This is a genomic window from Kitasatospora purpeofusca (assembly GCF_000718025.1).
GTDB classification, from domain to species: Bacteria; Actinomycetota; Actinomycetes; order Streptomycetales; family Streptomycetaceae; genus Kitasatospora; species Kitasatospora purpeofusca.
Genome location: NZ_JODS01000020.1, coordinates 1 through 56,352, shown reverse-complemented (window position 1 = coordinate 56,352; position 56,352 = coordinate 1). Strand labels below are relative to the sequence as shown.

52 protein-coding genes, 1 tRNA gene and 1 pseudogene (1 of these 54 only partly in view) are annotated in these 56,352 nt (G+C 73.4%); 11 read left to right on the top strand and 43 right to left on the bottom strand.

Annotated features, from left to right (window positions below):
* The 20 genes and pseudogenes from IF01_RS0125760 to arc form a co-directional block, all read right to left on the bottom strand.
* Positions 1-299, bottom strand: the beginning of a protein-coding gene (locus IF01_RS0125760) for a proline racemase family protein (protein ID WP_030395922.1). 706 nt of this gene lie to the left of the window's left edge; 299 of the gene's 1,005 nt are visible here — the first part of the coding sequence; the start codon lies at positions 297-299; its stop codon lies beyond the left edge, outside the window.
* A 168-nt stretch (positions 300-467) separates the two neighbouring features.
* Positions 468-1,331, bottom strand: coding sequence for a dihydrodipicolinate synthase family protein (locus tag IF01_RS0125755; RefSeq protein WP_369826255.1), 864 nt, complete (start codon positions 1,329-1,331; stop codon positions 468-470).
* Positions 1,332-1,510: 179 nt separating this feature from the next.
* Positions 1,511-3,040 (bottom strand): FAD/NAD(P)-dependent oxidoreductase, encoded by a 1,530-nt coding sequence (locus IF01_RS0125750; protein ID WP_078880297.1) that lies wholly within the window; start codon positions 3,038-3,040, stop codon positions 1,511-1,513.
* The gene (locus IF01_RS0125745; protein WP_030395919.1) at positions 3,021-3,341 is read right to left on the bottom strand and encodes a (2Fe-2S)-binding protein; all 321 of its coding nucleotides are present in this window, start codon (positions 3,339-3,341) and stop codon (positions 3,021-3,023) included. The genes IF01_RS0125750 and IF01_RS0125745 overlap by 20 nt, the downstream gene beginning before the upstream one ends.
* 267 nt (positions 3,342-3,608) lie before the next feature.
* Entirely contained in the window at positions 3,609-4,778 is a 1,170-nt protein-coding gene (locus tag IF01_RS0125740) for an NAD(P)/FAD-dependent oxidoreductase (RefSeq protein WP_078880295.1), read from the bottom strand.
* 129 nt (positions 4,779-4,907) lie between these two features.
* Positions 4,908-5,798, bottom strand: coding sequence for a twin-arginine translocase subunit TatC (gene tatC, locus IF01_RS0125735; RefSeq protein WP_078880316.1), 891 nt, complete (start codon positions 5,796-5,798; stop codon positions 4,908-4,910).
* Between the two features lie 121 nt (positions 5,799-5,919).
* The gene (gene tatA, locus IF01_RS0125730; RefSeq protein ID WP_051741846.1) at positions 5,920-6,252 is read right to left on the bottom strand and encodes a Sec-independent protein translocase subunit TatA; all 333 of its coding nucleotides are present in this window, start codon (positions 6,250-6,252) and stop codon (positions 5,920-5,922) included.
* A gap of 191 nt (positions 6,253-6,443) precedes the next feature.
* Positions 6,444-6,623, bottom strand: coding sequence for a hypothetical protein (locus tag IF01_RS46990; protein WP_030395915.1), 180 nt, complete (start codon positions 6,621-6,623; stop codon positions 6,444-6,446).
* A 143-nt stretch (positions 6,624-6,766) separates the two neighbouring features.
* Entirely contained in the window at positions 6,767-6,973 is a 207-nt protein-coding gene (locus tag IF01_RS0125720; protein WP_231977872.1) for a hypothetical protein, read from the bottom strand.
* Between the two features lie 27 nt (positions 6,974-7,000).
* On the bottom strand, positions 7,001-7,957 hold the full coding sequence (locus tag IF01_RS0125715; RefSeq protein ID WP_030395913.1) for a helix-turn-helix transcriptional regulator: 957 nt from the start codon (positions 7,955-7,957) through the stop codon (positions 7,001-7,003).
* A gap of 89 nt (positions 7,958-8,046) precedes the next feature.
* Positions 8,047-8,997 (bottom strand): annotated as a pseudogene (locus tag IF01_RS0125710) (helix-turn-helix transcriptional regulator); the annotation flags it as partial.
* A gap of 191 nt (positions 8,998-9,188) precedes the next feature.
* Entirely contained in the window at positions 9,189-9,587 is a 399-nt protein-coding gene (locus tag IF01_RS0125705; protein ID WP_030395911.1) for an FKBP-type peptidyl-prolyl cis-trans isomerase, read from the bottom strand.
* 130 nt (positions 9,588-9,717) lie between these two features.
* A complete protein-coding gene (locus IF01_RS0125700; protein WP_051741848.1) occupies positions 9,718-11,031 on the bottom strand; it encodes an FKBP-type peptidyl-prolyl cis-trans isomerase in 1,314 nt (437 codons plus the stop codon).
* Between the two features lie 297 nt (positions 11,032-11,328).
* Positions 11,329-12,321: an FKBP-type peptidyl-prolyl cis-trans isomerase gene (locus IF01_RS0125695; RefSeq protein WP_037781157.1), complete on the bottom strand. Its 993-nt coding sequence runs from the start codon at positions 12,319-12,321 to the stop codon at positions 11,329-11,331.
* A gap of 226 nt (positions 12,322-12,547) precedes the next feature.
* The gene (gene pafA / locus IF01_RS0125690) at positions 12,548-13,909 is read right to left on the bottom strand and encodes a Pup--protein ligase (protein WP_030395908.1); all 1,362 of its coding nucleotides are present in this window, start codon (positions 13,907-13,909) and stop codon (positions 12,548-12,550) included.
* Positions 13,910-14,031: 122 nt separating this feature from the next.
* On the bottom strand, positions 14,032-14,799 hold the full coding sequence (gene prcA / locus IF01_RS0125685; RefSeq protein WP_030395907.1) for a proteasome subunit alpha: 768 nt from the start codon (positions 14,797-14,799) through the stop codon (positions 14,032-14,034).
* A gap of 31 nt (positions 14,800-14,830) precedes the next feature.
* Positions 14,831-15,670, bottom strand: a complete 840-nt coding sequence (prcB, locus tag IF01_RS0125680; protein ID WP_030395906.1) for a proteasome subunit beta — start codon at positions 15,668-15,670, stop codon at positions 14,831-14,833.
* A gap of 184 nt (positions 15,671-15,854) precedes the next feature.
* Positions 15,855-16,073, bottom strand: a complete 219-nt coding sequence (locus tag IF01_RS0125675) for a ubiquitin-like protein Pup (RefSeq protein ID WP_030299936.1) — start codon at positions 16,071-16,073, stop codon at positions 15,855-15,857.
* Between the two features lie 174 nt (positions 16,074-16,247).
* Positions 16,248-17,759, bottom strand: coding sequence for a depupylase/deamidase Dop (dop, locus tag IF01_RS0125670; RefSeq protein ID WP_030395905.1), 1,512 nt, complete (start codon positions 17,757-17,759; stop codon positions 16,248-16,250).
* A 217-nt stretch (positions 17,760-17,976) separates the two neighbouring features.
* Positions 17,977-19,743, bottom strand: coding sequence for a proteasome ATPase (gene arc, locus IF01_RS0125665; RefSeq protein WP_030395904.1), 1,767 nt, complete (start codon positions 19,741-19,743; stop codon positions 17,977-17,979).
* Between the two features lie 290 nt (positions 19,744-20,033).
* Between arc and IF01_RS0125660 the strand changes: the two genes are divergently transcribed.
* Positions 20,034-20,330: a ferredoxin gene (locus IF01_RS0125660; RefSeq protein ID WP_369826229.1), complete on the top strand. Its 297-nt coding sequence runs from the start codon at positions 20,034-20,036 to the stop codon at positions 20,328-20,330.
* 44 nt (positions 20,331-20,374) lie between these two features.
* On the opposite strand, the gene IF01_RS42290 is transcribed toward IF01_RS0125660, so the two are convergent.
* The 3 genes from IF01_RS42290 to IF01_RS42285 form a co-directional block, all read right to left on the bottom strand.
* Complete coding sequence (locus IF01_RS42290) at positions 20,375-20,980, bottom strand: hypothetical protein (RefSeq protein WP_051756198.1); 606 nt, start codon at positions 20,978-20,980, stop codon at positions 20,375-20,377.
* Between the two features lie 130 nt (positions 20,981-21,110).
* Positions 21,111-22,070 carry a tRNA (adenine-N1)-methyltransferase gene (locus IF01_RS0125650; protein ID WP_030395901.1) on the bottom strand — a complete coding sequence of 320 codons (960 nt, stop codon included), beginning with the start codon at positions 22,068-22,070 and terminating at the stop codon, positions 21,111-21,113.
* A gap of 115 nt (positions 22,071-22,185) precedes the next feature.
* Positions 22,186-23,406: a site-2 protease family protein gene (locus IF01_RS42285; RefSeq protein WP_037781155.1), complete on the bottom strand. Its 1,221-nt coding sequence runs from the start codon at positions 23,404-23,406 to the stop codon at positions 22,186-22,188.
* A gap of 182 nt (positions 23,407-23,588) precedes the next feature.
* Between IF01_RS42285 and IF01_RS0125640 the strand changes: the two genes are divergently transcribed.
* Complete coding sequence (locus tag IF01_RS0125640; protein WP_030395899.1) at positions 23,589-24,497, top strand: RecB family exonuclease; 909 nt, start codon at positions 23,589-23,591, stop codon at positions 24,495-24,497.
* Positions 24,498-25,169: a response regulator gene (locus IF01_RS0125635; RefSeq protein WP_030299918.1), complete on the top strand. Its 672-nt coding sequence runs from the start codon at positions 24,498-24,500 to the stop codon at positions 25,167-25,169.
* 94 nt (positions 25,170-25,263) lie between these two features.
* On the opposite strand, the gene IF01_RS0125630 is transcribed toward IF01_RS0125635, so the two are convergent.
* The 3 genes from IF01_RS0125630 to metH form a co-directional block, all read right to left on the bottom strand.
* Positions 25,264-26,871, bottom strand: a complete 1,608-nt coding sequence (locus IF01_RS0125630; protein ID WP_030395898.1) for an ABC transporter substrate-binding protein — start codon at positions 26,869-26,871, stop codon at positions 25,264-25,266.
* A 286-nt stretch (positions 26,872-27,157) separates the two neighbouring features.
* On the bottom strand, positions 27,158-27,865 hold the full coding sequence (locus IF01_RS0125625) for an HAD family hydrolase (protein ID WP_030395897.1): 708 nt from the start codon (positions 27,863-27,865) through the stop codon (positions 27,158-27,160).
* Positions 27,866-28,006: 141 nt separating this feature from the next.
* Entirely contained in the window at positions 28,007-31,516 is a 3,510-nt protein-coding gene (gene metH / locus IF01_RS0125620; protein ID WP_030395896.1) for a methionine synthase, read from the bottom strand.
* 154 nt (positions 31,517-31,670) lie between these two features.
* Between metH and IF01_RS0125615 the strand changes: the two genes are divergently transcribed.
* Complete coding sequence (locus tag IF01_RS0125615) at positions 31,671-32,762, top strand: glycoside hydrolase family 18 protein (RefSeq protein WP_078880315.1); 1,092 nt, start codon at positions 31,671-31,673, stop codon at positions 32,760-32,762.
* Here the strand turns inward: IF01_RS0125615 and IF01_RS0125610 are convergent.
* Entirely contained in the window at positions 32,738-33,316 is a 579-nt protein-coding gene (locus IF01_RS0125610) for an SRPBCC family protein (protein ID WP_030395894.1), read from the bottom strand. The two genes, IF01_RS0125615 and IF01_RS0125610, sit on opposite strands and share 25 nt — an antisense overlap.
* A gap of 316 nt (positions 33,317-33,632) precedes the next feature.
* Here IF01_RS0125610 and IF01_RS0125605 point away from each other — a divergent pair, with 316 nt between their 5' ends.
* Positions 33,633-34,583 (top strand): PAC2 family protein, encoded by a 951-nt coding sequence (locus tag IF01_RS0125605; protein WP_045939655.1) that lies wholly within the window; start codon positions 33,633-33,635, stop codon positions 34,581-34,583.
* A 110-nt stretch (positions 34,584-34,693) separates the two neighbouring features.
* Here the strand turns inward: IF01_RS0125605 and mshC are convergent, their stop codons facing one another.
* The 6 genes from mshC to IF01_RS0125575 all read right to left on the bottom strand — a co-directional run bounded on the left by mshC (position 34,694) and on the right by IF01_RS0125575 (position 40,640).
* On the bottom strand, positions 34,694-35,923 hold the full coding sequence (gene mshC / locus IF01_RS0125600) for a cysteine--1-D-myo-inosityl 2-amino-2-deoxy-alpha-D-glucopyranoside ligase (RefSeq protein ID WP_030395892.1): 1,230 nt from the start codon (positions 35,921-35,923) through the stop codon (positions 34,694-34,696).
* A 273-nt stretch (positions 35,924-36,196) separates the two neighbouring features.
* Positions 36,197-37,081, bottom strand: a complete 885-nt coding sequence (locus IF01_RS0125595) for a dioxygenase family protein (RefSeq protein WP_051741851.1) — start codon at positions 37,079-37,081, stop codon at positions 36,197-36,199.
* A 143-nt stretch (positions 37,082-37,224) separates the two neighbouring features.
* The gene (locus tag IF01_RS0125590) at positions 37,225-38,142 is read right to left on the bottom strand and encodes a helix-turn-helix domain-containing protein (RefSeq protein WP_094745652.1); all 918 of its coding nucleotides are present in this window, start codon (positions 38,140-38,142) and stop codon (positions 37,225-37,227) included.
* A 124-nt stretch (positions 38,143-38,266) separates the two neighbouring features.
* Positions 38,267-39,049, bottom strand: coding sequence for an Rv2133c family protein (locus IF01_RS0125585; RefSeq protein WP_037781177.1), 783 nt, complete (start codon positions 39,047-39,049; stop codon positions 38,267-38,269).
* Between the two features lie 89 nt (positions 39,050-39,138).
* Positions 39,139-39,708 carry an Rv2134c family protein gene (locus IF01_RS0125580; RefSeq protein ID WP_030395888.1) on the bottom strand — a complete coding sequence of 190 codons (570 nt, stop codon included), beginning with the start codon at positions 39,706-39,708 and terminating at the stop codon, positions 39,139-39,141.
* A gap of 194 nt (positions 39,709-39,902) precedes the next feature.
* The gene (locus IF01_RS0125575; protein ID WP_030395887.1) at positions 39,903-40,640 is read right to left on the bottom strand and encodes a histidine phosphatase family protein; all 738 of its coding nucleotides are present in this window, start codon (positions 40,638-40,640) and stop codon (positions 39,903-39,905) included.
* Between the two features lie 215 nt (positions 40,641-40,855).
* Between IF01_RS0125575 and IF01_RS0125570 the strand changes: the two genes are divergently transcribed.
* Positions 40,856-41,848, top strand: coding sequence for a magnesium and cobalt transport protein CorA (locus IF01_RS0125570; RefSeq protein WP_030395886.1), 993 nt, complete (start codon positions 40,856-40,858; stop codon positions 41,846-41,848).
* A 66-nt stretch (positions 41,849-41,914) separates the two neighbouring features.
* Here the strand turns inward: IF01_RS0125570 and IF01_RS0125565 are convergent, their stop codons facing one another.
* The gene (locus IF01_RS0125565; RefSeq protein ID WP_030395885.1) at positions 41,915-42,973 is read right to left on the bottom strand and encodes an LLM class F420-dependent oxidoreductase; all 1,059 of its coding nucleotides are present in this window, start codon (positions 42,971-42,973) and stop codon (positions 41,915-41,917) included.
* 333 nt (positions 42,974-43,306) lie between these two features.
* On the opposite strand from IF01_RS0125565, the gene IF01_RS0125560 reads away from it, so the two are divergent.
* The 3 genes from IF01_RS0125560 (at position 43,307) to IF01_RS0125550 (ending at position 47,613) form a co-directional block, all read left to right on the top strand.
* Positions 43,307-44,284 carry an aldo/keto reductase gene (locus IF01_RS0125560; RefSeq protein WP_030395884.1) on the top strand — a complete coding sequence of 326 codons (978 nt, stop codon included), beginning with the start codon at positions 43,307-43,309 and terminating at the stop codon, positions 44,282-44,284.
* A gap of 152 nt (positions 44,285-44,436) precedes the next feature.
* Complete coding sequence (locus IF01_RS0125555) at positions 44,437-46,728, top strand: ATP-binding domain-containing protein (protein WP_037781154.1); 2,292 nt, start codon at positions 44,437-44,439, stop codon at positions 46,726-46,728.
* Between the two features lie 246 nt (positions 46,729-46,974).
* A complete protein-coding gene (locus tag IF01_RS0125550) occupies positions 46,975-47,613 on the top strand; it encodes an ester cyclase (RefSeq protein ID WP_037781153.1) in 639 nt (212 codons plus the stop codon).
* A gap of 52 nt (positions 47,614-47,665) precedes the next feature.
* On the opposite strand, the gene IF01_RS0125545 is transcribed toward IF01_RS0125550, so the two are convergent.
* Entirely contained in the window at positions 47,666-48,271 is a 606-nt protein-coding gene (locus tag IF01_RS0125545) for a hypothetical protein (RefSeq protein ID WP_030395881.1), read from the bottom strand.
* Positions 48,272-48,607: 336 nt separating this feature from the next.
* Between IF01_RS0125545 and IF01_RS42280 the strand changes: the two genes are divergently transcribed.
* Complete coding sequence (locus tag IF01_RS42280) at positions 48,608-48,802, top strand: DUF5703 family protein (protein ID WP_255360265.1); 195 nt, start codon at positions 48,608-48,610, stop codon at positions 48,800-48,802.
* Between the two features lie 233 nt (positions 48,803-49,035).
* Here IF01_RS42280 and IF01_RS0125535 read toward each other — a convergent pair whose 3' ends face one another.
* From IF01_RS0125535 to IF01_RS0125525, 3 genes are all read right to left on the bottom strand, one after another.
* Positions 49,036-49,935: a chaplin gene (locus IF01_RS0125535; RefSeq protein ID WP_030395880.1), complete on the bottom strand. Its 900-nt coding sequence runs from the start codon at positions 49,933-49,935 to the stop codon at positions 49,036-49,038.
* A 244-nt stretch (positions 49,936-50,179) separates the two neighbouring features.
* Positions 50,180-50,425, bottom strand: a complete 246-nt coding sequence (locus tag IF01_RS0125530; RefSeq protein WP_030395879.1) for a chaplin — start codon at positions 50,423-50,425, stop codon at positions 50,180-50,182.
* Positions 50,426-50,670: 245 nt separating this feature from the next.
* Entirely contained in the window at positions 50,671-51,993 is a 1,323-nt protein-coding gene (locus IF01_RS0125525) for a M20/M25/M40 family metallo-hydrolase (protein WP_030395878.1), read from the bottom strand.
* A gap of 252 nt (positions 51,994-52,245) precedes the next feature.
* Between IF01_RS0125525 and IF01_RS0125520 the strand changes: the two genes are divergently transcribed.
* Positions 52,246-52,330: transfer RNA gene (locus IF01_RS0125520), tRNA-Leu, on the top strand.
* A gap of 187 nt (positions 52,331-52,517) precedes the next feature.
* Here the strand turns inward: IF01_RS0125520 and IF01_RS0125515 are convergent.
* From IF01_RS0125515 to IF01_RS45880, 5 genes are all read right to left on the bottom strand, one after another.
* Positions 52,518-53,276: a methyltransferase domain-containing protein gene (locus IF01_RS0125515; protein ID WP_030395877.1), complete on the bottom strand. Its 759-nt coding sequence runs from the start codon at positions 53,274-53,276 to the stop codon at positions 52,518-52,520.
* Between the two features lie 61 nt (positions 53,277-53,337).
* Positions 53,338-53,640 (bottom strand): hypothetical protein, encoded by a 303-nt coding sequence (locus tag IF01_RS0125510; protein WP_030395876.1) that lies wholly within the window; start codon positions 53,638-53,640, stop codon positions 53,338-53,340.
* Positions 53,641-53,737: 97 nt separating this feature from the next.
* Positions 53,738-55,225 (bottom strand): chloride channel protein, encoded by a 1,488-nt coding sequence (locus tag IF01_RS0125505; RefSeq protein WP_078880291.1) that lies wholly within the window; start codon positions 55,223-55,225, stop codon positions 53,738-53,740.
* 162 nt (positions 55,226-55,387) lie between these two features.
* Complete coding sequence (locus IF01_RS0125500; RefSeq protein ID WP_078880313.1) at positions 55,388-56,095, bottom strand: TetR family transcriptional regulator; 708 nt, start codon at positions 56,093-56,095, stop codon at positions 55,388-55,390.
* A gap of 157 nt (positions 56,096-56,252) precedes the next feature.
* Positions 56,253-56,352, bottom strand: a 100-nt coding sequence (locus tag IF01_RS45880; protein WP_157855345.1) for an acyl-CoA dehydrogenase family protein, incomplete at its 5' end; no start/stop codon positions are given.

Sequence of the window (56,352 nt, the reverse complement as noted above, 5' to 3'; positions counted from 1 at the left end):
GTGGCCACGCCGATGGTGCCGTGGCCGCACATCGGCAGCAGGCCGGAGACCTCGATGTAGAGCACGCCGAAGTCGGCGTCCGGCCGGGTCGGCGGCTGCAGGATCGCGCCGCTCATCGCGGCGTGGCCCCGGGGCTCGTACATCAGCAGGGTCCGGAAGTGGTCCAGGTGCTCCTGGAAGTGCGTCCGGCGCTCGGCCATGGTGGCACCGGGAATGACACCGAACCCACCGGTGATGACCCGGGTGGGCATGCCCTCGGTGTGCGAGTCGACGGCGTGGAAGACGTGACGGCTGCGCATCAGCTGACGCTCCGTGGGTGGGGAGATGGCTGGCTTCTCATCGAGGCCGGGACGGTCCGGACGGGGGCGGACCGGCGGGGCCGGAAGGTGGTCCGGAGGCCGGCTGCCCCCGCAGCCGGCCGTCCCGGACACTCGGAACCGGAAGTCCGGTTCGGATCGGGCTCCGGATCAGGCGAGGCCCTCGGCCAGCGCCTTCTCGGTGGCCGCGCGGACGGCGGCCTCGATCTCCGGCGTCAGCGGCAGGCGCGGCGCGCGGGTCGGACCGCCGGGGCGGCCGGCGATGTCCATGGAGAGCTTGATCGCCTGGACGAACTCGGTCTTGGAGTCCCAGCGCAGCAGCGAGTGCAGCGCCTTGTACAGCGGCAGCGCGGTGTTCAGGTCGTGCGCGATGGCCGCCTTGTACAGCGCGGCGCTCGCCTCCGGCAGCGCGTTCGGGTAGCCGGCGATCCAGCCGACGGCGCCGGCCAGGGCCAGCTCCAGCAGCACGTCGTCGGCGCCGATCAGCAGGTCCAGGCCCGGGGCCAGCTCCGCGATCTCGTACGCCCGGCGGACGTCGCCGCTGAACTCCTTGACCGCGACGATCGAGCCCTCGGCGTGCAGCTGGGCGAGCAGCGTCGGGACCAGGTCGACCTTGGTGTCGATCGGGTTGTTGTAGGCGACGATCGGCACGCCGGCCTTGGCGACCTCGGCGTAGTGGCCGCGGACGGCGTCGTGGTCGGCCCGGTAGGCGTTCGGCGGCAGCAGCAGCACGGAGCCGGCGCCGGCCTCGGCGGCCTGCTCGGCCCAGCGGCGCGACTCGGCGCTGCCGTAGGCGGCGACACCCGGCATCACGCGGGAGCCGTCGCCGGCGGCCTCGACCGCGACCTCGACGACCTTGGCGCGCTCCTCGGCGGTCAGGGTCTGGTACTCGCCGAGCGAGCCGTTGGGGACGACACCGTCGCAGCCCGACTCGATCAGCCAGCGGACGTGGTCGGCGTACGCGTCGTAGTCGACGGAGAGGTCCGGGCGCAGCGGGAGCGTGGTGGCGACCATGATGCCGCGCCAGGGCCGGGTGGTGTCGTGCGAGATCTGGGACACGGATGACTCCTTGGTGAGGTGTGACATTTTATTAGAAGGCGCGCGGTGGAGACAAGAGCCACCACCGGGCGTTTTCGGTCGGATTCGGACCGACCGGCCGACGGGAGCGGCCGGTCCGTCCGATCCGGCCGGTGCTACCGGTCCTGCCGGTCGTCCTGGTGGTCCTGGTGGTCCTGCTCAGCCCGGTGGCCCCGGTCGTCCGGGCCGTCCGGGTCGCCCAGGTCGTCCCGCTCGGCCGCGAGTTGCCCGAGCGGAACGGGGCAGGAGAACGGCCGGCTGTCCGGCCGGACCTCGGCCCCGTCGGCGCCGCCCGCCAGGCAGGCCACCGCCGAACCGCACATCCGGCCCTGGCACCAGCCCATCCCGGCCCTGGTCAGCAGCTTGACGGTGCGCGCGTCGCCCGCGCCCAGCTCGCCCACCGCCTCCTTGATCCGCCCGGCCGGGACCTCCTCGCAGCGGCAGACGTCGGTGTCCTCCCGCAGCCATTCGGTCCAGCCCGGCCCGGGCCGGTGGGCGGCGGCCATCAGCTCGGCGAAGGCCCGCAGCCGGGAGCGCCGGCGCAGCAGCGCCGCACGGACCGGCCGGTCCGCGACCGCGTGCGCGGCCAGCTCGCCCTCGGCGATCGCGAGGTCCGCACCGCCGACACCGCAGGCCTCGCCGGCCGCCCAGAGCCCGGGCACGGTGGTCCGCAGGCGGGCGTCGACCTTGAGCGCGGCCGTTCCGTCGGGGGTGGTCCTGGTGGCCGCGCCCAGCTCGGTGGCCAGCTCGATCTGCGGGATCAGACCGTGGCCGACGGCGAGCGCGTCGCAGGCGATCCGCCGCTCACTGCCGGGCACCGGGCGCCACTGGGCGTCCAACCGGGCCACCGTGACGGCGGTGACCCGGTCGGTGCCGTGCGCCTCGACCACCGCGCTGCGCGGCCGCAGCCGGACGCCGTGGCGCAGCAGGGCCGAACCGTGCCCGGCGCCCTCGACCAGCTTGGCCGGGACAGCGGCCAGCACGCCGGGGCGCCGGGCGTACCCGAGGTACGCGGTGGCCTCCACCACGGCCGGCACCTCGGCGCCGGCCGTGACCAGGGAGGAGGCCGCCGCAAGCAGCAGCGGGCCGCTGCCCGCCACCACGATCCGCCGGCCGGGCAGCACCAGACCGGCCTTGAGCATGGCCTGCGCGCCGCCCGCGGTGACCACCCCGGGCAGGGTCCAGCCGGGGAAGGGCAGCTGCCGCTCGTACGCGCCGGTGGCGAGCAGGACGGCGGCGGCGCGGACGGTGGTCCGGTCCTCGGCGTCGGGACCGGTGGTGGCGTGCAGCCGCCAGTCGCCGTCCCCGGCCCGCTCCAGCGCCCAGACCTGGTGGCCGGTGAGCAGCTCGACCCGGCCGGCCGCGCGGTGGGCGGCGAGCCGGTCGGAGAGACCGGTGTAGACGGACCAGCCGTGGTGCAGCCGGTCGGGGCGGGCGGCGCCGAGGCCGGGCGCGGGGTGGCGGTAGAACTGCCCGCCGGTGCTCCGGCCGGCGTCGACCAGGACGCAGCGCAGGCCGAGGTCGGCGGCCGTCACGGCGGCGGCCAGGCCGCCGGGGCCGGCGCCGATCACCGCGAGGTCGTGGAACGGGCCGCCGGAGCCGTGGGCTCCGGGGGACTGCGCGGGCTCAGACTTCGAGGTCGGCACGGCCGTGGCCCTCCTGGGTGGTGACGGTGGTGCCGGGCTCGGCCGGCAGCAGGCAGGTGCGCTGGTTGGGCCGCCCGTCGACGGTGGCCAGGCAGTCGAAGCAGGCGCCGATGCCGCAGAACGCCCCGCGCGGCTTCCCGCCGACCCGGGTGGTGCGCCAGGCGAGCACGCCGTCGGCCCAGAGGGCGGCGGCGATCGTCTGCCCGGGCAGCGCGGGCACGGGCCGACCGTCGAAGTCGATGGTGTGGGCGGGCCCGGGCTCGGCCCGGACCAGCTCCGCGGGGGTGCGGGTACGGCGCATGGGTGGGGGTTCTCCGTTCAGCTCACGAGCCGATCGTGGGGTTGTCGAGGGGGCACCGACGGACCCAGGGGCCCGAGGGGCCCACAGGCCTGCCGGTACGCGGCCCTACCGGCACGCGTCCCTTCGGGTGCACGTCTCTTCGGGTGCACGTCCCGTCGGGTACGCGGCCCTCCGGGGCGTCCGTCTCCGTCCTGCGGGTGGCCGTGCACTTTGCAAAGTGCACTTTGCAAAGTCCTCGCACACTTTGCAAAGTGCACGGCACCCCCCTCAGGCCGCGGCCTCCGCCGCCGGGAAGCGGTCGGGCCGGAAGGGCGCGAGGTCGCGTTCCGGGTCCTTGCCGGTGAGCTGCTGGGCGATCAGCGCCCCGGTGCCCGGGGCCAGCCCGATGCCGGCGCCCTCGTGGCCGCAGGCGTGGTACAGACCGGGCACCCGGGGGTCGGCGCCGATCGCGGGCAGGTGGTCCGGGAGGTACGGACGGAAGCCCCGGTAGGCGCGCATCACGTTCACCCCGGCCAGCACCGGGAAGAGCGCGGCCGCCTGGGCCGCCAGCCGGTGCAGCACCTCGACCGAGAGGGTGCGGTCGAAGCCGACCCGCTCGCGGCTGGCGCCGATCAGCACCGGCCCGCCCGGCGTCCCCTCGACCACGGCCGAGGTCTGCAGGGCGGCGGAGCCGCTGGCCACATCGGCGACGTAGTCGGCGGCGTACACCTTGTGCCGGACGATCCTCGGCAGCGGCTCGGTCACCAGGACGAACCCGCGCCGCGGCAGCACCGGCAGCCCGACGCCGGCCAGCGCGGCCAGCTCGCCGCCCCAGGTGCCGGCGGCGTTGACCACGGCGGCCGTGTCCAGCCGCCGTCGCTCGGTCTCGACCCCGCGGACGGCACCGTCGGCACCGATCCGCAGCGCCCGGACGGCCTCGCCGGTGAACAGCCGGGCACCCGCGCGGCGCGCGGCACGCAGCAGGTGGGCGGCGGCCAGGGCGGGCTGGACCTGGGAGTCCTGGGGGTAGTGGAATCCTCCGGCCAGCCCCGGGGCGAGGTGCGGCTCCAGTTCGTGGAGCCGCTCGCCGGGGATCTCCTCGGCGAGGACGCCGGAGCCGGCCTGCCCGGCCGCGAAGGCGCGCAGCGCCTCCTGCCGTTCGGGCGTACCGGCGACCACCAGGCCGCCCTTGTCCTCGTACTCGACGGCGGCACCGAACTCGGCGGCGAGTTCGCGCCAGAGCCCGCCGGAGTACAGGGCGAGGTCGAGTTCGGGACCGGGCTCCTTGTCGGAGACGAGCAGGTTTCCCTCGCCGGCGCCGGTGGTGCCGCCGGCGACCGGGCCGCGGTCGACGACGTCGACGGCGAGTCCGGCCCGCGCGGCGTAGTACGCGCAGGCGGCGCCGACGACGCCGGCTCCGACCACCACGACATCCGGGAGTCTCTGTGAGTGGGACACGGCAGTAATATGTCACATGCCATCGAACCTGCCAAGACGGCCGGGAGTACGAACGGGCGAGTCGCACCAAAAAGCCCCGGTCCACCGCAAAACGGCGGACCGGGGCTCGGCGGGATCACCCGTGACGGATCAGGTGATGTCGTCCATCTGCTCGGTCCGCGCGGCCGGCACATGGCCGGAGGCGCTCGGCGTGGCGGAGGCCTCGATCGCCTCGGCCCCGGCGACCGGCGCCACCGACAGGTCCACGTGCGAGGCCTCCTCGTCGTCCAGCGCGAGGTCGGGGTTGCGCCGGGCCCGGCGCCGGTCGTTCAGCATCGCCACACCGACTGCGATGAAGTACAGACCCCAGATCGGCGCGGCCAGCGCCAGCATGCTCAGCGGGTCGGCACTCGGCGTCGCGAAGGCCGCGAACACGGTGATGCCCATCACCATGCCGCGCCACCAGCTGAGCAGCCGCTTGCCGGTGACGACGCCGACCAGGTTCAGCATGACCAGCAGCAGCGGGAACTCGAAGGCCAGGCCGAACACCATCACCAGCCGGGTGGCGATGTCGAAGTAGTCCGCCGGCGGCAGGATCGGCACGGTCTCGTTCGGGGTGAACGAGATCAGGACCTCGACGGTCAGCGGCAGCAGCAGGATCGCCAGCGTCACACCGGCCAGGAACAGCGGCGCGCCACAGGCCATGAAGATGACGGTGTACTTGCGCTCGTGCTTGTGCAGACCGGGCGCCACGAAGGCCCACAGCTGGTACAGCCAGACCGGGACGGTCGCGACCACACCCGCGGTCAGGGCGACCTTGAGCATCCAGTTGAAGCCCGCGGTCAGACCGATGGTCGAGACCTGGGCGCACCGGCCCTTGGTGGACGCGATGGTGTCCGGGGTGCACTGCGGCAGCGGCTTGAGCAGCAGTGTCTCGATCTGCTTGTGGAAGATCAGCGCGACGATCGTGAACAGCACGATCGCCAGCACCGACTTGACCACGCGGTTCCGCAGTTCCCGCAGGTGGTCGGCGAGGGCCATCCGCCCCTCGGGATCCTTGGCCGTCTTCGGCGCCTTCGTGAGCTTGCTCAACCCCGGTCCTCAACTTGTGCGTCGGGGCCCGCCGGTCGACGGGCCCCCAGTGGTGGCGTGTGCCGCGCGCTCAGCGCGCCCCGCCCTCCGGGGCGGACTGGCTCGCGGACGGTCCGGCGGACTGCCCCGCGGACTGGCCGGTCGGCTGCTCGCTCACCGGGCGGGCGCTCGCGGAGGCACCCGGGGCGGACTGGATGGTCTTCGCGGCGACGCCCTCGGCCGCCGCCGGGGCGGGCGCGGCCGGGGTGTCGGCGGAGCCGTCGGTGCGCATCGCCTTGGCCTCGCTCTTGAGGATCCGGGCCGACTGGCCGAGCGAGCGCGCCAGGTCCGGCAGCCGCTTGGCGCCGAAGAGCACAATGGCAATGACCGCGACCACCAGGATCGCGGTGAACGAGACCCGCATGCTCGACCACCTTCAGTTTCGGCGGCACCGACCGGGCCGCTCGCTGCGGGGATGGTAACCGCTGCGGATGACACCGTGACGACGGCCGCCCGAACAGGACAGCGGCCCCCCGTTCGTTCTCAGGGGCCATCTGAGAGCGTAACGCGCCCCTGCGCGCGAGCAGCAGCCCCCCGCGTCCGCGGACCCCGGGCTCAGGGCCGGGCCGCCGCCGAGGCCGCGAGGTCCTCGGCCGCCTCGGCCAGTGCCCGGGAGGCGGTGTCCACTCCCTTGGCCAGCGCCCGCACGTCCAGCCAGAGCCGGACCGCGAGGACGCCGAGCACCAGCAGGCCGGCGGTGACGAGGAGGACTGCGGCGACGGGCATCCAGGACATGGCCCCACCCTATCGGCCCGCCCCCGCTCCGGAGCGCGCCGCCCGAACCCGGGCGTGCGCCGCCCGAACCCGGGCGTGCGCCGCCCGAAACCGGCGCACGCGGTCGGGACACCGGCGCGCACGGCCCGGGACCCGCCCCCGGTTCACTGCTCGGCCGGCACCAGCCGCATCGTCCGCACCCCGGCCTCGGTCAGCGCCGCGACGATCTTCTCCCCGGCCGGCTTGCGCACCGCCGCCCCGCACAGCGGGCAGGAGAAGCTGTAGTGCGTCCGGTCCGCCGTCCGGCCGAAGGTCAGGCGGAAGCCCTCGGCGGGCACCTCCACCTTCTCCCGGCACTCGGAGCAGTACACCTTGAATCTGGTACCGGGCTCCACGGCTCAGACCAGCCCGTCACCGTAGTGGGCGAGCGCCTCCAGCGCCGCGGCCCGCGCCTGCTCGACCAGCGCGGGCGGGGAGACGATCCGCCCGTCCCGGCCGAGCCGCAGGGCCAGCGGGCGCAGCTGCGAGGGGTCGGCGCTGCGCAGGGTGATCCGCAGTCCGCCGTCGGGCAGTTCCTCGGCGTGGTCGTGGGTGTAGTACTCGGCGACCCAGCGCCCGCCGGAGGAGACCTCGACGACGACCTCGGGGTCGTCGGCGGAGGGGTTGACCAGTCCGCCGGAGAGGTCGCGCGGCTCGCGCTTGGGCGGGTCGGCGGGGACGTCCAGGACCTTGATCTCGGCGACCCGGTCGAGCCGGAACATCCGGTGGTCCTCGGAGGTCCGGCACCAGGCCTCGAGGTAGGTGTGGCCCTCGGTGAGCAGCCGGATCGGGTCGACCTCGCGCTCGGTCATGCCGCCGCGCCCGTGCGAGTAGTAGCGCAGCCAGAGCCGGCGGCCCTCGCTGAGGGCGCGGTCGATGTCGGCGAAGACGTGGCTCTCGGCCTCGAAGGTGACGCCGACCCGGGCGCTGCCCTCGGCGCTCTCCCCCGCCGCGTTCTCGATCTTGGCGACGGCCCGGGTGAGGGCCTCGCGGTCGCCGGCCCGCAGGCCGGGCAGGCCGGCCACGGCGCGGGCGGCGACCAGCAGTGCGGTCGCCTCGTCGGCGGCGAGGCGCAGCGGCTGGGCGACGTCGTCGACGTTGTGCCACCAGATCCGCTCGCCGTCGGTGTCGATGTCGAGCAGGTCGCCGCCGCGGAAGCTGGTGCCGCACATCGGGAGCACGTTGAGGTCGGCGATGAGTTCGCGCTCGCTGATGCCGAAGGCGCGGGCGACCTCGGCGACCTCGGCGCCGGGGCGCTCGCGCAGGTAGGTGACCAGCGAGAGCATCCGCCGGGTCTGGTCGATCGCGTTGCTCATGCCCGCACGTCCTCGGTCTCGGTCCTGTCCACCCCGGCGGTGCCCGCCGCGCCCGCGCCGGTCACCGCTGTGCCGGTCGCACCGGCGCCGGCCACCGCGCGCAGCCGGTCGACGACGTCCGCCCGCAGTTCCTCGGGTCCGACGACGAGCACGTCGGGCCCGAACTCGGCGAGGTCGGCGCCGAGCCCGTTGCCGAAGGGGATGTCGAGCTCGTCCCAGGTGTCGTCGATCCGGCGGGTGCCGAGCGCCTTGGTGCGCAGCGGGAAGCCGGCGCCGCGGCGGACCCGGACGACGGCGGTGGCGGTGGCGCCCTCGCCGGCGAACTCGGCGACGGTGGCGCGGACGTCGACGTGCTCGGGCACGGCGCCGAGGAAGGCGCCGGAGCGGGCGCGGACCTTGCCGGTGATCCGGCCGAGCCGGAACACCCGGGCGTCCTCGCGGTCGCGGTCCCAGCCGGCCAGGTACCAGTGGCCGCGCCAGCACTCCAGGGCCCAGGGCTCGACGCTGCGCTGCTGGGCGGCGGCGGCGCCGGCCTTGCGGTACTCGAAGGTGACCGGGCGGCGGTCGCGGGCGGCGGTGAGCAGCGGTTCGAACGCGGCCTCGCGGGCGGGGATGCGCGGTTCGAGGGCGGGTCGGCCCTCGGTCTCGGTGAACGGGACGCCGGCGGCGCGCAGCTTCTGGAGGGCGCCGCTGGCGGCGCCGGACATCTTGGCCTGCTGCCAGACGCGGGCGGCGAGGGTGAGCGCGGCGGCTTCCTCGGCGTCGAGGGCGATCTCCGGCAGGCGGTTGCGGTCGGCGCGGGCGAGGTAGCCGAGTTCGCCGTCGAGGGCGTTCTCGTCGACGTCGATGACCAGTCCGAGTTCGCGCAGGTCGTCCTTGTCCCGCTCGAACATCCGGTTGAAGGCTTCCTCGCTGCTGTGCTGCCAGGCTTCGCGGTAGGCCTCGATGGATTCCCGCAGCTCCTTCTTGGAGAGCGGACGTCTGGTGTTCATCAGGCACAGGGCGAGATTCATCAGCCGCTCTGCCTTGGCGATCGCCATCGCTGACCCTTCCGGTGTGCCGCGCCGCGCGCGGGGTGTGCCCGCCGGGGCGTCGTGGACCCGGCGGGACCGACCGTACCGGTAGCGGTACGCGGTGCAAAAGCCGAGCCGGGGAACGACCGGGGCCGCACCCCGCGGACGGGGTGCGGCCCTGGTGGTCGGCGTGCTCGGACGCCGATCGGTCAGCGTGCTCAGACGCCGATCAGGTCGACCACGAAGATCAGGGTCGAGCCGGCCGGGATGGCCGGGGTCGGCGACTGGTTGCCGTAGGCCAGGTGCGGCGGGATGACCAGCTCGCGGCGGCCGCCGACCTTCATGCCGACGACGCCCTGGTCCCAGCCCTTGATGACGCGGCCGCCGCCGAGCGGGAACTTGAAGGTCGAGCCGCGGTTCCAGCTCGCGTCGAACTCCTCGCCCGTCGCGAAGGTCACGCCGACGTAGTGGACCTCGACGACCTGGCCGGGCTTGGCCTCCTCGCCGGTGCCGACCACGATGTCGCGGACCTTCAGCTCGGTCGGCGCGTCGCCGACCGGGAAGTCGATCTCAGGCTTGCTCACTTGATGCCTCGTTTCACGGTTGGTTCGGTCCATGACCAAGCGGCGGGCGCCCGCACCACGGTCCGTTTTCCGGACCACGGTACGGGCGCCCGCCGCCCGTCCGGGTCCGGCCACGCGGCCGGACCCGGAGGTCACACGCACACCATTGTCACCCGAAAGTGGATCAGCCCTGACCGGCGTCGAGGATGTCGACGACGAAGACCAGCGTGGAGTTGGCCGGGATGTCGCCCTGGGCCTGGTCCTTGTAGCCGAGGGAGGCCGGGATGACCAGCTCGACGCGGCTGCCGATGGTCTGGCCCTCCAGGCCCTGGTCCCAGCCGGCGATGACCTGGCCGCCGCCGAGCGGGAAGGAGAAGGCCTGGCCCTTGCTGAGCGAGGAGTCGAAGACCTTGCCGTCCTTGTACAGCGCGCCGGTGTACTGGACGAGGATCTTCTCGCCCTTCTCGACCTTGCGGCCCTCGCCCTTGATCAGGACGTGGCTCTTGAGCTCGGTCGGGTCGGCGGCGCCGGGCACCGGGGTGATGTCGGCGGGCTTCTTGCCGTTGTCCTTGACCTGCGGGAAGTCCGCGGGCGGCGGGGTCACGGTGCCGCTGACCACGGCGTCGGGGGCGTTGCTGTTGCGGATGTCGATGACGAAGACCAGGTTGTCCTTCGCGCCGATCGACATGCTGGGGTTGCCCTGGGCGCCGAAGGCGGCGGCCGGCGGGGCGACCACGAGCAGCCGGGAGCCGGCCTTCTTGCCGACGACGGCCTGGTCGAGCGCCGGGATGAGGGCGTCGGTGCCGGCCTGGAAGATCTGCGGCTTGCCCTTGTCGTCGTACGAGGACGGGATGTCCTTGCCGGTGTTCCAGTCCTTGCCGGTGTAGTCGACCGAGGTCCAGGAGTTCTTCTCGACCTTGGGGCCGTTGCCCTCGGAGAGGACCTTGACCACGAAGCTGCCGTCGGCCTGGTCGGCGGGCGGCACCTCGATGGTGGCCTTCTTGCCGAAGTCGCCGGTGACGGTCGGCAGCACCTTGGCGCTGTCCTTGATCGGCGGGACGGGCTCGGCGCTCGGCGTGGCCGGGGCGGACTTGGCGGTGTCCGGCTTGGCGGCGGTGCTGTCGTCGGAGGAGCCGTCCTTGTTCACCAGGTACAGGGTGACGGCGCTGCCGATGAGCAGGACGCCGAGGACGGTGCCGAGGATCACACCGAGGCGGCCGACGTTGCCGGGGTTCTCGTCGTACCCGGCCTCGGAGCCGTCCTGGCGGCGGACGGTGGACGCGAAGATCTGCGGGACGTCGTCGGTCTTGGTCCCTCCCGTCCGCGGCGCCTCGTCGGTGCCGCCCCAGCCGGCCTGCTGCCGCAGGATCGCCGGGGGGACGATGATCGACTCGCCGTCGCCCGGGAGCGGGCCGCCGGGCCGCGAGTCGGCCGGGTCTCCGACGGAGTTACCGTGCGCGGTGCCGGACCCGCCCGGGCTCGACTCTTTCTCAGACATGACTCCCCATCCATCTCGCCACGAGGTATTCGAGGTCTACGGCCGGCGTGGTGGCGCCGGGGTGCTGTCGCACTGCCCGCCCGGACCCCGGACGCCGGCGGCGCCTACCACAGTGCGAGGGCAGTATGACAGGTCAGGATGAGGGCGGGCGCTTCCGTGTGCGAGCGCCCGCCCAAGCGTACGGAATCCCCCGGGGCCGAAACCAGCCCGGGTGAAGGATCTCCGCATTCCCCACGCCCCGAGCGGTCCGGGCGCAGGCTCCGGCGCACGGCTCCGACGGGGCGCTCCGGGCGGACGCTAGACCGCTTCCAGGATGTCGATCACGAAGACCAGGGTGGAGTTCGGCGGCACCGAGCCCTGCGCCTGGTCCTTGTAGCCGAGGGCCGGCGGCACCACGAGTTCGACCCGGCTGCCGACGGTCTGCCCGACCAGGCCCTTGTCCCAGCCCTCGATGACGCTGCCGGTGCCGATCTGCAGGGCCTGCGCCCCGCCGTGGCTCCAGGAGGAGTCGAACTGCTGGCCGTTGGCCCACAGCACCCCGGTGTACTGCACGACCAGGGTCTGCCCGGACTTGACCTGCTTGCCCTCGCCCTTGATCAGTACGGCCTGCTGCAGCTCGGTCGGCGGGGCCTGTCCGGCCGGCACGGTGATGGTGACCGCGGCCTTGCCGTTGTCCTTGACCTGCGGCAGGTTGGCCGGCGGCGGCGTCATGGTGCCGGAGAGGGTGGCGTCCGGCGGCAGGCTCTCCATGATGTCCAGCACGAACACCACGGTGTCGCCGCCGGCGACGCCGAGCTGGGTGCTGCCCTGGGTGCCGAACGCGGCGGCGGGCGGCGCGACGACCAGCAGCCGGCTGCCGACCTTCTTGCCGATCACGCTCTGGTCGAAGGCCGGCACCAGCTGCCCGCTGCCCGCCTGGTAGAGCTGCGGCTTGCCGCCGGAGTCGTAGGAACTGGGCAGGTCCTTGCCCGTGGTCCAGTCCTTGGCGGTGTAGTTGACCGTCACCCAGTCGCCCTTGTTGACCGTGGAGCGGTCGCCCTCGCTGACGGTGTTCACCACGAACTGCCCGCTGGGCTGCTGGCCCTCGGGGATGGTGATGGTGGCCTTGCTCCCGAAGCCCCCGCCGGACAGGGTCGGCATCGGCGAGGCCTCGTTCACCGGGGCCGGCACGGTGGGCGCGGCACTGGGCGACGCGGTGGGCGTGGCCTGGCTGACGGGCTTGGTGGAACTGCTGCAGGCCACCGCCAGCAACAGGGGCAGGGTGACTAGCAACCCGGCGGTGCGGCGCACGGCTTTCCTCACTGTCGGTCAAAGTCGGCTCTCCGGACCCGGCTCCGGACTCGACGGACAGCGTATGCGCAGACGGTGTCCGGTCCCGGGAGGCACCACCGGGACCGGACACCGCGAAGATCACATCGGCGGGGGCACCGCTCCCCCGCCGCCGCACCTCGACAGCGCCCGGTCGGGCCCCGGCACAGGCCCGGGCCGACCAGGCGCCGCACCGGCGCGCCGACCGTCACATGCCGGCGATGAGCTTCTCCACCCGCTCGTCGACGGAGCGGAACGGGTCCTTGCACAGCACGGTGCGCTGGGCCTGGTCGTTCAGCTTGAGGTGCACCCAGTCGACGGTGAAGTCGCGGCGCTGCTCCTGCGCCCGCCGGATGAAGTCGCCGCGAAGCCGGGCCCGGGTGGTCTGCGGCGGGATCGACTTGGCCTCGAAGGTCTTGAGGTCGGTGGTCACCCGCTGCGCCTGGTTCTTGGCCTGGAGCAGGTAGAACAGGCCGCGGCGGCGGTGGATGTCGTGGTAGGCGAGGTCGATCTGGGCGATCCGGGGGTTGCTCATGCTCATCTGGTGCTTCTCGCGGTAGCGCTCGATGAGCTTGTACTTCATGATCCAGTCGATCTCGTTGGCGACCCCGTCGAGCTGTTCGCTGCGGACGGCCTCCAGGGTGCGGCCCCACAGGTCGAGGACCCGGGCGATGGTGCCAGTGTTGATGCCCTTGCGGTCGGCGAACTCCAGCGCCTTGGTGAAGTACTCCTCCTGGATGTCCAGGGCGCTGGCCTCCCGGCCGTTGGCGAGCCGGACCTGGTGGGTGCCGGTGAGGTCGTGGCTGACCTCGCGGATCGCCCGGATCGGGTTCTCCAGGGTGAGGTCGCGCATGACCACGCCGGCCTCGATGAGCCGGAGCACCAGGTCGGTGGAGCCCACCTTGAGCAGGGTGGTGGTCTCCGACATGTTGGAGTCGCCCACGATGACGTGCAGCCGGCGGTAGCGCTCGGCGTCGGCGTGCGGCTCGTCGCGGGTGTTGATGATCGGACGGGAGCGGGTGGTCGCGGAGCTGACGCCCTCCCAGATGTGCTCGGCCCGCTGGCTGACGCAGTAGACCGCGCCGCGCGGGGTCTGCAGCACCTTGCCGGCGCCGCAGATGAGCTGCCTGGTCACCAGGAACGGGATCAGCACGTCCGCCAGCCGGGAGAACTCGCCGTGCCGGGCCACCAGGTAGTTCTCGTGGCAGCCGTAGGAGTTGCCGGCCGAGTCGGTGTTGTTCTTGAACAGGTAGACGTCCCCGGCGATGCCCTCCTCGTGCAGCCGCCGCTCGGCGTCCACCAGGAGGCCCTCGAGGATGCGCTCGCCCGCCTTGTCGTGCGTCACCAGCTCGGTGACGTCGTCGCACTCGGGGGTGGCGTACTCGGGGTGGGAGCCCACGTCGAGGTACAGGCGGGCACCGTTGCGCAGGAACACGTTGCTGCTGCGGCCCCAGGAGACTACGCGGCGGAAGAGGTACCGGGCCACCTCGTCCGGGGACAGCCTGCGCTGCCCGCGGAACGTACAGGTGACGCCGTACTCGTTCTCCAGCCCGAAAATTCGGCGGTCCATGGGCCATCCATTCTCTGATGGGAGCTGTCCGAAACCGCCTCCGCGGCGCCGTCGCGGCCGCCGCAGGGGCACCGGGGTCCCCGCGGCGGACGTCACCGGCCGCCGCGGGGACCCCGCAGGCACTACTGGTCGGAGTCGCCCGGCGGGGTGGCCGCCGGCTTCTCCTCGTCGTCCGTCTCGGCGGACTGGTCGCCGTCGAGCAGCCGGGCGAGCTGACCGCCCAGGATCCGCTTGAACTTGCGCTGCTGGAAGCGCTCGCGGTCGAGGACCGCCACCTCCAGCTGGTCGGGGGTGAGGGCGCGCGGGCTGCCGCCGTTGGGGTCGCGGGCGAGCGAGTCCACGGCCACCTTGACGGCCTCGGTGAGCGAGAACCCGGCCCGGTGGCGCTGGCCGAGGTAGTTGCCGATCGAGTCGGCGTTCCCGCCGACCACCACGTAGTTCTTCTCGTCGACGACCGAGCCGTCCGGGGTGAGCCGGTAGATCTGGTCGTCCTCGGTGCTGCGGCCGACCTCGGCCACGATCAGCTCGACCTCGTAGGGCTTCTCGCCGACCGAGGAGAAGATCGTGCCGAGCGTCTGGGCGTAGACGTTGGCCAGGCCCCGGGCCGTCACGTCGGCCCGGTCGTAGGTGTAGCCGCGCAGGTCGGCGTAGCGGACGCCGCCGATGCGCAGGTTCTCGAACTCGTTGTAGCGGCCGACCGCCGCGAAGGCGATCTGGTCGTAGATCTCGGACACCTTGTGGAGCGCCCGGGAGGTGTTCTCGGCGACGAAGACGATGCCGTCGGCGTAGGTGAGCACGACCACGCTGCGACCACGCGCGATGCCCTTGCGGGCGTACTCCGCGCGGTCCGCCATGGCCTGCTGGGGGGAGACGTAGAACGGTGTCGACACCGGCGGTCGTCCCTTCCTTCTCGGTTGACGGCTAGAGCAGCGGGGCCTGGGGCCCGTTGGGGTGGGTCAGGCGCTGGTCGGTGATGGAGACGGCGATCTCGGTGACCTCCGCCTCGGTGAGCCGGCGGAAGCCGTCCTCGGTGATCAGCGAGACGATCGGGAAGATCTTGCGGGCGAGGTCGGGGCCACCGGTCGCGGAGTCGTCGTCGGCCGCGTCGTAGAGGGCCTGGACGACCATGGTGGACACCTGCTGGGCCGTCATGTCCTCGCGGTAGAGCTTCTTCATCGAGCCGCGGGCGAAGACCGAGCCGGAACCGGTGGCGGCGAAGCCGCGCTCCTCGGAACGGCCGCCGGTGACGTCGTAGGTGAAGATCCGGCCGCGGCCCAGGTCGGTGTCGTAGCCCGCGAACATCGGGACGACCGCCAGGCCCTGCATCGCCATGCCGAGGTTGCCCCGGATCATGGCGGTCAGCCGGTTGGCCTTGCCCTCCAGGGAGAGGACGGCGCCCTCGATCTTCTCGTAGTGCTCCAGCTCCAGCTGGAACATCCGGACCATCTCGATCGCGAGGCCGGCGGTGCCGGCGACGCCGACCGCGCTGTACTCGTCGGCGGGGAAGACCTTCTCCATGTCGCGCTGGGCGATCACATTGCCCATCGTCGCGCGGCGGTCACCGGCCAGCACCACGCCGCCGGCGAAGACCGCGGCGACGATCGTCGTCCCGTGCGGGGCCTCGACGACGCCCTCGGGCAGGCGCTGCCGCCCGGGGATCAGCTCGGGCCGGTGGGCCTCCAGGAAGTCGAGGAACGACGAGGACCCCGGGGTGAGGAAGGCAGCCGGTAGACGCCCGGTGCCACGAGTGTTGGCTTCCACACGATTCCTTCCAGGTAGCTTGAAGCGCGCACTGCCCGACCCTATCGGCCGGGCGATCACTGTCCAGCGGGCCCGCGGGCCGGGACCGGGCGGACGGGCGGCTCGTGCCGCCCGTCCGCCGTCATCGGTCGCGGCCGTGAATTCCCGGAATGCCCACCGGGCGCCCGGCCGGTTTCCGGTCCGGTTACTGTCCGCCCTTTTGCACGAACTGCCGCACGAAATCCTCGGCGTTCGATTCCAGGACCTCGTCGATTTCGTCCAGAACCGCGTCGACGTCGTCGCTCAGCTTTTCCTGGCGTTCCTTGAGCTCGTCGGAATTCTGCGCTTCCGCGGCCTGCTCCTCGACCTCCTCGGAGGAGCGGTTCGCCCGCTGCTGGCCGCCGCCGGTGTCCTTGCTCGCCATTTACCTCACCCCGCTCGATCATCTGGCACGGTTTGGTCGCTGCTTGCTGCATCGACCCTATACACAAGCTGCGACAACCCGCTTCCGGTTTGCCGGTGGCACTTCCTGTCCAACACCCGCCGTCACCCCGGATGATTCCCATTTGCCCGGGCTTCACCCGTGGTGATCGAAAAGTTACCCGCCCGAGAGCACCCGCAGCAGGTCCTCCGCCGTGCGGCAGCGGTCCAGCAGCGCCTTGACGTGGTTGCGGGTGCCGCGCAGCGGCTCCAGGGTGGGGACCCGCTGCAGCGAGTCCCGGCCCGGCAGGTCGAAGATCACCGAGTCCCAGGAGGCCGCCGCGACGTGCTCCGCGTACTGCTCGAGACAGCGGCCCCGGAAGTACGCCCGGGTGTCCTCCGGCGGCTTGGTGACGGCCCTGACGACCTCCTCCTCGGTCACCAGCCGGTCGAACCGGCCGCGGGCCACCAGGCGGTTGTAGAGGCCCTTCTCGGGCCGCACGTCGCTGTACTGGAGGTCGACCAGGGCGAGCCGCGAGTTGTCCCACTCCAGGCCGTCCCGGTTGCGGTAGCCCTCCAGGAGCTCCCGCTTGGCGATCCAGTCCAGTTGCCGGGAGAGCGACATCGGGTCCCGCTCCAGCCGGCCGAGCACGTCCTCCCAGCGGGCCAGCACGTCCACGGTCTGCTCGTCGGCGTCGGTGCCGAAGCGGTCCTCGACGTACTTGCGGGCCAGCTCGAAGTACTCCAGCTGGAGCTGGACGGCGGTGAGCCGGCGACCGCTGCGCAGCGTGACCAGGTGCTTCAGCGAGGGGTCGTGGGAGATCCGGTGCAGGGTGCGCACCGGCTGGTCGACGGCCAGGTCGGAGGTGATGAAGGCGTCCTCGATCATGGCCAGGACCAGGGAGGTGGTGCCGAGCTTGAGGTAGGTGGAGATCTCGGAGAGGTTGGCGTCCCCGATGATCACGTGCAGCCGGCGGTACTTCTCGGCGTCGGCGTGCGGCTCGTCCCTGGTGTTGATGATCGGGCGCTTGAGGGTGGTCTCCAGCCCCACCTCGACCTCGAAGAAGTCGGCGCGCTGGCTGATCTGGAAGCCGTGCGCGGAGCCGTCCTGCCCGATCCCGATCCGGCCGGCGCCGGTGACCACCTGGCGGGAGACGAAGAACGGGGTGAGGTGGCGGACGATGTCGGCGAACGGGGTCGCCCGCTTCATCAGGTAGTTCTCGTGGGTGCCGTAGGAGGCGCCCTTGTTGTCGGTGTTGTTCTTGTACAGGTGGATGGTCTGCCCGTTGGGCAGTTCCAGGGCGCGCTGTGCGGCTGCCGCCATGATCCGTTCGCCGGCCTTGTCCCAGAGCACGGCGTCGCGCGGGTTGGTCACCTCGGGCGAGCTGTACTCGGGGTGCGCGTGGTCCACGTAGAACCGCGCGCCGTTGGTGAGGATGACGTTGGCGAGGCCGATGTCCTCGTCCGTCAGCTGGCTGGCGTCGGCGATGTCCCGCGCGAGGTCGAAGCCCCGGGCGTCGCGCAGCGGATTCTCCTCCTCGAAGTCCCAGCGGGCCCGTCGGGCCCGGTGCATCGCCGCCGCGTACGCGTTGACGATCTGGGACGAGGTGAGCATGGCGTTGGCGTTGGGGTGCCCGGGCACGGAGATCCCGTACTCGGTCTCGATGCCCATCACGCGCCGTACGGTCATGCGGCCCTCCTTGCCCCGGTGCGCCGCCCCCGACGGACGGCACACGCTGACGTACCGCTGATCAACACCGACGCCGGGTCGTCTGCCCGCGAACGGTGGGTCGAGCCTAGAACGCCGTACCGACCGGCGGGCCCCGAGACGCGCCGTCCGGCTGCGGGGCCGCGAGGCGCCACAGCCGGACGGGGTGCGTGCGTTCCGGAGGTCCGGACCGGAGCGGTTACAGGTACTGCCCGGTGTTGGCGACAGTGTCGATGGAGCGGCCGGACTCGGCGCCCTGCTTGCCGGTGACCAGGGTGCGGATGAAGACGATCCGCTCGCCCTTCTTGCCGGAGATCCGGGCCCAGTCGTCCGGGTTGGTGGTGTTGGGCAGGTCCTCGTTCTCCTTGAACTCGTCGACGCAGGCGTTGAGCAGGTGGGAGACCCGCAGGCCCCGCTGGCCGTGGTCGAGGTAGTCCTTGATGGCCATCTTCTTGGCCCGGTCGACGATGTTCTGGATCATCGCCCCGGAGTTGAAGTCCTTGAAGTACAGGACCTCCTTGTCACCGTTGGCGTAGGTGACCTCCAGGAAGCGGTTCTCCTCCGTCTCGGAGTACATCCGCTCCACCACGGACTGGATCATGGCGGCGACGGTGGCCTCCAGCGAGCCCTCGTGCTCCTTGACGTCGTCCGGGTGGAAGGGCAGCGAGCCCTTGAGGTACTTGGAGAAGATGTCCTTGGCCGCCTCGGCGTCGGGGCGCTCGATCTTGATCTTGACGTCCAGGCGGCCGGGCCGCAGGATCGCCGGGTCGATCATGTCCTCGCGGTTCGAGGCGCCGATGACGATGACGTTCTCCAGGCCCTCCACGCCGTCGATCTCGGCGAGCAGCTGCGGGACGATGGTGTTCTCCACGTCCGAGCTGACGCCGGAGCCGCGGGTGCGGAACAGCGACTCCATCTCGTCGAAGAAGACGATGACGGGGGTGCCCTCGCTGGCCTTCTCGCGGGCCCGCTGGAAGACCAGGCGGATCTGCCGCTCGGTCTCGCCGACGTACTTGTTGAGCAGCTCGGGGCCCTTGATGTTGAGGAAGTAGCTCTTCCCCTGGGGCCGGCCGGTGACCTCGGCGACCTTCTTGGCCAGCGAGTTCGCCACCGCCTTGGCGATCAGCGTCTTGCCGCAGCCGGGCGGGCCGTAGAGCAGGACGCCCTTGGGCGGGCGCAGCTCGTACTCCTTGAAGAGGTCGGCGTGCAGGTAGGGCAGCTCGACCGCGTCGCGGATCTGCTCGATCTGGTTGGCGAGGCCGCCGATCTGGCGGTAGTCGATGTCCGGGACCTCTTCGAGGACGAGCTCCTCGACCTCGGCCTTGGGCACGACCTCGTAGACGTAGCCGGAGCGCGGTTCGAGCAGGAGGGCGTCCCCCGCCCGGAGGGTGATCTCGCGCAGCGGTTCGGCCAGGCGCACCACCCGCTCCTCGTCGGTGTGGCCGACGACCAGGGCCCGCTCGCCGTCCTCGAGGACCTCCTTGAGGGTGACGAGGTCGCCGATGCTCTCGAAGGCCATCGCGTCCACGATGTTGAGGGCCTCGTTGAGCATGACTTCCTGGCCGCGCCGCAGTTCGTCGAGGGCGACGTTGGGGCTGACGTTCACGCGGAGCTTGCGGCCGCCGGTGAAGATGTCGGCGGTGCCGTCCTCGTTGGAGCTGAGGAACACGCCGAATCCGGCCGGGGGCTGTGCCAGCCGGTCCACTTCCTCCTTGAGGGCCACGATCTGGTCGCGGGCCTCGCGCAGGGTGGAGGCGAGCCGTTCGTTCTGGGCGGTCACGCCGGCCAGGTTGGTCTGGAGCTCGACGATCCGCTCTTCGAGGATTCTCGAATTGCGCGGCGAGTCGGCGAGCTTGCGGCGCAGTCCGGCGATTTCCTGCTCAAGGTACGAGACCTGAGCGGCCTCGTCGGAACCACGAGCGGGCCTGCCGGTGCTGCGGTTGTAGTCGTCATCGTGGGCTGCCACGGTCCTCACCTCCTCCGGGGAGCTGGACGCTTCCAGACCCTACCTGGGACCAGGGGTCCGTAAACCCCTAGATCAAGAAAGATGGAACGGGCGTGTCCGATCTTCGCCCTCGCGTGCTTCCCCTCTGCTAGGGGGATACCCACCGCGCACGGGCCAAAGCGGACCAGATGTATCGTCGATCGAGTCGATATCCGATCGCGACCGACGCCCGAGGTCCGATCGTTGTACGAATGGCGGGAATGCCCCAGGACGGGGCGTCCCGGGACAGAAACGGCGGACGAAACATGTCGGTGAACGGGACGACGGAGGCGGCGGAGCCGCTGGAAGTCTGGATCGACCAGGACCTGTGCACCGGCGACGGCATCTGCGCGCAGTACGCGCCGGAGGTCTTCGAGCTGGACATCGACGGCCTCGCCTACGTGAAGGGCGAGGACGACGAACTGCGCCAGCAGCCGGGCGAGACGGTGCGAGTGCCGCTGACGCTGCTTCAGGACGTGGTGGACTCGGTGAAGGACTGCCCCGGCGACTGCATCCACGTGCGCCGGGTCAACGACCGGGTCGAGGTCTTCGGACCCGACGCCGAGTAGGCGCGGGCCCGGCGCCCAGCGGGCGCGGGCGCACGGCTCGGAGCCTAGGTGAGGGCCAGTGGGGCGGCGGTCTGGGAGCGGTCCCAGGCGCCGCCCTTGTGCGTCCAGGTGAGGTCGAGCGAGATGTCGGGGGCGAAGCGCGGCACCTCGTCGCTCGAATACCCCTGCGCGTGGCCGGTGATGGCGCCGTCCGAACGCAGCGCGAGCCGGCTGACGATCAGGTTCTCGCGCTCCGAGAGCAGCGTGGCGAGGACGGCGGGCCGGCCGCCGGGGCCGGGGCCGAGCAGGAAGACGCCGTCGGGCGGGGTGCCGTTCCCGGCCGCGCAGTGCGCGGCGGCGACGGTGCCGGGCCGGCCGTCGCCGAGGTCGGCGGCGAAGCTGACGGCTATGGTCACCGGGAACGGCCCGCAGTCGAGCGGGAGTTCGGCCCGGGCCGGGTCGGGCGCGGCGGCCGCGGGCAGGGCCCTGGGGGTGGGCCGGGCGGGCCCGGTGGTGCCGCCGGCGGGGCCGGCCGCCAGCGCGGCCGCCACCACGGCGGCGCAGCCGCCCACCGCGACGCCCCAGTGCCAGGGGGTGGTGCGCCCCCGACCGGGGCCGGTGCGGCCCGTCGCGGTCCGCTGTCCAGCCGTCGTCCCGACCGCGGTCTCCACCAGGCGTCCCCTCCAGTGGTCTGTGTGAGCGAGCATCGTCCCACACCGGGGCGGCCGCGAGGTGTCACGGGTGTGCGGGAACGCGGGAGGGGTGGTACGGCGATGCCGTACCACCCCTCCGGAGGGTGTCTCAGCCGAGGTCGACCTGGTCGGCGTTCTCGGTGCGGGCGGCGGCCCGGGCGGCCGCGCGCTCCTGCAGGGTGGGCTCGGGGGCCCCGTTGTCGTACTCCTCGCCGTAGGCGCCCTTGGCCGGGCGGCGGCGGCGCAGCGGCGGCTCGACGCCGTCGGCGAGGCGCCGGGCGGTGAGCAGGAAGCCGGTGTGGCCGATCATCCGGTGGTCCGGGCGGACGGCCAGGCCCTCCAGGTGCCAGGTGCGGACCATGGTTTCCCAGGCCTGCGGCTCGGTGTAGGTGCCGTGCTCGCGCAGCGCCTCGACGGTCCGGGACATCTGCGTGGTGGTGGCCACGTAGCAGCAGATGAGGCCGCCGGGGACGAGTGCCTTGGAGGCGACGTCCAGGCACTCCCAGGGGGCGAGCATGTCCAGGATGACGCGGTCGACGTCGCTCTCGACCAGGTTGTCCTGGAGGTCGCCGACGGTGAGCTTCCACGCCGGGTGGGGGCCGCCGAAGTAGCGCTCGACGTTGGACTGCGCGATGTCGGCGAAGTCCTGGCGGCGCTCGTACGAGGCGAGCAGGCCGGTGTCCCCGACGGCGCGCAGCAGGTACGTGGACAGCGCGCCGGAGCCGACGCCGGCCTCGACCACGCGGGCGCCCGGGAAGATGTCGGCCATCGCCAGGATCTGCCCCGCGTCCTTGGGGTAGATCACGGCGGCGCCGCGCGGCATGGACAGGACGTAGTCGGGGAGCAGGGGGCGCAGCGCGAGGTACGGGACGTTCCCCGTGGTGCGCACGACCGTGCCCTCGGGGGCGCCGATCAGCTCGTCGTGGGGGAACGCACCCTTGTGGGTGTGGAACTGGTTCCCGGCCTGGAGCGTGAACGTGTAGTGGCGGCCCTTGGGGTCGGTCAGCTGGACCTGGTCCCCGACCTGGAAGGGCCCGCGTCGGCGGGTGGCACCGGTCGGTTCGGACATGCGGACAATCCTAAGGGAAGCGGGCCGTCCGCCCGACCAGGTGATCGTCCGGGCCCCGCCGGGTGACCGCCGCGACCTCGCCGGACGGTCGTCCCGGCCCTGCCGGGCGGCCGCCTCAGCGGCCGGTGACGGCGGCGGTCAGCCGCTGTTCGATGTCGGTGAGCGTGGCGACGCCGAACACCCGTCCGTCCGCCTCGACCACCAGGTACTCCCCGGCGGGGGTGGCCCGGACGGCGCGCAGCAGGTCCTCCCCGGCGAGGTCGGCGGGGAGCCGCAGCCCGGGTTCGAGGTCGCGGGCGAGCGGGCCGACGGCGACCCAGGGGCGGCGGTGCTCGGGGACGGCGCGCACGGCGGACTCGCGGACGAGGGCGATCGGCTCGCCGCGCCCGTCGACGACGACGACGGCGCCGGCCCGGGCCTCGTGGGCGCGCCGCATGGCCTCGCCGAGCGGGGTGTCGGCGGTGACCTCGACGGCCCGGCGGGCGAGGTCGCGCAGCCGCAGGCCGGGCAGGACCTCCTTGAGCCGGGCGTTGCGCAGGGCGCCGGTGGCGCCGTTCCAGATGATGGCGGCGAGGACGGCGGCGAGGACGGCGTCGACCAGGGTGTCGGTGCGGCTGCGGTCGAGTTCGCGGGCGGAGCTGACCAGGGGCAGGCCGATCAGGACGGCGACGGCGAGCGCCCGGCCGGCCCAGGCGGCGGCGACGGTGCCGGTCATCGGCCGGCCGGTGACCGCCCAGACGACGGCGCGCAGCATCCGGCCGCCGTCGAGCGGCAGGCCGGGCAGCAGGTTGAAGGCGGCGACGACGAGGTTGGAGACCATCAGGCCGGTGAGCAGGACGCCGGGGACGGTGGACAGCTCGACGGCCTGGAGGGCGAGGTAGAACACGCCGCCGAGGACGAGCGAGAGCAGCGGGCCGACGAAGGCCAGCCAGAACTCGCGCCAGGGGCGTTCGGCCTCGTTCTCGATCTCGGAGACGCCGCCGAAGAACTGCAGCTGGATGCGGCGCACGCCGAGCTTGTAGCGCAGGGCGACCAGGGTGTGGGCGAGTTCGTGGATCAGCACCGAGCCGTAGAAGGCGACGGCGAAGAAGAAGGCGAGGAGGTAGCGGGCGGCACCGAGCTCGGGCAGGACCCGGTCGAGCTGGCCGCCGAAGACCCAGGTGATGAGGGCGGCGATGACGAACCAGGACGGGGTGACGTAGATCGGTACGCCGAAGGGGCGGCCCATCAGGATGCCGCCGCGGGGCTCCGGGTCCTCGGGCGGCGGGGTCCCGGGTCGGGTGCCGCTGTCGTGCGGTGGCTGGTCGGAGGTCCGCCGGCCACTGGAGTCGCTCACCGTGTTCCCTTCGTCCGTCTGCCAACAGCACGCGCCGCGCGCCGGTGCGCCCACGCTACGTGATCGGGGCGGTCGTCCGGCGCGCGCCCCTCGTCCTCCCACTGCCTTCATACCCACCCGCGGGCCGCTTGCGGCAGCACCGTGGCAGCGGGATGACAGCGCAGGGCAATAGGGTCTGGGGTATGCAGCAGACCGAGACCAGCAGCGCCGTTGTGGCCCCGGCGCGGGCGGCGGCGGCCCCGACCGGGCTGTCCCCGTCGCGCGCGGGCGACTTCCTGACCTGCCCGCTGTTGTACCGGCTGCGGGTGATCGACCGGCTGCCGGAGCCGCCGAGTCCGGCGGCGACCCGGGGCACCCTGGTGCACGCGGTGCTGGAGCGGCTGTTCGACTCGCCGGCGGCGGACCGTACGCCGGAGCGGGCGCTGGGGCTGCTGCGCCCGCAGTGGGAGCGGCTGCTGGGCGAGCGCCCGGAGCTGGCCGGGCTGTTCCCGGAGGACCCGGACGGCGCGGCGCTGACGCGCTGGCTGGGGGACGCGGAGAAGCTGGTCGCCCAGTGGTTCCGGCTGGAGGACCCGACCCGGCTGCACCCGGTGGAGCGCGAGCTCTACGTGGAGACGGCCCTGGAGTCGGGGCTGCTGCTGCGCGGCTACATCGACCGGGTCGATGTCGCGCCGACCGGCGAGGTCCGGTTGGTGGACTACAAGACCGGCCGGGCTCCCTCGAGGGACTTCGAGGGCAAGGCGATGTTCCAGATGAAGTTCTACGCGCTGGTGGTCTGGCGCTGGAAGGGCGTGCTCCCCCGGCGGCTGCAGCTGGTCTACCTGGGCGGCGGCGGGGACGTGGTCAGCTACGACCCGGACGAGGCGGACCTGCTGGCCGTGGAGCGCAAGCTGCTGGCGCTGTGGGAGCGGATCGGCCTGGCGGTGGCGACCGGCGACTTCCCGGCGACCCGCAACCGGCTCTGCGACTGGTGCGACCACCGGGCCAGCTGTCCGGAGTTCGGCGGCACGCCCCCGCCGTACCCGCTGCCGCTGGCGCGTACGCCCGACGAGGACGATCCCACCGGGGATCAGACGAGCAAGGAGTCCTAGGTGACGATCCGAGTGCTGCTGGTCGACGACCAGCCGCTGCTGCGCACCGGTTTCCGGATGATCCTGGAGGCCGAGTCCGACCTGGTGGTGGTCGGTGAGGCCGGCGACGGCCAGCAGGCGCTGGACCAGGTGCGGGCGCTGCAGCCCGATGTGGTGCTGATGGACATCCGGATGCCGCGGATGGACGGGGTGGAGGCGACCCGCCGGATCGCCGGTCCGGGGCGGGACGGCCCGGCCAAGGTGCTGGTGCTGACCACCTTCGACCTGGACGAGTACGTGGTGGAGGCGCTGCGCGCGGGTGCGAGCGGCTTCCTGCTGAAGGACGTGCCGGCCGAGGAGCTGGTGCAGGCGATCCGGGTGGTGGCGGACGGCGCGGCGATGCTGGCGCCGTCGATCACCCGGCGGCTGCTGGACATGTACGCCACCAAGCTGCCCTCGGGCGAGGAGGCGCCGCCGCAGGCGCTGAACGCGCTGACCGAGCGGGAGCTGGAGGTGCTGAAGCTGGTGGCGCGCGGGCTGTCGAACGCGGAGATCGCGGCGGAGCTGTTCGTCAGCGAGACGACGGTCAAGACGCATGTCGGCCATGTGCTGACGAAGCTGCAGCTGCGCGACCGGGTGCAGGCGGCGGTGTACGCGTACGAGAGCGGCCTGGTACGTCCGGGCGCGCTGTAGCCGCGGACGACGGAGCGGCCCGTCCGCTCCCGCCCCGGTCCGGGGTGGGAGCGGACGGGCCGCTCCGTCGTGCTCGGGGCGCCGGCCCCGGGGGTCACTTGCCCTTGCCGACCCGGCCGATCTCCCAGAAGCGGAAGAAGCCGGTGGTGTCGACGGTCGACTCCACGCCGGTGATGTTGGACCGGGAGGTGTAGAACGCCTTGTTCTGGAACAGCGGGATGAGCGGGGCGTTCTCGGCCACGATGCCCTGGATCTGGCCGTAGAGGCTGCTGGCGGTGGCCCGGTCGGTCTGCTTGAGGGTGTCGGGCACCAGCTTCTGGCTGATCCGCTGGTCGTCCCAGCCGTGGTGGTAGGCACCGCCGTCGACGATCAGCGGCGCGACGTAGTTGTCCGGGTCCGGGTAGTCCGCGAACCAGCCGATCAGGTACATCTGGTACTTGCTCTCGTTCCAGCCCTTCTTGAAGGCGTCCCAGTCGGGCTCCTGCTGAACGGTGACCTGGAACAGGCCGCCGGCCTCCAGCTGCTTCTTGAGGGTCTCGGCCTCGACGGCCTCGGCCCGCGAGCGCGACCAGGTGAGGTTGAGCTTGACCGGGGTGGCCACCTTGGCGGCGGCGAGGATGGCCTTGGCCTTGGCGGGGTCCTGGTCGCCGTAGCGGTCGAAGAAGGCCGTGTTGTGGCCGGTGACGCCGGCCGGGACCATCGAGTACAGCGGCTGGACGGTGCGCGCGAAGACGTCGCGGGCCAGGGCCTTGCGGTCGACCAGCTGGGCGGCGGCCTGGCGGACGGCGACGTTGCCGGCGGTGGCGTCCTTGGTGTTGAACACCAGGTAGCGGGTGTCGTTGCTGTCGCCCTCGACGACGCGCAGATCGGTCTTGCCGCCCTGCTGGTCGGAGAGGATCTGCGCGGCGGTGTTCGGCTCCAGGCTGTTGTCGGCCAGGTCGACCTCGCCGTTGTCGATCGCGGCCTTGAGGTCGGTCGGCTTGTCGAAGTAGCGCAGCACGAACTTCTTGTTCCGCAGCTTGGCGTCGCCCGTGTACTTGTCGTTGGGCAGGAGCACGACCTTGGCCGGGCCGCTCTTGGGGGTCGCCTCGATCGAGTCGATCTTGTACGGGCCGGAGCCGACCAGCTTGTCGTTCGACAGCGCCTTGTCGGCCGGGAAGACCTCCTGGTCGACGATGGCGCCGGCCGGGCCGGCCAGCTTGGCCGGGAGGGTGGCGTCGGGCTGGGCGAGGTGGAAGAGCACCTCGGTGTCGTTGACCGCCTCGACCGTCTTGATCGACGACAGCAGGCCGGCCGGGCCGTTGGCGTCGTTGATCTTCAGGGTCCGCTGGATCGAGTGGACGACGTCCGCGGAGGTCAGCGCGTGCCCGTTGGAGAACTTCAGCCCGCTCTTGAGCGTGCAGTGGTACTGGGTGGCGTCGCCGGCGGTGAACTCGCAGGACTGGGCGGCGTCCGGGGTGGGGGCGCTGGACGCGGCCGGGTAGCTCAGCAGCGACTGGAAGGTGTTGCGCAGCAGCAGCCAGGAGCCGGCGTCGTAGGCGACGGCCGGGTCCAGGGCGGTGGTCGTCGCGGTGGTGCCCAGGGTGATCGCCTTGTCGCCCTCGCCCTTGACGGCGTCGGTCACCGAGCCGCAGCCGGCCACCGAAACGGCCACGATTCCGGCGCAGCCGAGGACGGCCAGTCGTTCAGCGGAAGTCTTCACGGGTCGCGTCCTTCTGGGTGCGGGGCTGCGACCGCGGGCACGACGGGGGTGCCCGTCAGCGGCGGTGCCTGGGCTCGGGGGGGTGGAACGAACTGGAGTAGCGTGCCATATCGAACACACACCCCCGATACCCGCACAGGTGACAGTTGGGACACGGGCGGGTGCGCTGGACTGGCCTCTCCTACGAGTTGTCAGGCAATGCCCGTTTTCTCCCCGGGCAGTCTCCCGGCCCGGCCGGATCCGTCCGCTTACCGGTCGGTACCGACGGTCCGCAATGAGACGACAATCACACTCGCGAGGCGACCAGGGAGCGCAGCAGCTCCAGATCGACCTGCTCCAGCGAGGACAGCACCAGGCGCCCCGGCGCGGGCTCGATCGGCGCCACCGAGGGGACGGCGATCACCGGGCAGCCGGCCGCCTCGGCGGCGCGCACCCCGGTCGGCGCGTCCTCCACCACCACGCAGCGGGCCGGCTCGGCGCCGAGCCGGCGGGCCGCCTCCAGGTACGGGTCCGGGTGCGGCTTGGTGCGGGCCACCTCGTCGCCGGCGACCGAGAAGGCGAAGTGCTCGGCGCCGAGCGAGCGGAGCACGATGTCGATGATGTGCCGGTGCGAGGCGGACACCAGGGCGGCCGGGATCCCGTGCGCGGCGAGCGTGTTGAGCAGCCGCTCGGCGCCCGGCATCAGCGGCACCCCGCCGTCCAGCAGGTCGACGAAGCGCCGGTTGATGAGCACGGTCAGCTCGGCCGGCGAGAGGTCCACCCCGGTGCTGGCCAGCAGGTGGTCGATGACCCGGGTCATCGGGCCGCCGACCACCTGGGCGCGGTCCTCGGCGGTCAGCTCGTGGCCCAGCTCGGCGAAGAGCGAGGCCTCCGCCTGCCACCAGAAGTCCTCGGTGTCGACCAGCGTCCCGTCCATGTCCAGCAGCACCGCCTGCAGGCCCCGGTCGTCGTCGCCGCGGCCGAGGGTCGGGGTGGCGGTGGAGATGGTGGTCATTGGCGGGATCCTTCCGTCCGTGCCCGGATCGGACCCGGGGATGGCACAGGCCGGCCCGCTTTTGAGCGGACCGGCCCGTTCAGGATCATCAAGGATACGCCCGGGGACCCCGAATGAAGCGAACGCTGCGCAGCGTGGGCATTACCGGGCGTTGAAGTACTTGGCCTCCGGGTGGTGGATCACGATCGCGTCGGTGGACTGCTCGGGGTGCAGCTGGAACTCCTCGGAGAGCACCACGCCGATCCGCTCGGGCTTCAGCAGGTCGGCGATCTTGGCGCGGTCCTCCAGCTCCGGGCAGGCCCCGTAGCCGAGCGAGAACCGGGCGCCGCGGTACTTGAGCGCGAACATGTCCTTGACGTCCTGCGGGTCCTCGTCGCCGAAGCCCAGCTCGTAGCGGACCCGGGCGTGCCAGAACTCGGCCAGCGCCTCGGCCAGCTGGACGGACAGGCCGTGCAGCTCCAGGTAGTCCCGGTAGGAGTTGTCGGCGAACAGCTCGTTGGCCGCCTCGGAGATCCGGTTGCCCATGGTGACCACCTGGAGGCCGAGCACGTCGCGGACCCCGGACTCCTCCGGACGGAAGAAGTCGGCCAGGCAGAGCCGGCGCCCGCGCCGCTGGCGCGGGAAGGTGAAGCGGGTCCGCTCGCTGCCGTCCTCGTGGAAGACGACAAGGTCGTCGCCCTTGGAGTTCGCCGGGTAGAAGCCGTAGACGACCGCCGCCTCCAGCCAGCCCTCGGTCTGCAGCCGGTCCAGCCACATCCGCAGCCGCGGCCGGCCCTCGGTCTCCACCAGCTCCTCGTACGAGGGGCCCTCGCCGTTTCGGGCCGCCTTGAGGCCCCACTGCCCCTTGAACAGCGCGTCCTCGTCCAGCCAGGAGGAGTAGTCGGCGAAGGGCACGCCCTTGACGATCCGGTCGCCCCAGAACGGCGGCTCCGGCACCCGGTTGTCGACCGCGACGTCGGAGCGGATCTGGCCGAGGTTGACCTCCTCCGGCTCCTCGACCTCGACCCGGGCGTGCCGGCGCTGCTTGAGCTCCGGCAGGGTCGCGCCGGGCACACCGCGCTTGACCGCGATCAGCGCGTCCATCAGCCGCAGGCCCTCGAAGGCGTCCCGGGCGTAGCGGACCTCGCCCTCGTAGATCTCGTGCAGGTCCTGCTCGACGTAGGCGCGGGTCAGCGCGGCGCCGCCGAGAATCACCGGGTAGTCGGCCGCCAGCTTGCGCTGGTTCAGCTCCTCCAGGTTCTCCTTCATGATCACGGTGGACTTGACCAGCAGTCCGGACATCCCGATGACGTCCGCCCGGTGCTCCTGGGCGGCGTCCAGGATCGCCGAGACCGGCTGCTTGATGCCCAGGTTGACCACGGTGTAGCCGTTGTTGGACAGGATGATGTCGACCAGGTTCTTGCCGATGTCGTGGACGTCGCCCTTGACGGTGGCCAGCACGATGGTGCCCTTGCCCTCATCGTCGGACTTCTCCATGTGCGGCTCCAGGTGGGCCACCGCGGTCTTCATCACCTCGGCCGACTGGAGCACGAACGGCAGCTGCATCTGGCCGGAGCCGAACAGCTCGCCGACCACCTTCATGCCCGCCAGCAGGGTGCTGTTGACGATCTCCAGCGCCGGGCGCTCCGTCAGCGCCTCGTCGAGGTCGGCCTCCAGGCCGTTCCGCTCGCCGTCGATGATCCGCCGCTGGAGCCGCTCCTCCAGCGGCAGCGCGGCCAGCTCCTCCGCCTTGGAGGCCCGGACCGAGGACGAGGAGACGCCCTCGAACAGCTGCAGCAGCTTCTGCAGCGGGTCGTAGCCCTCGCTGCGGCGGTCGTACACCAGGTCGAGCGCGACCTCGCGCTGCTCCTCGGGGATCCGCGCCATCGGCAGGATCTTGGAGGCGTGCACGATCGCCGAGTCCAGGCCGGCGTCGACGCACTCGTTCAGGAAGACCGAGTTGATCACCATCCGGGCGGCCGGGCTGAGGCCGAAGGAGATGTTGGACAGGCCGAGGGTGGTCTGCACGTCCGGGTGGCGGCGCTTGAGCTCGCGGATCGCCTCGATGGTCTCGATGCCGTCCCGGCGCGACTCCTCCTGCCCGGTGCCCAGGGTGAACGCCAGGCAGTCGACCAGGATCGAGCCCTCGTCGACGCCGTACTCCCCGGTCAGCTGGGCGATCAGCCGCTCGGCGATCTCGACCTTCTTGGCGGCCGTGCGGGCCTGGCCGTCCTCGTCGATGGTCAGGGCGATCAGGCCCGCGCCGTGCTCGCGGGCCAGCGAGGCGATCCGGCCGAAGCGGGTGTCCGGGCCGTCGCCGTCCTCGTAGTTCACCGAGTTCAGCACGGCGCGCCCGCCGAGCGACTCCAGGCCGGCCCGCAGCACCTCCGGCTCGGTGGAGTCCAGCACGATCGGCAGGGTGGAGGCGGTGGCCAGCCGGCCGGCGATCTCCTTCATGTCGGCGACGCCGTCGCGGCCGACGTAGTCCACGCAGAGGTCCAGCAGGTGGGAGCCGTCCCTGATCTGGTCCCGGGCGATCTCCACACAGGCCTGCCAGTCGCCGGCCAGCATCGACTCGCGGAACTTCTTCGAGCCGTTGGCGTTGGTGCGCTCGCCGATCGCCAGGTACGAGGTGTCCTGGCGGAACGGCACCGACTGGTACAGCGAGGAGGCGGCCGGCTCGGGGCGCGGCTCGCGCGGGGCGACCGGGCGGCCCTGCACCCGCTCGACCACCTGGCGCAGGTGCTCGGGGGTGGTGCCGCAGCAGCCGCCGACCAGCGAGAGCCCGTAGTCGCGGGTGAACACGTCGTGCGCGTCGGCCAGCTCGGAGGGGCTCAGCGGGTAGTGCGCGCCGTCCTTGCCCAGCACCGGCAGGCCCGCGTTGGGCATGCAGGACAGGCCGATCCGGGCGTTCTTCGCCAGGTAGCGCAGGTGCTCGCTCATCTCGGCCGGGCCGGTGGCGCAGTTCAGGCCGATGTAGTCGACGCCGAGCGGCTCCAGCGCGGTCAGCGCGGCGCCGATCTCCGAGCCGAGCAGCATGGTGCCGGTGGTCTCCACCGTCACCTGGACCAGCACCGGCAGGTCCAGGCCCGCGTCCGCCAGGGCCTGCTTGGAGCCCAGGATCGCGGCCTTGGTCTGCAGCAGGTCCTGGCTGGTCTCCACCAGCAGGGCGTCCGCGCCGCCGGCGATCAGACCGGCCGCGTTCTCCCGGAAGCCCTCGCGCAGGACCTCGTACGGGGCGTGGCCCAGGGTCGGCAGCTTGGTGCCGGGGCCGATCGAGCCGAGCACCCAGCGGGTCCGGCCGTCCTCGGCGGCGTGCGCGTCGGCGGCCTCGCGGGCCAGCCGGGCACCGGCCTCGGACAGCTCGAAGATCCGGTCGGCGATCTCGTACTCGCCGAGCGCGGAGAAGTTCGCGCCGAAGGTGTTGGTCTCCACGCAGTCCACGCCCACCGCGAAGTAGGCGTCGTGGACGGAGCGGACGATGTCGGGCCTGGTCAGGTTGAGGACCTCGTTGCAGCCCTCCAGGTTCTGGAAGTCCTCCAGCGTCGGGTCCTGCGCCTGGAGCATGGTGCCCATCGCTCCGTCGGCGACCACCACCCGGGTGGCCAATGCCTCACGCAGCGCGTTCGCGCGGCTCTGCGGGGTGACGGACGGGCTGGCGGCAATGGCCATGGGGCTTCTCCCTGGGTGCGACGGCTGTCGGCTTTGCGAACCCGCTGAATCGGGGACGCACGTGGCCAGGGTATCCGGCCCGCGCCGGGAGAAGGCCACCTATTCCGTATCCTGAACGCTCGGCCGAACAGGGGGGAACGACCGGGTGACCAGCATGCGGACAGTGGTACGAGACGGCGCCCGGCGGACCGGGAGCGCCGCGGCCGCCCGGGCCCGGGCGCTCAGGACCCGCTGGCGCGGCTGGTCCCGATGGCGCAAGGCCCTGGTGGTGGCGCTGACGGCGCTTGCGGTGGTGCTGGTCCCGGTCGGCTCGGCGGCGCTCGCGCTGCGCCTGCAGTACGTCGGCGACCCCTCCCCCGAGGCCCGCAGCCGCGGCCGTGACGCACTCTGGCTCGGCCACGCGTGGGTGGACGGCCGGAAGAGTGACGCGGACGTCGCCGCCCTCGCCGAGCGGCTGGCCGGCACCGGCGTCCGCGACCTCTATGTGCACACCGGTCCGCTGGAGCACGACGGCTCGCTGCCGCCCGCCGTGCACCCCCGGGCGCGCTGGTTCACCGAGGCCGCGCACCGGGCGCTGCCCGGGATCCGGGTGCAGAGCTGGCTCGGCGACGAGGTGAAGCCCGAGAAGGACGCCCTGGACCTGGAGGACGCCGCCACCCGCGACCGGGTCACCGCCTCCGCCCGCCAGGTCCTGGACCTCGGCTTCGACGGCGTCCACTTCGACATGGAGCCGATCCGGCCCGGCTCCGCCGGCTGGCTCGCCCTGCTCGACCAGGTCCGCCCGGTCACCGCCGGGCGTGGCGCGAAACTCTCCGTCGCCGCGCCGCAGCTCGACCCGCTGCCCTACCAGCACACGATCGCCATCGCGCTCACCGACCACGGCAAGTGGTGGGACCAGGAGTACTTCACCGCCACCGCCCGCCGGGTCGACCAGATCGCGGTGATGACCTACGACTCCAGCATGCCGACCGAGGGGTTCTACGGCGCCTACAACGCCTACCAGACCGAACTCGCCCTGGAGGCCACCCCGCCGGGGACCGACCTGCTGATGGGGCTGCCGTTCTACTGGGAGGACAAGTGGGGCCACTGGGGCCGCGCCGAGACGGTGACCGCCGGGATCCGGGGCATCCGGCTGGGCCTGGGCCGGCAGGACCCGCAGCGGCCGAACTTCGGCGTCGGCCTGTACGTGGACTTCGCCGCCACCGAGCAGAACTGGGCCGACTACCGGCGCGACTGGGTCCGCTGAGGCTCCGCGGGGGCCTCCGGCGCGGCCATCCGGTGGGCGAGCGCGCTCAGGTAGCGGTGGACGGTGGCGCCCTCGCCGGTCAGGTAGTGGGAGACGGCCCGGTACAGCGGCTGGTACACCTCGCCGTGCTCGGTGACGGTGAGCGTGCAGCCCCGGCCCGCCGGCGTCAGCACGTACGTCCAGGTGCCGCCGTAGGGCAGGTCCGGGTCGGCGATGCCGGTCACCAGGCGGTGCGGGGCGGCGCTCTCCACGACCTCGTAGGTGGTGTGGCCGTGCTTGCCGTACTCGCGCCAGCGGGGGTGGCCCGCGGCGGTGGCGGGCAGCCGCTCGACGTGCGCCAGCCCCGGGCGCCAGGCCGGGTAGAGGTCGACGGCGGTCAGCACGTCCCAGACCTCGTCGGGCGGCCGGTCCAGTTCGAGCCCGCCCTCGCTGACGTGTTCCACCGGCAGCCGCCGGCCCGCGGCCAGCACCGCCGCCAGCCCGGCCGTGACCCCCGCCGCCACCACCGCGGTCGCCCCGGCCGCCCCGGCCGCCGTCCACCGCCATCCGCTCATCCGCCGACTCCTCACACCCTGCGCGCCCGGCCCCACCACCCATCATCGCGCCGTCCCGCCGCCCGGGCGCGGCCGGACCCGGGGCGCTCCCCGGAGGTCCGCCGGGATAACCGCTGGATCGTGGCCGTCCCCTCGCCCAGACTGTCCCGGTGGCCCGGCGGAACGGTGCTTCAAAGCCCGTAGGCTGGGCAGGTAGGGACCATGGAGCGAGGCGTTCCATGGGTGACGAGAGGTTCGACCGTCGGCTTCCGACCGCCGGCACCCGGGCATTCCCGGCCGGGTGGCACGGTGGCCGCCGACCGGAGGGAGACGCTGGGTGATCGAGCTGGAGGAAGTTCCCGAGTTGATCGACCCGGTGATGGTGTGCGCCTTCGAGGGGTGGAACGACGCGGGTGACGCCGCCTCGGCCGCGCTGGCGCACCTGGACGAGACCTGGGGCGGCAAGGTCTTCGCCGCGCTCGACGCGGAGGAGTACTACGACTTCCAGGTCAACCGGCCCACCGTGTGGCTGGACGGCGGTGTGCGCCGGATCACCTGGCCCACCACCCGGCTCTCGGTGATCCGCGTCACCGAGCCGACCACCCGGGACGTCGTGCTGGTCCGCGGCATCGAGCCCAGCATGCGCTGGCGCTCGTTCTGCAACGAGCTGCTCGGCTTCGCGCACGAGCTGGGCGTCGAGCTGGTGGTGATCCTGGGCGCGCTGCTCGGTGACACCCCGCACAGCCGCCCGGTGCCGGTCAGCGGTGTCACCTCGGACCCGGAGCTGGCCCGCCGGCTGGAGCTGGAGGAGAGCCGCTACGAGGGCCCGACCGGGATCGTCGGGGTGCTCCAGGAGGCGTGCACGCACGCCGGGGTGCCGGCCGTGACGCTGTGGGCGGCGGTGCCGCACTACGTCGCGCAGCCTCCGAACCCGAAGGCCACCCTGGCGCTGGTCAACAAGCTGGAGGACCTGCTGGACCTGCGCATCCCGCCGGGCGAGCTCGGCGAGGACGCCCGGGCGTGGCAGCTGGGCGTGGACCAGCTGGCCGCCGAGGACAGCGAGGTCGCCGAGTACGTCCAGCAGCTGGAGGAGGCGCAGGACACCGCGGAGCTGCCGGAGGCCTCGGGCGACGCGATCGCCCGGGAGTTCGAGCGCTACCTGCGGCGCCGGGAGAACGTCGGGCCGACCGGCGAGAAGCCCGTCTCCGGGCACGCCACCGCGGAGCGGCCGGCCGAGCCGGAGCCGCCGACGGCCCGGGAGAGCCAGGACGGCGCCGAGGAGGACTGAGCCCTCCCGGCGGGACCGCCGCACGAACGGCAGCACCGCCGTACCAACGCCTGAGGGGCGCCGAGGCCAGTGGCCTCGGCGCCCCTCAGGCGTTGGTCGGGTGACGCGCCCTACAGCGCGACGCCGAGCAGTGCGTCCACGGTGCGGGTGACCAGACCGGGGGCGCCGATCCCGGTGCCCCCGTCGCTCTCCTGCGCGGCGGCCCAGCGGTCCACCGCGGCCAGCGCGGCCGGGGCGTCCAGGTCGTTCGCGAGCGCGGCGCGGACCTCGGCGAGCAGCTGCTCGGCCGCCGGGCCGTCCGGGCGGGAGACCGCGGCGCGCCAGCGGGCGAGCCGCTCGACGGCCTCGTCCAGGGTGCCCTTGGTCCACTCCCAGTCCTCGCGGTAGTGGTGCGAGAGCAGGGCCAGCCGGATCGCCGCCGGGTCGACGCCCTCGCGGCGCAGAGCCGAGACGAAGACCAGGTTGCCGCGGGACTTGGACATCTTGTGGCCGTCCAGGCCGACCATGCCGGCGTGCACGTACGCCTGGGCGTACGGGTGGGCGCCGGTGGCGACCTGGGCGTGCGCGGCGCCCATCTCGTGGTGCGGGAAGGACAGGTCGCTGCCGCCGCCCTGGATGTCGAAGGACATGCCGAGGAACTGCAGGGCGATCGCGACGCACTCGATGTGCCAGCCGGGGCGGCCGTGGCCGAGCTCGGTGTCCCAGGCGGGCTCGCCGGGGCGGGCGGCCAGCCACAGCAGGGCGTCCAGCGGGTGGCGCTTGCCGGGGCGGTCCGGGTCGCCGCCGCGCTCGGCGAAGACCGGGTGCATGGCCTCGCGGGTGAGGCCGGAGACCTCGCCGAAGGTCGGGTCGGCCTCGACCGAGAAGTAGATGTCGCCGTCCAGCTCGTAGGCGGCGCCGCTCGCGAGCAGCTTCTGGACCAGCGGGACGATCCATGGGATGGACTCGACGGCGCCGATGTAGTGGGCCGGCGGGAGCAGCCGCAGCGCGGTCATGTCCTCGCGGAACAGCGCGGTCTCGCGCTCGGCGAGGGCCACCCAGTCCTGTCCGGTCTCGACCGCGCGCTGGAGCAGGGGGTCGTCGACGTCGGTGACGTTCTGCACGTAGAGCACGTCGTGGCCGGCGTCCTTCCACACCCGCTGCACCAGGTCGAAGGCGTTGTAGGTGGCGGCGTGGCCCATGTGGGTCGCGTCGTAGGGCGTGATGCCGCAGACGTAGATCCGGGCTGCGCCGTCCTGCGGCACGACCTCCCGGATGCCTCCCGTCGCGGTGTCGTGGATTCGAAGGGGGAGCCCCTGACCAGGCAGGGCGGGAACCTCGGAGGCGGGCCAGGCATGCATGGGATCGACTTTAACCTTGAGAACATTTGAAAGCCTAACCAGTCGGCAAGATCGACTGGATTCGTCTGCTTTCGCGGCCCGGGCGGTTCCTGACCGATTGTGTCCGGAAGCCCTCGTCGGGCCGCCGGCGCGGAACCGGACCGGAACCAACCCGGAACCGCACCGGAACCGCCCCGCGCACGGCCACACGGGGCGGTCCGGGCGGACGGGCGACCCGGTCGGCCCTGCCGCCGACCGGGCGCCCGCGACCCTGCGGGCATACGGCCGGAGCCGCTACAACCGCTGCCAGAGGGCCGGCACGTTCGGCGGCTCCCACCCCGTGATGGCGGTGTGCCCCTGGAGGCACCGGTAGGAGACGCCGCCGTAGGTGACGCGGTCGCCCGCGTTGTAGAAGGTGCCCGCGGCCCAGGTCCCGCCCGGCGGCGTGGTGGGCGGCGTGGTCGGCGGGGTGGTGGGCGGGGTGGTCGGGCCGGTGGGGGTGGCGGTCGGGGTCGGGGTCTGCGGCACGTTGAGCACGAAGTCGTACGTGCCCTCCTTCGCCGAGCCGACCTGGCGGACGTTCATCAGCAGCCGCGCGTCGTAGATGGTGTCGGTGCTGTTGCGCGGCTCGTTCGGGAAGTACAGCTGGGTGGTGAGCACCGGCCGGCCGGGCGCCTGGAGCTTGACGTGGATGTGCCGGGTGCGGCCCGGGTAGAGGCCGGGCACGATCGTGGTGAGGCTGAACGCGCCCTGGGCGTTGGTGAACTGGTGGCCGCGGAAGGTGAACCCGGCGTTGTCGTAGGCGCCGTTCACGTCGGCCTGCCAGAAGTCCAGCAGGACGCCGGACAGGGGCAGGCAGGCGCGGCCGAAGACGTAGCCGCTGACGGTGAGCCTGGTGCCCGGGGTGCTGTCGGTGATGAGCGAGGTGCGCAGCGGCGAGTTGGGCTTGAAGTACGGCCCCTCGGTCTGCTCGATCGTGGGGGCGTCGCCGTCGTGGCACTCGGGGGTGAAGTCCGGCATCTCGCCGGTGCCGACCCGGTCGCGGGCCAGGGCTACGCCGCCGCCGACCAGCAGGGGGGCGGTGCCGAGAACGGCGGCTGCCCGGAGGACGGTCTTGCGGCTTATCCGGCGGTCGGTGGGACCGTCCGTCCCGGTGACGGGCTCTTCGGACGCGGGCATGCGCCGACTCCTTCGCTGTGGGTGTGGGGGATCTGCCGGTGTCGATGGGAATGACGGCCCTTGCCATGGTGGGGGCATGACAAAGACCGGGCCGGCGGGCCGCCCGCTCGCGCCGGGCGGTCCGCCGGTGGCCGACAGTCAACCTACGGGCCGTCCGGACCTGCCGCGATGGACGTGATCCGGGGATCGTGGTGATTTCCTCCGACCTTGGCCCGGAACTCCCCCGGGGTCATCCCGGTCTCCCGGCGGAAGAACCGGCAGAAGTACGCCGGGTCCCCGAAGCCGGCCTCCCGGGACACCTGACGGACCGTCAGTTCCGTGCAGGCCAGCAACCGCTTGGCCTCCAGTGTCTGCTGCTGGCGGATCAGCCGCCCCGGCGTCCGGCCGGTCGCCTGCTTCACCGTCGCCTGGAGGTGCCCCGGGGAGACCCCCAACTCCTGGGCGCAGGAGGCGACCGAGCGTTGCACTCCGCCCGGGTTGGCGATCAGCCGGGTGAACGCGGCGGCGAGGTCGCCGGTGCGGCCCGGCAGTGCTCCCGGGCCGACCGGCGCGCAGGCCCGCAGGGCGCGGACGACCAGGATGTGCAGACTGGCCCGCAGCACGCCCGGATAGCCCGCCGGGCGGGCCCGGTACTCGGCCTCCATGTCCGCCAGCAGCGCGGCGATCGGCCCGGCCTGGTCGCCCAGCCGCACCGCCGGGCGCCCGGCCAGGGCGCGCAGCGCGGCGAGGTCCTGCGGATTGGTCAGGAGGAAGTCCTCGTTGAACAGCACGACCTGGCCGGTGAGGTCGTCCGCGTCCACCCAGTGGTGCACCTGGCCGGGCGCGATCACGCACAACTGCGGCGGCTGCAACGGCCGCTGGACCAGGTCCAGGACGTGGGCGCCGCGGCCGCCGGTGACGTAGACGATCTCGAAGAAGGAGTGCCGGTGGGGGAAGCCGGCCCGGGACAGCGGGCCGATGGTGTCGAAACTGCCGATCGCGAACGGGAGCAGATGCGGCAGCGGGACCTGGAGGCGGTGCAGCGGCAGGTCCAGGTGGGGGGTGGTCCGTCGCTCGTCCATCGTCGCAGTGTGCGGCCGGGACCGGGCACCGGTCCAGACCACTGTCCGGTGGAAGGACCGGCGGACGGGTGGTCCGGCGGGCCCGCCGGCCCGGGCTTCGAAGGCCGGAGGGCCCGCCGGACCGTCAGATCGGCGGCCAGGGGATGGACGGCCAGTCCTCGGAGGGCAGCGGATGGGTGCCGGCGGCGAGCAGCGCCGCCACCCGGGCCCGGGTCGCGTCCAGCTCGGCCGCCGTCAGGTGCGGGGCCAGCCGCTCCCCCAGCGCGCCGTCCAACTGCCCGGCCAGCCCGGCCAGCACCTCCGCCGCCTCCTCGGGCAGCGGGCTCCCGGCCCAGCCCCAGAGCAGGGTGCGCAGCTTGCCCTCGCGGTGGAAGGTGACGCCGTGGTCGATGCCGTAGATCCGGCCGTCCGCAGCCGGGATCAGGTGGCCGCCCTTGCGGTCGGCGTTGTTGAGGACGGCGTCCAGCACCGCGAGCCGGCGCAGCCGCGCGTCGTCGGGGTGGACCAGCAGCGCGGTGCGCCCGTCGCCGACCTCGGCCCGGACGATCGGCAGCCAGCCGTCCTCGGGGCCGGCCGGGTCCTGGAGCGCGAGCAGCGGGTCCGCCTCCGGATCGGGCTCCACCCACAGCTGCACCATGCCGGGGCCGTGCGGGCCGTCGCGCAGCACGGTGGGCGGGACCAGCCCCCAGCCGGTGGCGGCGGACAGCTCGTAGGCGGCGACCTCGCGGCCGGCCAGGGTGCCGTCCGGGAAGTCCCAGAGCGGGCGCTCGCCGGCCACCGGCTTGTAGACGGCCTGGGCGGTGAGGCCGTCGGTGCCGTCGATGCCGACGGTGCAGTAGAGGGCCGCGTTGGAGGCGTCGGTGAGCCGGCCGTGCACGGTCAGCGCGCCCTCCCGCAGCAGCCGCAGCGCGGTCGGCGGGTCGGCGGCGAGGGCCGCGGCCCCGGCGGGGTCGGCGCGCGGCGGCTCGACCTCGCCGGCCGGGGCGGGCTGCGGGTTCAGCGCCGGTACCCGTTCGCGCGCGGGCACAGGTGGCCCTCCGGGTCGAGCGGCAGATTGCAGAACGGGCAGGGCTTGCGGCCGGCCGCGACGAGGTCCAGCGCGCGCCTGGCGAACACCCGGGCCATCGCTCCGGAGAGCCGCACCCGGAGCATGTCGGGGCCGTTCTCGTCGTCCTCGAAGACGGCGGCGCCCTCCTCCTCGCCCTCCTCCTCCTCGATCAGCGCCTGCGCCTCGACGACCAGGCAGCTGTCCACGGTGTCCCAGGCCAGCGCCATCGTGCCGACCCGGAACTCCTGCTCCAGCGGCAGGTCCAGCGGCGCGGTGTCCAGCAGCTCCTGCGGGGCGCCGGCCGGGATCGCGGCCTCGCCGCCGCTGCGGCGCAGGGCCTCGTCGAGGACCTCCTCGATCCGCTCCGCGAGCGCGGCGACCTGGGTCTTCTCCAGCAGCACGCTGGTGATCCGCCCCCGGGCGCTGGCCTGGAGGTAGAACGCCCGGGCGCCGGGCTGGCCGACGGTACCGGCCACGAACCGTTCGGGCTGGTCGTAGAAGTAGACCTGACGGGGCACGCTCTCGCTCCGGATCGTATCGATCGTCGTGGACGTCGGGGACGCCACGGGGTTCGGGGTCGGGCCCGGTGGTCCCGGGGTGCGCGGCGGGGTGCGCCGGGGCCCACTGGTCACCCTACGACCTCCCGGGCCGGGCCGGGGAGCCGAGCCCGGGGGGGCGGGCGGCTCGGGGTCCGCCTCCTGGATCTGTCGGCTCAGGCCGCGCCGGTGGAACCGCCGACCACGGCGTCCCCGCCCGCGTCGGCCCGGCCGGGGTGGGCGGCGGGCCGCGGGGCGAGGGGGGCGAGGTCGCCGGTGTCGCCCATCCGCAGCACGAACGGGCGGCGCGCGGTGTAGCGGATCGCGGTGACCGAGCAGGGGTCGACGTTGATCCGCTGGAAGTGGTCGAGGTGCAGGCCCAGCGCGTCGGCCACCACGGCCTTGATCACGTCGCCGTGCGAACAGGCGATCCAGACCGCGTCCTCGCCGTGCTCGGCGGCGATCTTCTCGTTCCACTCGCGGACCGCGTCGACGGTGCGGTGGCTCAGCTCGCGCAGCGACTCGCCGCCGGGGAAGGCCGCGGCCGCCGCGTGGTCCTGGACGGTGCGCCAGAGCGGCTCCTTGGCCAGCTCGGCCAGCGGGCGGCCGGTCCACTCCCCGTAGTGGCACTCGCCGAGCCGCTCGTCCAGCGCGGGCTCGCCCGGCGCGGCGCCGCCGCGCTCGGGACCGGCCAGCCCGGGGCGGGCGGCGAGCAGCGGTTCCAGGGTCTGCCGACAGCGCTCCAGCGGGCTGCTGACCGCCTGGACCAGCGGGACCGGGGCGAGCCGGTCGGCGAGCGCGGCGGCCTGGGCGCGCCCGGTGTCGTCGAGCTCCACCCCCGGCGTCCAACCGGCCAGGATTCCGGCGGTGTTCGCGGTGGATCGGCCGTGGCGGACGAGCAGCAGGGTGGGCATGGGCCCACCCTACGGCCTCCCGGACCGGGGCGGGAGGACTTGCGGATCTTGGTCGGGGCGCTGCGGCGGGGTGTTGACGAGCGTGTGCGGACCGGGGCGCCGACCGGGGTGCGGGCAGAACGCGGGGGACGCAGGGGATGCGGGGGACGTGGGAGACCGGTGCCGGGGCGAACCGTCGTCGCGGCGGATGTTTCGGACGGGCGCCAGGGGCGAGAATGGCGCGCATGATCGTCCACTGCGCCATCTACCGGGACGGCCGCCCGGTCGCGACGCCCGCCGGGCCGGCCGGCTCCCTCGCCGCCGCGCGCAAGGCGGGGCGCGGCGGCTTCGTCTGGATAGGCCTGTTCGAGCCGACCGCCGAGGAACTCGACCAGGTCTCCGACGAGTTCGGCCTGCACCCGCTGGCCGTGGAGGACGCGGTCGGCGCCCACCAGCGGCCCAAGGTGGAGGCCTACCAGGACTCGCTGTTCGTCGCGCTCAAGACCCTCGGCTACCACCCCGGCGGCCACGCGGTGACCAGCGGCGAGGTGATGCTGTTCGTCGGCGACGACTTCGTGATGACCGTCCGGCACGGCGCCGACAGCCCGCTCGGCGACCTGAGGGCCGAGCTGGAGGAGCACCCGGAGGTGCTCAAGTACGGTCCGAGCGCCGTGCTGCACTCCGTCTGCGACGCGGTGGTGGACGGCTACGTGGACGTGGTGGTCGGGCTCCAGGCGGACCTCGACGAGCTGGAGGCCGACGTGTTCGCCCCCGGCCGGGTGGGCCGGGACGTCGCGAGCCGGATCTACGGCTACAAGCGGCAGCTGGTCACCGTCCGCCGGGCCACCGGCCCGCTGGTCGAGCCGATGATGCGGCTGGACCGCGGCGGGGTGCCCTACGTCCGCGCCGAGGCGCTGCCCTACCTGCGGGACGTCTCCGACCACCTGGCCCGGGCCAACGACCAGGTGGAGGGGATGGACCGGCTGCTCTCGGACATCCTCTCCGCCAACCTGGCGCAGGTCAGCGTGCAGCAGAACAACGACATGCGGAAGATCTCGGCCTGGGCGGCGCTGGCCGCCGTGCCGACGATGATCGCGGGCGTGTACGGGATGAACTTCGACCACATGCCCGAGCTGCACCAGGCCTGGGGCTACCCGGCGGCGGTGTCGCTGATGGTGGTGGTCTGTGTGCTGCTGCACCGGGTGTTCAAGCGGCACGACTGGCTGTAGGGCTCGCGCGGCAGTCCGTGCCCGGGTGGCGCCGCCGGTCGGACGGCGCCACCCGGGGTGCGGCGGTCAGGCCAGGCCGGCCCGCTCCAGCGCCGCGACGCCGGTGCGCAGCGCGGTGATCCGCTCGTCCAGGGTGAAGCCGGCCGGGGCCAGGGTGAGCGTGGTGACGCCCGCGTCGGCGTAGGCCTGCATCCGGTCGGCGATCCGGGCGGTGTCGCCGATCAGCGAGGTGGCGTCGATCAGCTCGTGCGGGACGGCGGCGGCCGCGCCCGCGTAGTCCCTGGCCAGGTAGCGCTCCTGGACCTCGTCGGCGGCCTGCTCGTAACCCATCCGCCGGGCCAGCTGGTTGTAGAAGTTCTTCTCCTTGCTGCCCATGCCGCCGATGTAGAGCGCGGTGTACGAGCGCTGCGAGTCGACGCCCGCCTTGATGTCCTCGCCGACCGCGATGGCAACGGTGGGGCAGACGTCGAAGCCCTCGAACTCCCGGCCGGTCCCGGCGCCGGCCCGGACCCGGCCGGCCTTCAGCGGGTCGAGGGAGAGCGCGGCGTGCGCCGGGTCGAAGAAGATGCCGAGCCAGCCGTCGGCGATCTCGCCGGTCTGCTCCAGGTTCTTCGGGCCGATGGCGGCGATGTACAGCGGGATGTGCTCGCGCACCGGGTGCACGGTGAGCTTGATCGGCTTGCCGGGGCCGCCGGGCAGCGGCAGCGTCCAGTGCTCGCCCTCGTGGACCAGCCGCTCGCGGGACATCGCCTTGCGGATGATCTCCACGTACTCCCGGGTGCGGGCCAGCGGCTTGTCGAACTTCACGCCGTACCAGCCCTCGGAGACCTGGGGGCCGGAGACGCCGAGGCCGAGCCGGAAGCGGCCGCCCGAAAGGGTGTCCAGGGTGGCGGCGGTCATCGCGGTCATCGCGGGGGTGCGGGCCGGGATCTGGAAGATCGCCGAGCCCACGTCGATCCGCTCGGTCCGGGCGGCGACGAAGGACAGCACGGTGGCCGCGTCCGAACCGTAGGCCTCGGCGGCCCAGCAGACCGAGTAGCCGAGCCGGTCGGCCTCCTGGGCGACGGCGATGTTGTCGGCGTCCATGCCGAGTCCCCAGTAGCCGAGGTTGATGCCGAGTCGCATGGGCACTGCCTTCCAGTCGGTTGTTTCGTGAGGGTAGCGGCGCGTCCGGCGGACATGCTACTGGCCGGTAGGAGTGGGCCGGGTCACATTCCGGCCGCGTGGCGGGAGCCGGGGTCGTCCTGCGGCGGGGGCCGGGGCGCGCCGCGTCGGGGGCCGGGGTCGTCCTGCGGGTCTGCACACCTGCCCGGGCACCGGCCGCTACGCTCAGCCGACGTGGAGGCGCCTCGCCCCACCTGCGCGTTCGTCCCCCGTCGTCCCGGCCGTGCGGCCGCGGTGCCGGCCGGTGGCGCCGCGCCGCCACCGCACCTACGGCCAGTAAGAGGGGCACGTCCGATGGAAAAGCGTCACCTCGGCCGCACCGGGCTGCAGGTCTCCCGGCTCGGCCTCGGCACCATGACCTGGGGCCGCGCCACCGACGAGCAGGAGGCCGCGGAGCAGCTCAAGGAGTTCGTCGACGCGGGCGGAAACCTCGTCGACACGGCCGACGTCTACGCCGACGGCGACGCCGAGTACCTGCTCTCCCGGCTGACCGACAGCCTCGTCCCCCGCTCCGACCTGGTCATCGCCACCAAGGCCGGCAGCGTCCCGGCCGCCCGCCGCTTCGACGGCTCGCGCGGACACCTGCTCGCCGCGCTCGACGCCTCGCTGCGCCGGCTCGGCACCGACTACGTCGACCTGTGGCAGGTGCACGCCTTCGACCCGGCCACCCCCGTCGAGGAGACCCTCAGCGCCCTCGACATCGCCGTCTCCTCCGGCCGGGCCCGCTACGTCGGGGTCTGCGACTTCAGCGGCTGGCAGCTGGCCAAGGCCGCCACCTGGCAGAACGCCCATCACGGGCGGGTGCCGCTGGCCGGGGCGCAGCTGGAGTACTCGCTGCTCCAGCGCGGCATCGAACGGGAGGCCCTGCCCGCCGCGAAGGACTCCGGGGTCGGGCTGCTCGCCGCCTCCCCGCTCGGGCGCGGCGTGCTGACCGGCAAGTACCGGCACGGCCTCCCGCAGGACTCGCGCGGCGCCTCGCCCTACCTGTCGGGGTTCGTCCAGCCGTACCTCGGGGAGCGTCCGCGGCGGATCGTGGACGCCGTCGCCACCGCCGCCGACGGGCTCGCCAGCAGCCCGCTGGCGGTCGCGCTCGCCTGGGTCCGGGACCGCCCCGGGGTGGCGAGCGCACTGGTCGGGGCCCGCACGGTGGCGCAGCTGCAGGCGGCGCTGTCGGTGGAGGCGCTTACGCTTCCGGAGGAGATCCGCGGTGCGCTCGACGACATCTCGGCGCCGGTCCACCGCTACCCCGACCAGGGGTGGAGCGAGCTGTAGCGGTCGCTCGACCCCGCGCCCGAGCCTGCCCGAACCGACCGACCGCCGAGCCGGCCGCCCAGAGCGGCCCCGGACCGGCCCGAACAGCCGACCGCCCGCAGCACGGGGCGGCCGGTACCCAGCAGTGGAGTTGAGCTTTTGTGGAGCGGACGATGACTGACGCGGAGAACGGCGCCCCGGAGGAGTCCTCGATGAGCCCGGACACGGGCGGCGCCGTGCCCGCACAGGCATCGGCGGAGCCGGGCCCGGCGGAGGCGGCGGCCGCGGCGGCCGACACGGACGCGGGCGCGGTGGACGGGGAGTCGGCCGACGCGGGGTCACCGGACGCGCCCGGTCCCGGCGGCGACGCCGCGGACCGGGCGGCCGCCGTCGCGGCGCTGGCCGAGCGGGTCCGCTCGGTGGGCCGCTCCGGCCCGAACGCCGCCGCGTCCTCGGCCTCCTCCCCCGCCTCCGCGCCGGAGGCCGGGGCGGCTCCCGCCACCCCCGCCGACGGCACCGGCACCGGCACCGACCGGGTGGTGACCGACGAGCAGCGGGCACAGGCGCTCCGCGCGACCGCCGAGGTGCTCGGCGCGGGCGGTGCCCCGGCCGAGCTGGCCGCCGCCGCGGTGTCGCTGTTCGGCGACGGCGCGGCCGAGCAGCTCCGCGAGGACCCGTGGGCCGTGCTCTCCCTGCCCGGTGTCCGCCCCGAGCACGCGGACGGCTTCGCCCGCGGCCTGCTCGGCCCGGCGGCCGGCCCGGGCGACCAGCGCCGCGCGCAGGCCCTGGTCGGCTGGTTGCTGGAGCAGGCGGCGCTGCGCGGCCACTCCGCCCTGGAGATCGGCGAGGTGACCGCCGGGCTGGAGCGCCTCGGGGTGCCGGACTCCGCCGCCGCCGTCCAGGCCGCGGTGCTCGACGGCCGGGCGATGCCGTTCCAGGAGGAACTCACCGGCGCCGAGGCGCACGCGGCGGGCGGGGACGACGAGGACGAGCCGCCGACCAGGACGCTGCTCGCCCTGGAGCGCCTCGCGCTGGCGGAGGAGAGTCTGGCGGACGGCCTGGTCCGGCTGATGTCCACCTTCGTGCCCGGCGAGGACCAGGAGGACCAGGAGGAGCAGGCGGAGCACGAGGAGTCCGCCGAGGGAGCCGCGGCCGACACCGTCGCGGAGGCTGCCGACAAGGACGCGGCGGAAGCGGCCGAGGACGCGGACGGCGCGGACGCGGAGGACGCCGCCGACGCCGCCCCGCAGGCACCCGCCGCGCCCGGCCCGGCCGCCTGGGAGGCCGCCGCCGAGGCCGCCCCGTCCTCCTCCGCGGCCGCCCTGGTCCGGGCTGCCGCCGGGAGCGCGCTCGTGCTGCACACCGGCGGCGAGGCCGCCCGCGCCGAACCGGCCGCCCTGCTGGCCGCGGCCACCGGCCTCGGGCTGCGCGCCTGGGCCGCCACCTGGACCGACCACGGCCGGGCCGCCTTCGCCGCGCTCGCCCCGCTCGCCGACACCCCGGCCCCCGCGCCCGTCGCCACGCTGGCCGAGCTGCTCGCCGGCGCCGCCGGTCCCGGCCGGTCCCCCGACGGCACGCTCGCACTCGACCTCCTGGTTGTGCTGGACGCCCCGCTGCTGGACGTCGAGCTGGCCGCCACCCTGCTGGAGTCGCTGGCCGACGGCACCCGCCTGGTGCTCAGCGGCGACCCGGGCCAGCTGTGGTCCGCCGGTCCCGGCCGGTTCTTCGCCGACCTGCTCACCGCCAAGGTCTGCCCGGCCGTCGCCTCCCGCACCCCGGACTTCGGCCCGATCGGCGAGCTGGTCTCCGGCGTCGGCATCGGCGAGCTCCAGCCGGTCGAGGCACCGGACAAGGAGGTGGTCATCCTGACCGCCAAGGACAGCGGGGAGGCCGTCCACCGCGCCGTCCAGCTGCTCACCGACTCCATCCCCCGCGCCCTCGGCATCCCGTCCGAGCAGGTCGTCCTGCTCACCCCGGGCCACGGCGGCGGGGCCGGCACCCGCGCGCTGAACGCGGCCGCCAAGGCCAGGCTCAACCCCGGCCCGGGCCGGTTCGCCGGCTTCGACCCGGGCGACCGGGTCGCCGACTCGCCCGCGCCCGGCCACACCCGGCTGGCCCGGGTGGTCGACGGCGACGCCGCCGGCCTGCACCTGGAGTACCCGGACGGCACCCGCCGCACCGTCGCGCCCGCCGACGCCCAGAAGCTGCGGCACGGCTGGGCGCTGACCGTCCACCAGGCGGTCGGCCGGCACTGGCCGGGCGCGGTGGTGGTCGTGCCGGACGACGCGGCGGCGGCGCTCAGCCGGCAGTGGGTGTACACCGCGTTCGGCCGGGGCGAGCGGCACCTCTCGGTGGTCCACGCCGCCGGACCGGCGCTCCCGCAGGCCGTCGCCGAGCGCCCGGCCGCGCCGCGCACCACGCGGCTGCGCGCGATCCTCGCCGAGAACGCCGCGCAGGAGTACTGACGGGCCGGACGGCGTCCGGTCCGCACGGAGGGCCCCCGGGTACGTCCTCGGACGTACCCGGGGGCCCTCCGGCCTTCGCGCGCGCCACCGGCCGGGGCGACCTCCCGGTCCCCGCGCCATGAACAGGATTCATCGTTCCGGTAGAAAGCAAGCCTTGGACGCATGGCACCGGGCCGACGGAGGGTGAGGACGTCCCCCGGCGCGCACCTCCGCGCCGGCCGCACCCCGAGAGGAACGTCCGAAATCATGCGTCCGAAGCGCCGCTTCCGCCCCGCCTCCGCCACCCTGGCCGGCTCCCTGGCCGCCCTGCTCGCCGCCGGCGCCGTGCTCGGCGGTGCGACCGCCGCCACCGCCCGCGACTCCGCCGACCGGGGCTCCGCCTCCGGGGCGGACCGGGCCTGGCGGCTGGTGGACCGCTCGCCCGACCTCGTCCGGCCCCTGGCGCTCACCGTGGACGGCTCGCTGGGGGCCCGCCGGGCCGCGCAGGAGATCCGGCTGGCCCAGCAGCTCTACACCTTCTGGAACACCGGGGAGCAGCGCTACCTGGACGCCGCCGTCGACCGGGACTTCCGGGACAACACCCTCCCGGCCGGGCGGCCGCAGGGCCCCACCGGCCCGGCCGTCGCCTCGCGCGCCTTCCGGGCGGCCGTGCCCGACCTCCGCTGCGAGCTGGCCGACCTCCTGGTCACGGGGGACAAGCTCACCGCCCGGCTGGTGTTCCGGGGGCACTTCACCGGGGTGTTCCAGGGGCGGGCCGGTCGCGGGCAGGCCGTGGAGTTCGCCGCGATCGACATCCAGCACGTCGGCGCGCGGCGGATCACCGAGGACTGGCACATCGAGGACAACACCACCCTCCTCGCCCAGCTCGGCGCCGCCGCCGGCTGAGCGGGCCCCGCCCCGCGCGCGCCGGGCGCGCGGGGCGGACACGGGACAGCGGTCAGTCGTCGAGGTCCTCGTCGTCGTAGACCTCGCTGACGTCGAAGCGGCAGATCAGCAGCTGCGGGTCCGCGTGCTCGAACGGCTCCGGCAGCCACTCCCCCGGCTCGCTCGGCTCGGCCGCCGCCACCCAGAGCGTCGAGTCGCCCTCCTCCAGCCCGAACTCCTCGCTGCGGGCGGCGATCTCGTCCGGCTCGAACTCGCCGAACAGCACGCCGATCGCCGCGTTCACCCCGTCGCCCGCGGCCCCCTCCGGGGTCAGCGAGTCGTCCAGCCGCTCGGCCTGGGCACGCAGCCGCTTCGGGTCGACGATGTGGTAGTCGCGGCGGATCAGCACGCTGATCGCCTCGGGCTGTTCGGGCCCGTGGAACCCGCCCGGGCCCTCGTCGCCGGGGACCTCGAAGGGGGTCACCTCGTCGTAGACCTCGTACAGGAGTTGGTCGTACGCGATGGCCGCCGTCGCGAGCTGCTCGTAGGCGGTGGACACAGCGGAATCGTCCGCTGCGCTGGGGCTTGACACCGCTTCCAGATGACGGTCGATGGCGGCCTTGACCGCCTCGGCGGCGGCGCGTACCTCGGCAATGGTGGGCTGCGCGGCATCAGACATGGTGCAGACGCTATCTCCCCCCGGTGCCGGTACGCACAGCGGTTGTCACCTACACACGCGATTTCACCGCAACTTCCCCCTTGATGTCCGTTCCGCATGCATCTGTCCCCCGTCGGGAAGCGCTCCACGGCGCACGCCGGGCGCACGCGCGAGCCCGCCCCGGAGCCGCTTCGCCCGGCGCGCCCGGGGTATGCCGACCACAGGAGCAACGGAACTGATGTCCAGTCAGTCAGGTGCGGGTCGGGGCGGCCGAAAATACCCGGGCCCGCTGTCGGGGGCAGGCCGTAGGCTTGCTCGGAGGCGTCCCACAGGAGGAGCATTTTGACCCCACCGAAGCTGGTCCGGCAGCCGGAGTACGAGTACCAGTCGCTGCGCATGCCGCGCGGGACGTCCCGCAACGCGGCACGCCAACTCCTCACCGATCATGCCGAGTACGGGCACTGGGAGCTGGACCGGCTCCGACTGCTCCCGGACGGCAGCCGAACGGTGCTGCTGCGCCGGCGGATCATCCGGCAGGTTCGGAGCTGGTGACGGTCCGAGGCCGATGACGCACCGGGCTCGATGACGGGCCGGTGACGGAGCGGGGCCGGTGACGGCGGCCGTACGGGCCGGGGTGCCGCAGGGGTGCCGCATCCCGGCCCGCGCCCGCCTCCCGGCCCGGCTCCGCCCCCTGTCGGGCCCTCTGGACTCCGTGACAGCACGGCACCGGCCCCGGGCCTTGGGGCCCGGGGCCGGTGTGCCGGGGAGTCCGGCGCCGTCGGTGCTCAGCGAGCGCCGGCGCGGGCGCGGCGGTAGAGCACGCCGCCGCCGATCAGCAGGGCCAGACCGGCCGCGCCGAGCAACTCGGTGTCACCGGCGCCGGTGGAGGCGAGCTGGCTGCCGGCCGTAGCGGCGGTCGGGGCCGCGGACGGGCTTCCGGTGCGCGCGGCCGCCGGGCGGGCCTGACCCGCCGGACCGCCCTGCTGCACACCGGCGGCACTGCCCGGGGTGGCGGCCGCTCCGCTCGCGGAGCCGCCCGTCGCCCCGTTGCCGGACGGGGTGGCCTCCGACGGGCCGCCGTTCCTGGGCGTGCCGGTCGTGGTCTCGCCGCTGCTCGGGGTCTGGGTGACCGGCGGCGTGGACGGGTGGCCGGTGGCGGGCGGCGGCGGGTTGTGCGAGCCGTGCTCCTCCGGGCAGTCGTCGTCGGGCGTGGCGGGCGGAGCGGTGTGCGCGGGCGCGGCCGTGTTGGCGCAGTCGTTGCCGAACGCCGGATTGGCGGCGCCGACCACGTCGACCGAGTTGCCGCAGGCGTTGACGGGGATGTGCACCGGAGCCTGGACGCTGTTCCCGGCGGCGACACCGGGTGAGCCGGTGGCCGCACCCGAGGCGCTCGCGCCCGAGGCCGACTTGCCGCCGCCCGCGTGCGCACCGCCGTGACGCCCGGAGGCGTTGGCGCAGTTGTTGCCGTACGCCGGGTTCAGCACGCCGACCACGTCGACCGTGTTGCCGCAGGCGTTGATCGGCACTTCCACCGGCACCTGCACCGAGTTCCCGGAGGCGACACCCGGCGAACCCACTGCCGCGCCCTCCGCCCCGGCGGTCGCGCTGGCGTAGCCGGCTGTCGAGGCCAGCACACTGCCGGTGGCCACGGCCGTGAGGAGCCCCTTCTTGGCTGCGTTCCTCATATTTTCCCCTGACATTTCGAGACGACGTGACGACCTTCCGAAAGTCGGAATTTCCGATTGGGCGGAGAGGTCCTCGGCTGCATGGGAGAAAACGAAGCAACCCGCAAGGAGGTTGAGCCGTGCAGCCCCCATTCACTCTTTCGAGGGATGTCATGGGTCGCGCCGGGGGCGGCCCCGGAAACGCAGGCGCCCCCGGCGCGGCGCGTCCGCCGCCCGGGGGCCCGACTCAACGACCGATCGAGGATCAGACGTTCGCGCAGTGGTTGCCGAACGCCGGGTTCAGCACGCCGATCACACTGATGGTGTTGCCGCACACGTTGACCGGGATGTGCACCGGGATCTGGATCTGGTTGCCGGAAACGACGCCCGGGGAACCGGCGGCCACGCCCTCGGCACCGGCCCCACCGTGGGCGGAGGCCACACCGGCGACGGCGAGCACCAGGCCACCGGTGGCGGCGGTCACGGCAGCGATCTTCTTGACCTTCATCATTCCTCCTGTATGAACACCCGGATATCGGCTCCGGGCCATCACAGGGAGCAACGAGATTGCGGCAAACGGGGTACGGAACAGACGTTGCATTCACCCGGACCGGTGATACGACGAACAGGTCATCGAACCGCCGGGCCGGCATCCGTCCGGAAATGCGGGAGCCGCACGGTGGTCCACCGTGCGGCTCCCGTGCGGCTCCCGTCCCGATCAGCGGGCCGGTCGGCAGGGCCGGTCAGCAGGGCCGGTCAGCAGGCGTCGAGGAACCGGTCCAGCACCCGCACCCCGAACTTCAGGCCGTCCACCGGCACCCGCTCGTCCACCCCGTGGAACATCCCGGCGAAGTCCAGCTCCGGCGGCAGCTGGAGCGGGGCGAAGCCGAAGCAGCGGATCCCGAGGTCCTGGAAGGACTTGGCGTCCGTCCCGCCGGACAGGCAGTACGGCACCGCACGGGCGATCGGGTCCTCGGCGCGCAGCGCGGTCTGCATAGCCTCGACCAGGGCCCCGTCGAAGCTCGTCTCGATCGCCTTGTCCGAGTGCAGGCTCTCCCGCTTCACCCGCGGGCCGAGCACGCTGTCCAGCTCGGCCAGGAACTCCTCCTCGTAGCCGGGCAGGAAGCGGCCGTCCACGTGCGCGGTGGCCTGGCCGGGGATTACGTTCACCTTGTAGCCGGCGCCGAGCATGGTCGGCTGGGCGGTGTTGCGCAGCGTGGTGCCGATCATCTTGGCGATGCCGCCGAGGACCCGGAGCGTCTCGTCCATGTTCTCCGGGTCGAGCTCGACGCCGAGCGCGTCCGACAGCTCGTCCAGGAAGGCCCGGACGGTCTTGGTGATGCGCAGCGGGAACTCGTGCCGCCCGAGGCGGGCCACCGCCTCGCACAGCTCGGTGATGGCGTTGTCGTTGTTCTCCATCGATCCGTGCCCGGCCCGGCCCTCGACCGTGAGCCGCATCCAGTGCATGCCCTTCTCGGCCGTCTCGATCAGGTAGAGCCGGTTCCGGTCGTTGACGGTGAAGGAGAAGCCGCCGACCTCGCCGATCGCCTCGGTCACGCCCTCGAAGAGCCCCGGGTGCTTGTCCACCAGGTACCGCGCGCCGTAGGTGCCGCCCGCCTCCTCGTCGGCGAGGAAGGCCAGCACCAGGTCGCGCGGGGGCTTGCGGCCGGTGCGCAGCCGGTCGCGCACCACCGCCAGGGTCATCGCGTCCATGTCCTTCATGTCGACCGCGCCGCGTCCCCAGACGCAGCCGTCCGCGATCTCGCCGGAGAACGGGGCGTACGTCCAGTCCGCCGCGTTGGCCGGCACGACGTCGGTGTGCCCGTGGATCAGCAGGCCCGGCCGGGACCGGTCCTCGCCCTCGATCCGGACGACGGTGGAGGCCCGCCCCTTGGCGGACTCGATGATCTGCGGTTCGAGGCCGAACTCCGCGAGCTGCTCGGCGACGTACTCGGCCGCCTTCCGCTCGCCCGGACCGGAACCGTCACCGTAGTTACTGGTGTCGATCCGGATCAGATCGCGGCAGATGTCGGCGACCTCGGACTCCCCCGTCACCTTCGACTCGCTCCGCTCGCTCACGGTCACTCCTCGTCTCTGGCCCGCGCCGGCACCCCAGCGCCGCCCCAGGACCTGCACCCGGGTCGCACGAGCACGTCCACCCATCCTCTCCCAGCCCCCGACCCGGATCCACCCCCAGGAAACACGCCGACACACCGCCGCAACCCCCACTCCCCCGCCCTGGCCCGTTTTGGGACCGACAGCGGATCACTGCTACAGTTACATCTGTCAGCGCGGCCGACGAACAGAAGGAAGCCGCGAGGACAACACCCCGTCCGGGTGGCGGAATGGCAGACGCGCTAGCTTGAGGTGCTAGTGCCCTTTATCGGGCGTGGGGGTTCAAGTCCCCCCTCGGACACAGCGGAAGGCCCCAGATTCGTCTGGGGCCTTTTTCGTTCTCCCCAGCGGCGTGACCGACCGCGTGACCAACCGGCGTGACCGCTGCGGGAGCACGGGCGCACCGCGAAAAGGGGCCCCGGATTCGTCCGGGGTCCCTTTTCGTTCTCCGCGCCGCCCGCGCGAGCGGGGTGCGGGGTGGTCGCCGGTCAGGCGGCGTGGGCGGTGACGGTGACGGCGGTTTCGGCGAGGAAGAAGCGGCCCTGGGCGGCGGCGAGGTGGACGGCGGTGTGCCAGGCCTCGATCTCCGCCGGGGAGAGGGTGCCCCGGCCCTCCTCGGCGGCGGTGGTCAGGGCGTGGCGGATGCCCTCGATCCGGCGGGCGGCGTGGCCGGTCAGCTCGGTGGAGCTGGTGACGACCGGGTGGACCCGGCCGAGCCGCAGCGGGGAGTTCCGGACCAGGCCCGGGAGCTTGCGGCCGATCCGCCCGTCCACGTGGTCCATCCACGGCTGCTGGTCGTCGGTGAAGGCGTGGCAGATCCGCCGGTCGAGGTCACGGTCCGCGCCGGCGATCACCAGTGAGTCGAAGTCGACGTGTGCCAGGACCGCCCGGCCGCCGGGCCGCAGCACCCGGGCGGTCTCGGCGAGCAGCGCGGCCGGGTCCGGCAGGCATTCGAGCACGTTGTAGGAGACCGCGGCGTCGAGGTCGTGGTCAGGCAGCGGGAGCGGCCGCGCCAGGTCCGAGGTCTCGACGGCGATGCCGCCCGGGTGGTCCGCGAGCAGGTGCCGGGCGGTGGTGACGCTGTCTGCCGAGTGGTCGAGGCCGAGCAGCCGGGCGTCGGGGTGGCGGCGGGAGAAGACGGCCAGGGTGGGGCCGGTGCCGCAGCCGAGGTCGAGCACCCGCCCGCCCGGGCGCAGTGCCGCCTCGTCCACCAGGTACTCGTGTATCGGCTCGTCGGCTTCCGACATGTGTTCCCCCTCGGTGTCCGGCCTGTTCTACCACCGGGCGCCGACGGCGGGCACGGGGTTTTCAGCGGGCGGCCCAGACCGGGCAGCGGGGGTGGTGGCGGTGGGTGCGGATGACCGTCCCGCCGAGCGAGCGGCGCTCGGTGGTGGAGACGGCGCAGCAGGCGGCGGCCGGCGGGGCGCACGGTGCGGGCGCGGACCCGGGCGCGCTCGACCCGGACGCGTTGGGCCCGGATGCGTTGGGCCCGGACGCGCTCGGCGGGGGCGTGGGCAGCGGGCGGCGGGGGTGGCGGTCGGTGGGGCGCCGGTCGGTGGAACGGCGGTCGGTGGAGCGGCGGCCGCGGCGGTGCGGCGAGGAGGTGGTCATGGGAGCGGGATTGCCCGGGGTGACGACCCTGAACCTCGGATTGATTCGAAGGAGTGGAAAAGCCGGATCGGTATTGACGTGGGGCGTCGGCGGGCCCTCAGGCGGCCCGCGGGGCCCCCTGCGGGGCGTCCGGCTTCGGTGTGTCCGGCTTCGGCGCACGCCGCTCGAGGTGCCCGCGCAGCAGTTCGCCGACCACGAAGGAGGTCACGGCGGTCACCAGTATCAGCGGGAGCGAGTCGGGTGCGTCCGGCCCCAGCAGTTCGGCCGCCAGCACCGTGCTGGTGACCGGCAGCCGGGTGACCGAGGTGGCCGCGGCGGCCAGGCCGACGGCCAGGCCCGACTCGACGCCGAGGCCGGGCAGCGGGCCGCAGGCCACCCCGAGGGCGGCGCCGATCAGCACCGCAGGGAAGATCGGGCCGCCGCGCAGGCTGCCCAGGGCGATGCCCCAGGCGGCCGTCTTGCAGAGCGTCAGCATCAGCAGGGCGAAGACCGACCAGGCCGCCGGATTCGCGGCCAGGGTCCCCAGGGTGGCCTGGCCGGAGAGCGCCGCCTCCTCCGGCGAGCGGCCCGTCAGCAGCGCGTACGCGGCGATACAGCCGCCCACCGCGACCGCGCACAGCACCGTGCGCAGGGCCGTCTGCCGGGTCGTCGGCGTCGGCACGGCCCGCCCCGGGTCGCCGACGGTGAACGCCTTGACCCGGTGGCCGAGCAGCTGACCGGACACGCAGACCAGGGTGACCGCGACCGCGACCGGCAGGCCCCACAGGAAGTCGCCCGGGTCGGGGATCCCGGCGGGCGGTTCCGAGGGCAGCGACAGCGCACCCACCGAGAGCCCGGTCCAGTGGCCGAAGCCGGTGAACACCAGCGCCCCGACCCCGCTCGCCAGCAGGCAGGGCATGATCAGCAGCAGGAGTTGCGGCCCGCCCAGGCCGGCCGCCTCGATCATCATCACGGCGGCCACCAGCGGGCTGCCGAAGATGGTGGAGATCGCCGCGGCCGAACCGGCGGCCCCGAGCACCGGCACCAACTGGGGCCGGGCCGCGCGGCGGGACGGCCGGACGGCGAGCAGCGCCAGTCCGCCGCCCATCGCCATCAGCGGCGCCTCCGGGCCGAGCACCGCGCCGAGCGGCAGACAGGCGAGTGCGGCCAGCACGACGCCGGGCACGGCCCTCGGCGGGACGGGCGGCCCGCCCATACCGTCCACCGGGATGTGGCCGCCGCGCCCGGGCACCCGGGTGACGATCGGCGCGAGCAGCAGTCCGGCCAGCAGCAGCGCGGGCAGCGGCCACCACCAGGGGGCACGGTCGAGGCCGAGGGCGTCGGGCAGGCTCTCCCAGACCCAGTGCTGGAGCTGGTGCTCCAGACCGACGAACCAGAAGGCGGCCAGCGAGACCGGGACGCCGACCAGGGCGGAGATCACCAGGAGGCCGAGGTAGCCCTTGGTGCGCAGCACGCCGTGCAGGGTGGGGGCCGGCCGTGCGGGGGCCGCTTGGGCGGGAGGGGGCGGCGGCCCGGTGCCCGCCGTCGGGTCGGGCCTCGCCGTCGGGTCCTCGCTCCCGCTCGGACCGCCGCTCGGCTCGGGCATCGTCCGCCTCCGTCGCGTTCCCCGCGCCGGTCCGGCTCCGGCCACGTCCTGCGACCGAGTCTCGCCCGGCACCGGGGGCCGCGCACGGCAGCCGCGGGTCCGGGCCCGGCGCGTCCCGCAGGGCCTGCGCCATCAGGGTGAGGGGGCCCGCAGGCGGACCGGTCAGTCCTGGGGGACCCGGCGGGGGTCGCCGAGGGCGCTCTCGATGCCCTGGACCATCCGCCAGAGCGGCGCGCGGCGGCTGGCGACCAGCACCACGACGTCGTCCTGCTCCCCCGGGCCGTCGCCGTCCGCCGCCTGGTCGGCGCCGGCGGGGCGCTCGCCCCAGGTGTCGGTGACGAAGGCCATCGCCCGGTCCACCTCGGTCACCCAGTCGCTCTCGCCGCCGGAGCGGAGCCAGGTGCGCAGGGCGTGGTTGTGCGCGGAGACCACGGCGGCGGCGACCACGTCGGCCCGCAGCGGCCCGTCCGGGCGCCCGGCGAACCGGCCGCGCAGGTAGTGCGCGAGGGTGTGCTCGTAGCGCCAGACGACGGACAGCTCGTAGGCGCGCAGGCCCGGCACCTTGCGGGTCAGGCGGTAACGCTGGACGGAGAAGGAGGGCTGTTCGGCGTACATCCGCAGGACCAGTCGGGCCGCGTCGCAGGCGTGCCGGACCGGGTCCTCCTCGCCGCTGCCGGACTCCAGGAACTCCGTCATCTCGGCGAGGCCGCGCTCGTGGTCGGGGAAGACCACGTCCTCCTTGGCCGGGAAGTAGCGGAAGAAGGACCGCCGGCCGACCCCGGCGAGCGAGACGATGTCGTCGATCGTGGTCTGCTCGAAGCCGCGCTCCAGGAAGAGCTCGAAGGCCGCGGCAACCAGCGCCTCACGCATCGCGGGCTTCGGTTGCCCGTCGTTCATCGGTTGGTCCTGCTCTTCCTTCTCGCTCATTCCCGGAACATAGCATCGGCCTCGAACACCCGGACCGGCCCGTGTGCGGCCGTGGTCCGGGTGCCCGAGGACGGGCCCCGACGGGTCGGGAGGGGTGGGGTTACGGGAGGTTGCGGGCCATCACGATGCGCTGGATCTGGTTGGTGCCCTCGTAGATCTGCGTGATCTTCGCGTCCCGCATCATCCGCTCCAACGGATAG

What these genes read in the sequence shown, in the direction of transcription:
- IF01_RS0125755 (WP_369826255.1), bottom strand. Translation starts at nt 1,331, where the DNA reads ATGGTCGCCACCACGCTCCCGCTGCGCCCGGACCTCTCCGTCGACTAC.
- IF01_RS0125535 (WP_030395880.1), bottom strand. Translation starts at nt 49,935, where the DNA reads ATGAGGAACGCAGCCAAGAAGGGGCTCCTCACGGCCGTGGCCACCGGC.
- IF01_RS0125570 (WP_030395886.1), top strand. Translation starts at nt 40,856, where the DNA reads ATGGCGCGCATGATCGTCCACTGCGCCATCTACCGGGACGGCCGCCCG.
- IF01_RS0125595 (WP_051741851.1), bottom strand. Translation starts at nt 37,081, where the DNA reads ATGCCCGCGTCCGAAGAGCCCGTCACCGGGACGGACGGTCCCACCGAC.
- IF01_RS0125505 (WP_078880291.1), bottom strand. Translation starts at nt 55,225, where the DNA reads ATGCCCGAGCCGAGCGGCGGTCCGAGCGGGAGCGAGGACCCGACGGCG.
- IF01_RS0125545 (WP_030395881.1), bottom strand. Translation starts at nt 48,271, where the DNA reads ATGTCTGATGCCGCGCAGCCCACCATTGCCGAGGTACGCGCCGCCGCC.
- dop (WP_030395905.1), bottom strand. Translation starts at nt 17,759, where the DNA reads ATGACCGTACGGCGCGTGATGGGCATCGAGACCGAGTACGGGATCTCC.
- IF01_RS0125550 (WP_037781153.1), top strand. Translation starts at nt 46,975, where the DNA reads ATGCGTCCGAAGCGCCGCTTCCGCCCCGCCTCCGCCACCCTGGCCGGC.
- IF01_RS0125610 (WP_030395894.1), bottom strand. Translation starts at nt 33,316, where the DNA reads ATGAGCGGATGGCGGTGGACGGCGGCCGGGGCGGCCGGGGCGACCGCG.
- IF01_RS0125565 (WP_030395885.1), bottom strand. Translation starts at nt 42,973, where the DNA reads ATGCGACTCGGCATCAACCTCGGCTACTGGGGACTCGGCATGGACGCC.
- IF01_RS0125745 (WP_030395919.1), bottom strand. Translation starts at nt 3,341, where the DNA reads ATGCGCCGTACCCGCACCCCCGCGGAGCTGGTCCGGGCCGAGCCCGGG.
- IF01_RS0125510 (WP_030395876.1), bottom strand. Translation starts at nt 53,640, where the DNA reads ATGACCACCTCCTCGCCGCACCGCCGCGGCCGCCGCTCCACCGACCGC.
- tatA (WP_051741846.1), bottom strand. Translation starts at nt 6,252, where the DNA reads ATGCGGGTCTCGTTCACCGCGATCCTGGTGGTCGCGGTCATTGCCATT.
- IF01_RS0125615 (WP_078880315.1), top strand. Translation starts at nt 31,671, where the DNA reads ATGCGGACAGTGGTACGAGACGGCGCCCGGCGGACCGGGAGCGCCGCG.
- IF01_RS0125640 (WP_030395899.1), top strand. Translation starts at nt 23,589, where the DNA reads ATGCAGCAGACCGAGACCAGCAGCGCCGTTGTGGCCCCGGCGCGGGCG.
- IF01_RS0125590 (WP_094745652.1), bottom strand. Translation starts at nt 38,142, where the DNA reads ATGGACGAGCGACGGACCACCCCCCACCTGGACCTGCCGCTGCACCGC.
- IF01_RS0125575 (WP_030395887.1), bottom strand. Translation starts at nt 40,640, where the DNA reads ATGCCCACCCTGCTGCTCGTCCGCCACGGCCGATCCACCGCGAACACC.
- IF01_RS0125675 (WP_030299936.1), bottom strand. Translation starts at nt 16,073, where the DNA reads ATGGCGAGCAAGGACACCGGCGGCGGCCAGCAGCGGGCGAACCGCTCC.
- IF01_RS46990 (WP_030395915.1), bottom strand. Translation starts at nt 6,623, where the DNA reads ATGTCCTGGATGCCCGTCGCCGCAGTCCTCCTCGTCACCGCCGGCCTG.
- tatC (WP_078880316.1), bottom strand. Translation starts at nt 5,798, where the DNA reads ATGGCCCTCGCCGACCACCTGCGGGAACTGCGGAACCGCGTGGTCAAG.
- IF01_RS0125560 (WP_030395884.1), top strand. Translation starts at nt 43,307, where the DNA reads ATGGAAAAGCGTCACCTCGGCCGCACCGGGCTGCAGGTCTCCCGGCTC.
- IF01_RS0125530 (WP_030395879.1), bottom strand. Translation starts at nt 50,425, where the DNA reads ATGATGAAGGTCAAGAAGATCGCTGCCGTGACCGCCGCCACCGGTGGC.
- pafA (WP_030395908.1), bottom strand. Translation starts at nt 13,909, where the DNA reads ATGGACCGCCGAATTTTCGGGCTGGAGAACGAGTACGGCGTCACCTGT.
- IF01_RS0125625 (WP_030395897.1), bottom strand. Translation starts at nt 27,865, where the DNA reads ATGACCACCATCTCCACCGCCACCCCGACCCTCGGCCGCGGCGACGAC.
- IF01_RS0125500 (WP_078880313.1), bottom strand. Translation starts at nt 56,095, where the DNA reads ATGCGTGAGGCGCTGGTTGCCGCGGCCTTCGAGCTCTTCCTGGAGCGC.
- IF01_RS0125700 (WP_051741848.1), bottom strand. Translation starts at nt 11,031, where the DNA reads ATGTCTGAGAAAGAGTCGAGCCCGGGCGGGTCCGGCACCGCGCACGGT.
- IF01_RS0125515 (WP_030395877.1), bottom strand. Translation starts at nt 53,276, where the DNA reads ATGTCGGAAGCCGACGAGCCGATACACGAGTACCTGGTGGACGAGGCG.
- IF01_RS0125650 (WP_030395901.1), bottom strand. Translation starts at nt 22,070, where the DNA reads ATGTCCGAACCGACCGGTGCCACCCGCCGACGCGGGCCCTTCCAGGTC.
- IF01_RS0125715 (WP_030395913.1), bottom strand. Translation starts at nt 7,957, where the DNA reads ATGAGCAACGCGATCGACCAGACCCGGCGGATGCTCTCGCTGGTCACC.
- mshC (WP_030395892.1), bottom strand. Translation starts at nt 35,923, where the DNA reads ATGCATGCCTGGCCCGCCTCCGAGGTTCCCGCCCTGCCTGGTCAGGGG.
- metH (WP_030395896.1), bottom strand. Translation starts at nt 31,516, where the DNA reads ATGGCCATTGCCGCCAGCCCGTCCGTCACCCCGCAGAGCCGCGCGAAC.
- IF01_RS0125555 (WP_037781154.1), top strand. Translation starts at nt 44,437, where the DNA reads ATGACTGACGCGGAGAACGGCGCCCCGGAGGAGTCCTCGATGAGCCCG.
- IF01_RS0125705 (WP_030395911.1), bottom strand. Translation starts at nt 9,587, where the DNA reads ATGGACCGAACCAACCGTGAAACGAGGCATCAAGTGAGCAAGCCTGAG.